Raw genomic sequence first — 57,671 nt, forward strand, 5'->3', positions numbered from 1 at the left:
CAATCTCCCTGCTTGTGATGGGGCTATCTATGTAACTGGAGATTCAATGTATCCATTACTTAAATCCGGAGATATCGTCATGTACAAACAGGTTCTTGATGTTTTCAACAGCTTGTTTTGGGGAGAAATGTATATTGTGCATATCGATATTGACGGAGATGCATTCACCACAGTAAAATATGTTCACAGATCCGACCAGGGCACCGATTATATTAAGCTCGTGAGCCAAAACCAGCATCATTCCCCTAAGGAAGTTCATCTTAAACATGTGAAAGCAGCAGCTTTGGTGAAAGCTTCAATACGTATCAATAGTATGATTTAAATAGCTTGATATGCAGCGAATTGCACAAGACTTCCTGTAAATATGAGAGGAGAGGTAAAAAAAAACGCCATAACAAGGAGATATAAAACATCATAATCACTGATAAACAGTGTGTTACACTTGGTTTAGCGATTCAAAAACGATGCACTAAGGGGTGTCGTAACTTGCATTTTTATGCAAATACACTGTTTTTCGTGCATTTATACCCATTGGGGGCACCTCTAAAAAAACAAGGTAGTGCACAACCAACTGCACAACCAACTGCACAACCAACTGCATAACCAAATAGATTTTAGCATAAAAAGACATCAAAATTATATCTCTTAAAAAGCCGTTTAAAATAGCATTGAAACAAACTAATAGCAGGATCGATATTTGATGTAAAAAGCAATATAAAAAGCCTAAAAACAACGTTTTATAGGCTTTGTCTAGGTCGTAATGGTACTATAGGCAACCAATACAATTTATTATATTAATGTAATGGAACTAAAATGGTCGCAAATGGTATATTGTAACGAATCGTTTAAAACCACTAAATAAGAAAAACCATGCAAAAACAGCCATCACAACCGTTTAAACATGGTTTTTCCAATATTCGCGAAATCGCCGCCTATAAACGTTTCGTTTTACCCCCTATACTTGTGCTACAGTGAGCACAGGAAATAGCATAACAGTTAGTAAGAATAAAACCCAATTTCTACACATAACAACCTATTTATCGGCCAGAACCTTTTCGAGCAATTTTTTAAGCTCCGGATTTGACGGCCGCGGGGAGTCAATCGTCACAACTCGACCTTCCCGATCAAAGACCATAAAACGTGGAATTCCTTTAATTTTATAGTAGTTGGCAAAATCACCCCATCCGGAAGCAAAAAGCTGTAATCCACCCAGATTTTCATCTTTAATCATCTTCAACCATTTTTCTTTATCCTTCGCCTCATCGACCGATATACTCACCACCTCAACGTCCGTGCCGTGCATTTCTTCCTCTAGTTTCTTCAAATGTGGAATTTCAGCTTTGCAGGGACCACACCATGTCGCCCAAACATCGATAAGGACTACTTTCCCTTTTAGATCACTAAACTGAACGGTCTTACCGTTTTTATCTGGAAATGCAAAGTTTAATCCTTGATCACCCGTCTTCAACTGCGCCATTTCATTCATAATAGACATCGCCTTTGCTTTTTGTGCTGGCGTTAAGATATAGCCATTGTAAAGATCTGCAGCTTCTTTATAGGCCTTGTAATCCTTCTGTCTTGCCAAATAAGTCAGAACAAGATCTCCTTTCAAGGTATCATTTTGTAAAAAATTGAGATCATTCTTTAATCCAGCAACTCCCGGTACATACGCTAATTTCTCCAGACGTCGTGTAACAGATGATACGCCTCCTAAAGTGCGATTTCCCCAAGGCAACTGATAAACCAGAGACGCATTGCTAGAAAAATCTACTATGGAGAGGCTGTTATAATAATCAGAATACTCCTCAATTGACGGGTGAGCCGATCGTGGTGTATTCAAAAAATTAGTAGCATTAGCCGCTAAATCCCACTTAACATACGTTCCAAAGATATTATCAAACTTTTTGTTACCTGTTTTATTGCTATTGATAAAAGCTCCAGTTTGCTTACTCACTGTTTCTAGCACAGGAAAGAAATCTACAAAGGTACTTTGAACGCGTTGCCAGTTAAAAGCTTTTTGGTAAACGTCGTTGACCGTACTACTCCATTTTGACAACGTTACATTTTCCTTACTGTTATTCTTTCCAACCAATTCATATCCTGCGGCTGTTAAATTGACCTCCAATTGGTCGCCAGGTTTAAAATAAAACGTCGCATTGTCTGTTTGGCTACCTGGCGCACCCGTACCAATGGCATAGAATCCTTCATAGGGTGCATAAAAGTTAAATCCAAATTTTTTACCTTCCTGCGGAACAGAACTGGCAATTTCAACCATATCTCCCTCGACAACTTTATAAAGCTTTACGGTTCTGGAAAACTCTTGGTCCAGCGTTCCTTTAATGGTCACAGGATTTTGGGCGTAGAGCCCAAATCCTGTCAATGCTGTTAATGCTAATGTTAAAAATGATTTCATATAAATTAGTTATAGCTTTCGTTAGTAAGAACTTGGATAGGTATACTCGCTCACAGACGGTGCGATATAAATTATGCTATTTGCATTTCCCTTACCAGTTATGGTCTGTACGGGTGTTGCTTCCAGATTGCCGGACACTTTATTAAACATCCGAATTTTGTATTCACTACCGGATTTTGTACCCACAATGATATAATTAAAACTGTATCCCGGACTTGCACTCTCCGTATATTTCAGGTGTTTGATAAATGTAACCACTTCTGAACCTGGAATTGCATACTGCAATTGCTCAAAGCCATTACTCAAGTTGCGACTATACACCTCATTGTTATTCACAAAGTAGAGGAGATTTTCATCTTCAACCAACAACGTATAGTGACTTGCATCATACAATTTAGAAGACGGGTTAATCACCTCCGGTGTAACGGTCAGCACAAATTTATCCTTCACTAAGTAACACAATCTCTTCACGGCAGGATCCGTCTTATCTTGCAAGATAGCGTATCCGATATAGCGGGAGTAGTAATCAGGGGCAGGTAAATAAACGCTACTTTTATACCCTAGAAACAAGGCAGTATGGTTATTATTTTTAGTTTTCAATGTATTGGTTGCTGCATCCGTATAAACCGTGAAAACTGAACCACTACCATTGCCAAGTGTTACAAAAGATCCACTTGTATTATCAAATAAAATAGGATCGGTTCCAGCGCTGGAGAACATATATTTCGACAATGCGTATGGACTGTTTGTGCCATCCATCATAATTCTATTTCCAAATAATCCAGAGTTTGCACTCATCGCGTAAATATTAAACAATTGATTATCATTTAAAATATAGGTAGCGGCAGAGCCATTAAAAACAGCAGCTGCACCGTTCACAGGACGCGCTCCACCTAGAAAAATATCTTCCCTATTCCGGATATACTTCATCGTATTGATACCAATGGCTTGAATATCTTTACTGGTAGAAGCAAAGAGTGTTCGGGTATTCGCAAAAACATTTGGATTTAGGATATTCGTTTTGTAGTTCGTAGCAAAGCTTAAGAAAACACCAGTACCCTGAATTTTCTGTCCATTAACTTGGCTATACACATCCTCCATTTTTCCACTCACTGTATTGTTCTGTGGCGTTAAGTAAAGGTCCAGATCAGAATTTGTTCCATCATCCTTTAAGACATACCACCCACGGGTAAACAATGTGCTCACAGTCAATGAAGTCGTTTTATATTGTGTATATCCGGTCTTTTTGTTTCGTGCCATAAAAACCAAAACCCAGCCTTTGGCTTCCTCTTTTACGAAATAGCTTAAATTTTGTGTTCGGGCGATCGTATCAAGAGGTTCAACTCTACCTTGCACATTGGTTTCATAAATACCCCAACGGTACTCCAGCTCACCCTCCTTGTTAGATTTTGCCACCGGCGCTATCTTCACTGTATCTTTTTGCGATATGGCATTGTAGCTTGTTTCAATACCAGAAATCTCAATAAACTCGCCGTCACCGTAATCATAATTTCCCTTATCTTTTGCGCAAGAAAAGGCCATCAATAGAAGCAGGACAGCTGCGTAGTAATATAATTTTCTCATGTTGATCATTAATTAGGGAATGAAACTAACTCATTGTTTTCATCACGCATTGGTGCATCTGGATGCTTTTTGTTGTAGTCAATCAACGCCTCCCCCATTACAGACTTATAGTAAGTAATTTGGTCAGATGGGATAGTCGCTATAAAATTTTGATCCCATTTTTCGCCGGTTGTCTCAATCATAAAAGCATGTTTGCGAACACTATAGTTTCCAAAATAATACTGAGAAAAAGAAGCCGTCCATGCATTGGGCTTACTCAAGCGGTCCGTAAACTGAAGTTTACGCCACACCTTTGTTGGCTCACCTTTATCAAAATTTTCATTGGCGACAATCTCGAAACCAAGATTGACAGTTTTACTCTTGAGTTCACTGTCACGCAGTACAACAATGGGCACACGAGCATGTACGGAATCACTCTTAATTACATACAATGGAACAACAGCTGCATCGTCAAAAGCCACATAATGCTTGCCTGGAATGGCGTTTTCTACGCCCGGTAACTGTATTTGTTTCAACTTATAAGCGCGATCATTCTTTCTCACTTCGCCCAAAGTAAAAATGTCGAAATAAATGGTATCCCGCACAACATCAGCCGCTTCATAATAAAAGGTCTCTGCCTTCAAAGAATCGGTGTATGGATTGACGTTCACCAACGACGTTATTGGCGGACCAAATTGAATACGTGGAATATCATCGAAAATATAATACTGATCCTTTTTACAGCTGTATGATACCAACAATACCAACGCTGTAATTATATATAAATAGGTATACTTTTTCATGATTCATTAATTAATGGTCTCAACAGTCGGCATCGGTAATAGATAGTTAACAACAGCCGCAGCAGGCACAAATAACACTTGTGCTTTCGGTGCGTTCAGTCGTTTATACGCATAGAAGGCTTGTCCTTCTGCGTAGAACTCTTTGCGATACTCCTTAATAACCTCCAAAACCAAAGAAGGGTAATCTTGCGGATTTGCTATATTGGATATATTGCGTGCTGTGCGAAAAGTTTTCAAATAGTTCACACCTTCAGCAAAAGGCGCTGTCTCAGCAAGGATAAGATACATCTCACTCGTGCGCAATAAGGGCATCTGCTTATAATCGGTCGCATTGGTCACATTATCCGCCGTTACCCAATACTTTCTAATCACATTATTTGTGGATCCATTCGCTAACGTAATAATATTCCACAGGGATGATTCACGAAAATCTGTTCCCGTATTGCCGTACAGTTGATTGCGGATCGTTGTTGCTGAGGTTCCCTTCTTATAGGTAGCATTACCAAAGTTACCTGTATACGATTTCGCCATATCAAAAGCATAGAGACCCAGCAGGTGTTCCGTGGTTAAGATATAATTAGTAGCTGAATACTCCGTTCCTGTGGCCAGTTTAAACTTTTGCGAACCGTCCGCATTCTTCGCTTCCACCACCTCTTTCGCCGCAACATAAGCTGCTTCTTTGTTTCCATACCATAAGTTCGCCCGGGCTTCAAGCGCTCTTATTGCATAATAGTTCATCCGCATATTGCGGTATGCAAAAAATGTATCTGTTGGCCTAAAACCACTACCTGTACCACTGGTAATCGGACTCCGTACCTCGGCCATCGAGTAGGTGAGCAGCGGATCCACCGCTTTAATAAGCTCAGCGGCTTCTTTAATATCCGCCAACACTTTCATTTTAAAGGCATCGTAAGAAATATGCGCATTAATCTCCCGGTCAAAGTTTGTGACATAAGCCAGCTTATTTCCTTTGGTTGGATCCTCAGGAACCGGACCATAGAGACGCATAAGATCGAAATGGATATAGGCTCGCATAGCCAAACACTCTGCTTTAATGAGCTCATATAGGCCTGAAGTAATGAGTACCGACTTATTAGTTTCCAGGTTCTGAAGAATTGCATTTGCATGTGCAATAGTTGAGTACTGTCGCTCAAAAATGCGATTGAATCTATTAATGACGCGATCATCTCCGTAGTTAAACAATCCTAACTGCTGGTCTGCTGTATTTGTGGTGACATCCCAGCTGGAAATTAGCGACTCGATGGTACCATAAGCAAGCTCCTTTCCATAAGTATCTAAGGTTTTTGCTGAAATATAAACACCGGTAAGGGCGTCTTTAAATCCCTGTTCAGTACTAAATTGTTCCTTTTCCGGAATTTGCGTTTTTGGCATTACATCGAGGTATTTTTCACAAGAGGTAAAAAATAAAGCGCCAACCAAAAATGATATTACTAGATAATTTTTCATGTTTCTTGCTTAAAAAGTTGCATTAATACTGAAGGTAAACTGTCTGGAGAAGGGGTAACTTGTACCACGTTCCTGACGAATGCTGGACAACACAAAAGGGTCTGTCATATCGAAACCTACGTTTACGTTTTCAAAGCCAATCTGCTTCACCCATTTCGAATAACGGAAGTCATACTGGAAGTTAAAACTGCGCGCATAAATGGTCTTTTCATCCTGTACAAAACGTGAGGTCTTATACGTTGGTGTTGTGTTTAATAATCCCTTGAATGGTGCGTAATCTCCTGGCACTTGCCATCTGCCTGTAAATACGCGTTCATCCACGTTATATTGGAAGGAACTCATCTCAACACGGTCTACCAGTGTTCTGTTATAAGCCTGTCCGCCGAACTTGTATCCCATTGCCGCGTTAAAGGTGAATCCTTTATAGCGTACCATCGTATTGAAACTACCCCACAATTTCGGGTCCGTATTCCCTACAGCAGCGACATCTGCGGCGCGCCACGTATAGGTCGGCGTTCCGTCTGCCGACAGGTAAAGCTCTTTCCCGGTACTTGGATCAATTCCAAGAGAGGGTACTACCCATATTTCATTGCTGGAATAACCTTCGAGATACATTTTACCCGGTGTATTTGGATCATCGCGAAGCACTTTTTGCGCATCCTTTAACGCCTGTGAAGTTTCCAGTACTCTGTTTTTATTATGGAAGACTGTTCCCGAAATTGCCCAAGTAACATTCTGGGGATCTTTCATTAAATAAACCGTTGCATACAACTCAAATCCTTTGTTTCGCAACTTTCCGATATTCGCTGTATAGAAAGAGAATCCGTTTGACGCTGGCGTGGTTATGGATGACACTAAATCCTTAGTATCCTCCATATAATAGTTTGCTTGTAGGAGAACATACTTATTAAACAAGTCTATATCAGCTCCCACATTATACTTCAAAACCTGTTGCCACTTTAGATCCGGATTTCCAATTCCCATCAAATACGAACCATTCCAGTTGTAGTACCGATCGGACGTATAGTATGCATAGGTCGTCATCGCCTGATAGGTATTAAATTTCGTAGAGCCGGATGTTCCCAACGATCCCCGTAATTTGAATCGATCCACAACACCTCCTTTTTGGAAAAAGGACTCTTCATGTAGATTCCACCCTAAACCCAGTGACCAGAATGGTGCAAAGCGTTTTTCCGAACCAAATTGTGAGGAACCATCCATACGAAAAGTACCATCCACAAAGTAGCGATTATCGTAGTTATAATTGGCATTCCCGACAAAGCCGACAGTGCGATAGAAATACTCTCCACCGTTCGGTTTGCCGTCCTTCTCATACTGCAACGCCATAGATGGAAAATCGAGGTTCGCATTAGGAAAACCCTCTGCCAAGATGGAGATATTAGACGTTTTCTCCTGATAGGTATTTGCCTCAGCACCCACAAAAATCTGATGCTTTTCCTTAATCCGTTTGTTATAGGACATATTGATTGCCCCTTCGTAGCGCATACCATTATTTATGCCGAGTTCATAATCTCCTTTACGGAATACATCATCGCCAGTATAATTAGCGAAGGCGGTGTGTTCGGCTGGTCGGAAGGCGTCATTCTGTCTGTCGGATTTGGTGAAGCTGAACTTACCCATCAACCGCAATCCTTGAGTAAGATTCCACTCAACTGCTGTTTGATTTGTGATATCGGTTTGGTTAGCCTTATTAAAAGTCCGCAGTGTAGCATTATACAACGGGTTGGTTGGCAACGTTTGCCAAGCACCGGAATAATCTGTCGTCCCGGGATCTCCCAAAAAACGATTTACATTCCCATCCGCATCGTAAGGGCTCCAATAGGGATTCAGCTTGACGTAATCCGAAAAGGTGCCATACGGTGAAATCGCGCTTTTAATATTGTTAATATTGAGATAATTCCGAAAGATCAAATCCTTGTAGGCATAGGATAAGGTGATCGACCCATTTATTGTATTTCTGGACGACCCTTTCATGACTCCTGCTGTATTGTTGTTCTGAATAGCTGCCGCATAGCGAAACTGTCCATCGCCACCTTCCAAGCGGAGATTGCTACGTAAAGCATAGGATGTACGAACTGGAATAGCCAACCAATCCGTCTCCACGCCTCTATTTACTTCATCCAACAAGAAATTGTAATAACGCTTCAGCGGAATATCTGTACTCGCATTGGGAGAATTATACCGACCGGCCAATCGCTCCAGCTCCAATTTATCTTTTGCCTTTAGCAAATTATACCCATTCAAATCTGGCGCTTCTACCTTGAGCTCAGAACCGAAACTGATACGGAGCTTACCTGGCTGCGGCAATTTAGTCGTTATTACAATCACCCCATTTGCCCCACGGGAACCATATAATGCCGTAGCAGCAGCATCTTTTAAAATGGTGATTGAAGCTACATCATTTTCATTAATATCGATTAATGCTTGGAGACTAGACTGAAAACCATCCAATACGATCAATGGTGTATTAAGCTGGCTATTGGTTTCACTCTGTATTTCATTCACATTAGGAATACTGGAATTTCCGCGCAGCTGAACTTCGGGCAATCGGTTTGGATCACTACCAAAAAGGTTGTTATCAATAATATTGAACGAAGGATCAATATTTCTTAATGAAGTTACCAAGTTTCGTGAACCGTATTGACGCAGCTCCTTGGTGGTTACAGTACGAGAAGCACCTGTAAAGCTCTTATCTTCTTTCTTGAAAATACCGGTGGAAACCACAACTTCTTCTAGTTCTCCTTGTGCAACAGATAAAGTAACCACCTGAATATCACTAGTACCACGCATCCGTTGCGTAACCGTTTTGTAACCAATCAACTGAAAAACAAACTCTTGGTTACTGGCACTTATTGGTAACGTAAACTCTCCACGTTCGTTGGACGCTACACCTTTCTTCGGTTGTCCTCTCAAAGAAACCGTTACCCCTGCTAGCGGTTTTCCTTGTTCGTCAACAACCTTACCACGAACATAAGTTTGTTGTAATTCCACGACCTTCTCAAGCCCTCTCATCGGCAATTCCTTCGATTGTTCTTGTCGAACAAGAGCCTGGCTTTTCTTAATAACGATCGCCTTTCCGAAGTAATCAAATGTAAAATTATTAGTACGTAGCACCTTATTTAGTGCCTGTTCTAGTGGCATATTCTTTACGTCCACAGTCACACCTTGAATACCGGCGAGATCCGTCTTTTTGTAAAAAAAGGTATAGCCACTCTGTTTCTCAAAGTCCTTCAGAACAGCTTCCAAACTGGCCTTTTGACGTTTTAATGTCACTTGTTGCGCATAGGTATTCGCATTAACAGACGAAAGCCCTAAGCCCATTAAGAGAGCTACAAGGTTGATTTTCATCAAAGTTTTAGGTAGATATCGAGCAAAAAGGAAGCTCTTCTCGAGACTAATAATGTCTGCTTTCCAAGCAGCATGACGGAGATTTTTATGAGACAGGCTCCCCCGCCCCTTCTGCAAGAACGGATTTAAAAAAAAATTCATTAAATTCGATGTTTGGTTGTAATGATAAAATTATGATACGTTTGTTGACTTACAGCCTTAACTACTCGTCGGGTCCTGCGTCAACAGGATCCGATTTTTGTTTCTATAAACATCGATTTAGGTAGAGTTGTATCTGTGTTCCATATGATTCATTGTTAGGTTAATATTAATTAATAAGTAAGTTTATACGTTTATTTGATCCAACTAAAGCCTTTGTTTTCAACTCTGCATAGTTTAACAACTCTACAAATTGATTCAGAGGTAAGTCCCGTGGAATCTTTCCTTTATATTGCGCTGCTGTACCTTTTCGTTCATACTGCACATCGACATCATACCATCGAGCGATTTCCTGTAATACTGCTTCTGTATTTGTTCCGTCAAAACAAAACTGCCCATCGACCCAACTAAGTACATCCGCTACATTCACCACATGCACATCGATTCCAGAAGCAGTAAACACGGCTTGTTCGCTTGGTTTTAACCGCCTATTTTTAACCGCAAGTTCATTGTGACCACCAACATTGACTGTTCCTTCTACCAGTGTTGTCTCCGTCTGTTTATCTTCTGTATAACTCTTCACATTAAACGTCGTTCCAAGAACTTGTACTTTCTGTTGTTTCGATTCTACAATAAATCGACTCTTAGTCGTCGTTTTAGTTACTTGAAAATATGCTTCACCCTCTAATTTCACAATACGATCTCCATCTCCAAATGAAGATGGATAAGTTAATTTCGAATCCGAGTTCAGCATTACTTTTGTACCATCTGTCAATGTCAATCGATAAGTTGCTCCTTTTGGAACACGTAGGCTATTAATTTGAACTTTTTCCTTTCCACTTTTTGCATCCAGATAACGAATCTGTCCTTGTGCATCCTTCGTAATAATTGACTCCCCGATCTGTACCTGTTGATTTGTACGCAATTGATCTAAATCAATCTCTTTGCCATTGTCTAACAAAATCACAGCACGTTCTTGGGCTGGACCAATTTCTGCCAGCAGGGTATTACTCGCCAACTCCTCCGCACCAAAGTAACGTAGACCGAAAAAACCAAGTGCAAATACTAGAGTGGCAGCAACAGACCACTGTAAAACATAGCGTTTAATTTTTAATGTACGGTCTCTACGTATCGAACTGAGCAAACGAATCTTCGCCTTTTTTTCGGTTATAGATAATTGCTCTTCATCCACAATCCCACCCTCCGAAATCAGATCATACCAATTTACAAGGTCACGCTTGTCCGTTTGTTTAAGATTCAAAAAGTTAGTTAGCTGCTTAAAAAAAAGCTTCGCGTCCTTCATAAAATGGTGTAAATATTAGTATAGTCTCTTACTAAGTAAGTGTAGAAAAAGTAGAGGAACTTCTACTTGGAAAATGATTTTTTTATTAAAAAAGTAAAAAAAGACCCGTTACATCACGTAAACGTTTGATAGCCTTATTGATATGCTTCTCCACAGTAGACTCTGAAATTTGCATTTTCTCTGCAATCTCTTTATTAGAAAGGTATTCTGAACGGCTGAGTTTAAAAACTTCTCGACACTTTTCAGGTAAATTTTCAATCTCATTGGTTACGATATCAATAAGATACCGATAATGTAACCGATCTTCTATGGCTATAGTTTCGTCTAAAATATCAAGTTCTTGAAAATCTATGCTATCCGTCTTAGCTAGTTGCTTGCGAAAATGTGCCATAATAAGATATCGACATGACGAATATAAGTAGGCTGGCAAAGAAGTAATCGACGCTAGATTATTACGGTTGCGCCATAGGGATAGAAACAAGTCATGGAGGATATCTTCAGCGACCGTGAAGTCAGCAACCTTAGCATAAATATGCTTACTTAAATCTCGAGCGAAAAGGTCATAAAGCTCCGAAAAGGCACGTTCATCGTTCTTTACAACTCGATCTAAAAGATTTCGATAATTAGGTAATCCGCTCTCCTCCATTACTAATACGCCGCTAAACTTAATAATTATTTAATTCACTACATTTAATTTTTTTTATTAAACCGATTGCTAAGGTAAATAGCAGGCTTCGGCGGTATCCTATGTAACGGAAACAAACGATATTTCGAGTCAAATATAAAATAAAATGAATAATCTACCAAAACAGTAGACTATTCATTTTGCAAATAAAGTGCCCGAGAGCAACTCACATGAACAAAAAACCGTACACCAATCGTATCTTTACACGCACAACTTAAAAACACAATTGTCCATTATGGATTTACAAACAAGCTACCTGGTAAAAAATTTTGAGGCACTTTCCGTCAAAGAGTTATACGCATGCCTACAGCTACGCAGTGAGGTTTTCGTTGTAGAACAAAACTGCCCTTACTTAGATATCGATGGTAAAGACCAAGAAAGTTATCATCTATTTTTGTATGCGAATGGAGATCTAGCGGGGTATACTCGTATTTTACCAGCCGGTTTGTCCTTTTCAGAAGTTGCCATTGGTCGAGTGGTTACAAGTCCTAAGTTTAGAGGTAAAGGATTAGGCTCTATTTTGATGCAAGCATCAATTAATGCATGTTTTGATCTTTTTGGGGCATGTGATATTCGGATTGGCGCACAATACCATTTATCAAAATTCTACCAGTCACTAGGCTTTGAAGAAGATGGATCTCCGTATGATGAAGACGGGATTCCTCATATCGAGATGATGCGCAAATCGTAAACAAAAAAATTAGCTTAATAGGTAGAAGCATACTTAATGTCGCCCAATACCATGGTCATGCCGATATTAATATCGGCATCAAAGACAACAATATCGGCATCTTTACCTTTTTCCAATACCCCTTTTTTATGATCGATTCCCATAATACGTGCAGGTGTTTTGGTCATCATCGTAATCACCTCGTGGAGAGGAATATCCCCGGTTTTCAACATGGTTCGCACCAACCTGTCAGCCGTTGCTACACTACCGGCGAAAGCACTTCTATCCAGAAGTTTTGCGACTCCATCTTCAATCACTACCCGCAAGCCTGTATTGATATTTCCTAAAACACTTTCACCTTCCGTCATACCTGCCCCACGCATTGCATCTGTTATCAAGGCAATTCGATCGGCCCCTTTTATTTTATAAATGAGCCGCAATAAAGGCATCGGTAAATGGATACCGTCTGCTATTATTTCAACATCCATCTCGTCAATTAAATAGCCGGCTTCGACAGCGCCTGCGTAGCGGTAGGCATTCCGCCGAGTTACCCCAGACATAGCAGAATAAAAATGAGTTGCAAGATTGTAACCGACTTTAAAACCCTCCCAAACCTCCTCATAAATTGCATCAGTATGCGCCAGTGCAAGTACTTTACCCTTAGACCTTACATAACGACCAAAATCGAGGGCTCCCGGCAATTCGGGCGCCGCACTCCATCTCGCGATAACAGGAGAATAATCAAGGACTCGAACATACTCATCTGGATCTGGATTACGTATATATTTCGGATCTTGCGCCCCCCGCTGGCTCATAGCAAAATATGGACCTTCCAAATGCATCCCCATCAACTGCGCTCCTTTATTATTGCGCTTATCAGCCTCAGCATATGCGTCTAATGTTTCGAACAACAGAGAAACCTCACTCGTTAATGTTGTAGGATACAAAGCCGTTGTACCATATTTCACATGCGTTTCGGCCACCGTCAGGAAAGCATCCACCGTTCCATCCATAAAATCTGCACCTCCACCTCCATGAACATGGATATCGATAAAGCCTGGGGAAACGTATTTCCCGTCAACATCGATACGTTCTGTATCCGTACCGATACTTGGCACACCTTCACCTACCTCAAGGATGATATTCCCTTCAATATAAACATAGCCTGGATCTAAAATACGTTCAGGTAAAATTATTTTTCCATTAACGAGGATCTTCTTCATAACGTTATGCATCAAGCTTATTCATTTTTAAACTATCTAGCTATTTTACACACTCTCATTTTGTCGCCTTTTCTAAAGCCATTGTCGTAATGTAGTACTTAGTCAACATATACGACTTCTCCCATGCAGGTAATTTACCACGCTTCACGTAGTCAAAAAACTTATTGGCAACATGCGCAAAATGCTCCTCATGTCCTTCTCTTAAACGATCAGGAATCGCTACCCGAAAGCCATCGCCAAAGTCATGCAAGGCAATCCCGGGGTATAATTTCTCTATCGCCGCAAAACCGCGATGAATCCGTTCTTTTTCTTCCGCACTGAAGTGCTTTCCAGCATTTGGTTCTATATATAATGTTGGGGCAAAATCTTCCGCTTTTCCTTGTTTAATAGCAACGACACATTGTGTTCCCCTAATTTGTGAGAGGTGGGTGTCACCATTTCCCGGGTCCGCTTGAAAATTCCATTCCACAGCAACTTTTACATGCGTTCCCTTGAGTGTGTAATCAATTTCCCCATTAGCATACACAGTCAACTGTCCTTGTTTTATATCTTTTTCTAAAAAATCAGCAAATTCGCTATCACCGGTAGACATTTGATACTGCGCCTTGGATATCAAAGTGGGATACCGTGTTGCCTTCCATATTTCTACATCTCGCTTGTAATCAAAAACAACCTCAGGAAAACATTGCCATTGTACCAAATCGATACCATGGGTCGTTACATCTACAATTCCGTCTCCCTCCTGCTCTACATCATAATACCAATTCGGACGGATCAATGGTTTTCCCGACACATTTTTATAGAAATGATGTACTGATTTTTTCAAAATTGCAGGCTCTTCCAAGCTTCCCTTTTGCAATGCCCCAAATACCATTGGGCTCTGAACCAGCTCCTTTTGGAGAATCGAAAAAATATTATACCGCTCCGTCATGATATCATAGAGAAGCACCCCTTTATCCTCAGCAAGCTCAAAAGCACGATGAAGCTCTTCAAACCCCTCTTTATTTATAGCCATGGGCTTATCTGAAAGCACATGTAAGGAAGCGTCAATAGATTGATAAATATAATCGGTCTTCTTTTTATTGTTTCCGGCCAATACCACCACATCGCCCATCTTGTCCCGCTTCATTTGTTCCAAAAAATCCGCGTTGGTATACACCTTCATCTTCCACGCCGTTGGATCCGCTGTCCGTTCATTATATCCTCGCACTAAATTTAGATATGCCTGAACTTCAGGGCCGACAGGTGCATAGACGTAAATCTGAGTGTCAACTTCATGAAGTTTATTCTTTTGGATTAATGATGCGTGGAAGTGGCCAGGATCCAACACGACCAAACGTAGGCGATCACCAGATTTATTTTCTTCCATTTTACATCCATTTATCGTTATCAGAAATATAAAAAAAATAAAAAAAATCTTCATGCTATTCCTACGTTAATTTTTCACCACTTTGCTGATCGATAAACATTTTAGCATCATTATGTGTCCGTAAAATACTCGACGGCACATCAGTTTCTATCGCTGAATGAACCGTCGCATAAACAGCTTCCGCCTTTGTTGCTCCAGGAACCATGCAAAATAAACTGCCGCCTTCCATGAGGGCTGGAACAGTAAGTGTAATAGCATGAGTCGGGACAACTTCCAGAGCTGGGAAACAGCCATCGTTCACTTGTTGTTGTCTGCTCTTCAAATCCAGATCCACAATCTTCACCAAATAAGGATCGTCAAAATCTGCGACATGCGGATCATTAAATGCGATATGTGCATTTTCTCCAATGCCCATACACACCAGGTCTATTTTGTTTGCTCGCAGTAAATCTGCGTATCGCCGACACTCCTCTTTCGGATTATCCGCGAGCCCGTTAATAAAATGAACATGACCGATTGACACCTTTTCAAAAATGCTTTTCTTTAGAAAATGACCAAAACTTTGAATGTGATCCGTTGCTAGTCCTATATACTCGTCCATGTGAAAAGCTTCAATGCGCTGCCAATCAATTTCTATATCATTGGAAAGACCAATTAGAAATTCCGTTTGGGAGGGCGCAGATGCAAAAATTATTCGAACAATTCGCGTCGGGTCCTGTTGCAAACTTATAATCTTAGCTGCAGCTAAAGCAGCAGCTTGTTTTCCCAATTCTTCTCTGCTTTGAAAGGTGTAGACATGTAGTTTTCCAACAACCTGCTTTTTTGCTTCCATATAATAACTTCAATAGGTTTAAATAAGGTAAAAATTAAAACGTGTAGGTACCCGTAAATTAAACGAACAATGACAGCACTGTTCATTCCTTTTCTAAGGAACCTTAATTTTTGTAAAATTGTTGGTTTTCGCGATGAATAATATCGATAGGCATAAAGTACTCTTTCTCCTGCTCCTCTTCAAACATCAAATAACGATACAGAGCCTTAATACCTCGATAGGCTTGTTCTTGTGGTTTTTCACAAATTAAGAAATCAATTACGCCCTGATTTAGATACGCTATATTACTTTTCAAAAAGTCATAGCCAATTAATAAAATATCAGATCGTTTTATCTCTTCTAAGAACTGTGCAACCAAAGACACCCGGGAGTTCGTAACAAATATTAAGCGTAAATCAGGCGTCTTGTCCAGCAAAGCGCGAAGGGCTTTTTTGACCGCAGGATAGGACGTATTATACAGATTCTCTTTTAAAATTTTCCGTTTTCCATTGGATGCAAAATATGCAGTAAACCCTTCCTCCTTACGCAAAATATGGTGATCCGAATCAATATCTTTTGCAATATTCAGCAGTAAAATTTGCTTATCTTCTTCCACAAGATAATTTACCAAATGCGCTGCCGTTTGACCACTATGAAGTAAGTTTGGTCCAAAATAACTCAGACTATTTTGCGTAGGTATATCAGAGTTGATAAACACAAAAGGAATATTCTTTTTTTTGCATGCTTGCGTAAAAGCAATAGTTTCCTCGACAAAAGCAGGTGCCAATAAAAGTCCGTCCACATCTTCTTGTTTTAAGATCTTTTTAGTCTGCGCTATAAAAGAGTCCCTATCATTCATATCATAAAAGAATTTAGACACCTTTACGTTATACAGTTTTATTTCTTTCTCGGCCTGATAAATCCCTTGCAATGGAACGTCCCAATAATCAGTCTCTTTGGATACTGCAGGTATTAAGGAATAAAGGTGCATGGTCTTCGAGGAAGCCAATCGGCGCGCCAGGATATTCGGTTGATAATCCAACTCCTCAATAATCTCCATTATACGCTTTTTTGTCTTTTCGGAGACGCCTGTTCTGTTGTGTAAAACACGATCTACTGTAGCAATGGACACATTTGCCCTTCTAGCAATCTCTTTTACTCCCCCAGATTCTTTTTCCTTTTTTTTCATATTCCTTTAGTATAACCAGTCTTATCTTCTCCCAAATGCTCCTGCACGTGGAGCACCGTATATATCATCCCTCTTGATGAAGAGCCTACCTAATTTACAATAATTTTTCAGCTTTATGGTGAATGTATCATGTAAAATTACTGTAAACCTCTTATCCATCATTTACAATCGCGGCTCCCAGCCTTTTTGGTACTCACGGGACCAATACTTTTGCATCGCTTCTTTATTGTTACGAATGCGTCCTGTTTTCGGATCAATATCAAGACTTTGACCTGTCCGCTGTGCGATATTACCCAACTGCACAAGGAGTGTGCTCTTATGTCCGCCTGTAATATCCGAGTTTAGCGATTTCCCATCTTTTATTGCCGCAAAGAAATTTTGTATATGGATCGCATCTAATTGTTGTGAGGGATTCGTTAGGCTAGCTGCTTCCACCTTCGTATCGTCCTTAATTTCCTTGACAAGATTGCTATTTAAGTCATAGATTCTATAACCATTATCACCTGATATTTGTAAAGAACCTTTGTCTCCATAAAAAATCACTCCCACAGTAGCTCCATCCGTCTTAAGACCATTGCAGCTTCGCCCCTCCCATGTGATCATCGCATTATTTTCAAATTCCATACCGATCACCTGTGTATCTGGCGTTTCCCAGTCATCACGATAAGCAAAACGTCCTCCAGAAGATGTTACACGTGTTGGGTATTCTTGTTGCAAGCCCCATCGTGCTAAATCGACAAAATGTGTTCCATTATTCAATGCTTCTCCTGTGCCCCATTTCCAAAACCAATGCCAGTTATAGTGTAAAATATTATCCTTAAAAGCTTGTCTTGGAGCAGGCCCCTGCCACAGGTCAAAATCTAACCACTCGGGAACAGGTGTCGTTTTCCCAACACCAATCGAAGCTCTATTGTTCGTGTACCATGTGCGTGCAAAATAAGCTTTCCCGATTGTTCCTGCGTGAACCTCCTGAATTCCAGCGACCACATTTGGCCAAGAACGCCTCTGATTGCCCATCTGGATTACATTTTTATACGTATTGACTGCTTCAACCAATAACTCTCCTTCGTGCGGATTATGGCTACATGGTTTTTCCAGATAGACGTGTTTCCCCGCTTGCGATGCTAAAATCGCAGCCGGAGCGTGCCAATGATCTGGCGCAGCAACCACTAAAGCGTCAACATTCTTGTCTTCCAGAGCACGACGAAAATCACCCGTTGTTTTAGGTTCATGGCGTTGCCGTTTCATTACCTCTGGCATACAATTATTTAGAGCGCGTTTATCAACATCGCATAGGTAGACTACTTGCGCGTTGGGTTGCATCGCAAAATTACTGGCTAGGGCTTTTCCCCGCGCATTGACCCCCATCATTGCAATGTTTAACCGCTCGTTAGCACCGATTATATTGGCATAGCTTTTTGCCGTAAAAGAAGGTAGTATGCCCCCAAATGTCAATGCCGATGTACCAATGACGGCCTTCTTAATAAAATTTCGACGTGATTCTTCCATACTATATCAAGTTTAAGCGTTTATTAATGTTATCGTTTTTCCTTGTTGACGTTTGCTTTCGTCTGCAGCCTCAATAAAAGCACAAATCTCGAGCGTTTCGGCGGCTGAAACAGGCGAAATTCCGGTATCAAAAAAAGCCACAATTTCCTCCAACAAAGCATCATACCCCTTGAACTGTCCTAAGGTTATATTTCCTTTCTCTCCAAATACCATTCCCCCAAAATCATGCTTCCCTTTTCTGATCCCCCTAAACGTTCCAACACGACCGTCCTTCCACTTCCCTACCACCAAATCTACGTCAGGCGTGTGGAAACGCGTCACATTTTCACACCCTGTCCCCATAAGTGCAAACAATGTCTCAATGCCGTGGATACCATACCAATAAAAATCTGGATGGGTAGGCTCTAAAGTAGCAGGACTGAAGGTTTCTGCCCCGTACACCGCTCCTATACTTCCAGCCTTCACCTCCTTTACTTTCTCCATGAACCGCAAAGAGGAAGAAGAGAATACAGGAACTTTATATTGCCGCGCAAGTTGAAATATCTGTTGGGCATCCTGATACGATGCCGCAATGGGTTTGTCAATGAAAAGTGTTTTTCCGGCTTTGATGACAGGTGTGGCTTGCTCTAAATGCACACGTCCATCATTACTTTCCAACAACACGACATCCACTTTTTTTAATAATTCCGCAATAGTTCCGACAATTTCTACGCCCGCAGCACTAATCTCTTCCACGTATTTTGGCACACGACTGATGGCAGAAGGTATATCTTTACTTCCTTGTGCAACAGCGGCTACTACTTTATAATTTCGAAAACGGGGGTCAGCATCGACCGCATTAAGCGCCTTAGTAAAGGCAACACTATGCGAAGTATCCAAGCCAATAATTCCAACACGCTTGCGCTGTTGTGTCGAAACTAGAGATTCAGAAAATTTGCCCTGTGGGCCTAACAACCCGATTCCTAACGAAGCCATAGCTGTCGTCTTAATAAAGCCTCTTCGGCTAAGATCGTTTTTCATCGTAATTTGGTTTATATAGTATTCTTTAATATCCTATCAAGAGACAACAAACTAAACATTAAATGCCGTGGATGATGATAGTTTTCAATCCTATATCCGACATCCAGTTTATCCATTTTTCGTCCGCCTCCCAATTTCCAAGGTTTGTAGGGCAAATCGTGACGGACAAAGTATTTCTCCATGTAATTATAGGTCTTCCAGAACCACGTTTTAGCCCAACTATCATCTTGTTCTTCCCACAATATCAAACACCCAATCAACACTTCCTCCTGAGCCCACAAAACCTTATCCGTTAAAAAGTGATAATCGTCCACATGATTCAAACAGTGAAAAAAACCGCCGTGTAAATCGTCCCACGCAACCTCTACATGTTGCTTAAATCGTTGGGCCGCCAACTGGAATAAATCAAAATCGTGACGTCGCATAGCCTCATCCATAACCATCCATAAAGCTTCTATTGCATGCCCTAAGTACACAAACTGTTCGTATGATACGGGCAAATCATTCCCAGGCTTGGCTTGTAACTCCACCATCAACCCATGGACAGGATGCACATGTTTCGTTAGTAAAGCGTCTATACATTCCGACACAATATTATTCAGTTCCAAATCAGCTTTATACCGCAGCATTCCGGTACAGACATGTAGAATAATCATATAGTGCCCTAAAACCTCGGATGCCTCCCCATACAGGGGATCCGGACGATATTCCAGCGCATAACGATATGCAGAATCTTGATACCACTCAAATGCTTCCAAGACCCGTTGTTTAGCAAATATCCAATAAGACACATCATCTGCAGCCTCTGCATAAGCCGCAAATGCCTCTGCAACAAAAAGATTGCCGTAGATATCTCCTGGTCTTTCTTTTAAATCGACTCCCTCATGATCGTATGACCACGGCCAAAACTGCTGTGCATGAGATTTCACACGAAGTAATAAATCCAATGTTTGCTTCGCTTTCCTTAAGTACAGGGGATTACGGTCGAAATTTTGATATAAAAAACTATAAACCCAGGCTCCTCGGGCGTCATACCATGTTCTTTTATTCGTACCCAATATTTCACCGCTGTACGTGGTGTTCCAAAAGAAACCACCATGCTGCTCATCAAAAATAAATCGATCTAAAAAAGGTAAATAATCTTCGAAAAGATACGACCTATACGCCTTAATGAGCTCCCCTAATCGGGACTTCTTCTGGCTAGATCTGCCTATTACTTCCTTCATTTTTATGATATAGCTCATACAACAAAACACCTAATCGACATCGATATCTTGGAGCAATTGCTCTACCTTTTCAGGCACCTTTTTTCTGACAATACATGCATATCCTATATACAATGCCAATGACATCATCAAAGGCCCCGCCAATTCAAGAGCGACTCCCATACCTCCGACTATTTTAATGACGACAAATGTGAACAACCCACCCACAATTGATAGAATAGCAGCGATACTTCCACTATGTTTAAAAGCTGGTAATAAACCTAAAATCATAGGGATAGATATCGGGCCCAGTAGAGCCGCAAACCAAGATATAATAAGCCCAATAACTCCGCCGAAAGACTTGGCGTTAAAAGCAATAATAATGGTGAGTAGGATAAAGCTAAAAGTCGTTACCCGTGCCAATAATAACATTTGCTTCTTATCATAGAATTTTACTTTTTTCATGATTACCGGGAGAATATCTCTGGTTATAACGGATGAAATTGTATTGGCATCAGACGAAGTCATGGATAGAGTTGTCGAGAATAATGATGCGACAAGCAATCCCAAAAGTCCAGATGGCAGAAACTCCATAGCCATGAGCGAATATGAGGTTTCGGGATTTTCTAAGTTTGGAAAAAATATTGGCGCAGCAAACATAGGGTAAAACAGGATTAAGGGCCAAATGAGATAAAGAACAGCCGACAAGATAGCCGCCTTCTTGGCATCTTTGCCCGATGGAGAGGAGATAAAACGAGTTGCAAGATTCCAGGTACCTCCACTGTAACTAAAAAAGTTAATGACCAGAAAAGCAATAGCAAACGATACCGTATAGGGCGAGTTGAACCAATTGCTGTGTTCAGCAGGCAAGCGATCCCACATCGTGAGCACACCCACAGGGCCATCTCCCAAACGCACCAAGACAATAATAAACATGACTAATCCCGACGCAACTTGGATAATAAAAGACACAAAATCGTTCAGGACATCAGCCCAAAGACCACCCAAAGTGACATAAAATAGTGTAACAACTCCGGAAAGGATAATTCCAGTAACAATAGGGACGCCCATAAAAGCATTCAGTAGAATACCTACAGCGGCCCATTTCGCACCAACATCAAACAACTTGACAATTACACCGCTCCAGGCCATGAGTTGTTGAGTCGGTAGGTTATAGCGTGTACCCAAATATTCTGTAGGGGATTGAATTCCGGTTTTACTACGGAGCCTCGCCCACCGAGGAGCAATAAAAAAAATAGTCCCAATCATCGCAATCGCAATGGTCAACGCCCACCAAACATACATCACAAACCCATGTGTGTATGCGATAGAAGCGTATGCTACGAATACGGCACCACTATAACCCGAAACATGATGTGATATTCCGGATAGCCACCAAGGCAATTTTCCGCCTGCAGTAAAAAAGTCGGCAGAAGAGGATACTTTAAAATAACTGTAGATGCCAATACCGATCAAGAGCAAGAAAAAAACTACAATAATAATGTAATCTAAAGGCTGCATATCTATCTATGAATTTAATTTATAATTTATTGGTTAGCACGCAAATACTATATTGTGTACGTACCCGAAGATAGGGTTTATAAATAAAACGTCCAACACATTTCTAATTTTTTTTCCTCAGGTTCTTTAATTCTTCAACAGTCGTCACCTTTTTATTTCCAAACTGCTTACTGACATAATTAAGTATAGAAACTAACTCTTCATCTTTCAAAAAGGAGAAACTAGCCATATCTTGTTCATAACGCACCCCATTAATTTCTTTTTTCAACGTTGTGCCCCGCAAGAGCAGCATACTGAACTGTTTCATATTTTTGACCGTCGAAGAATTTACCAAAGATGGAAAAGTTCTATCCACGCCCTTTCCATCAGGCTTGTGACATGATGCACAATAATTCTGATACAACAAAACCCCATTATTCCTCATCATGTGGTTAGCTCCAACCGTATCCTCTTGCAAGTAAGTACCTACTTTTTTCTTATGGATACGGAGTCTAATTATCCTGTCATCATATTCCTTCGGAAAGCCAGGTTGCGGGTTCCAATCTCTATTACTTGTCGATAAAAAAACATCACCATTTGGCAGGGCCAAAACAGCTCGAAGGCGACCATATCTCCCTGTAAAAAAAACATGTTCCTGTTTCACATCGTGCTGATCCGAATTCAACGTTAAAACTCGTAAAGACTGACTCTTAAGCGTAACCAGAAGTAGCGCGTTTTGCCATTCCGGAATAGCTGAATGGTTATAATATGCTAATCCTGCAGGTGCTATAACAGGAGTCCACGCACGCATAGGTTCAGTCATGATCGTCTTCCTGGCCACGGCAAATTCCTGTTCCGTATCATGCACCCCTTCTATCAATGGCCAACCATAATTATGTAAAGGCCGCACCCAGTTTATCTCATCTTCAATCGCATCTCCATGTTCCGCTGTAAAAAGGTTTCCCAGCCGGTCCATTGCCATCCCCTGAATATTTCGAAATCCCCATGCATACACCAAGCTATTAGGTATTGGATTATCTTTGGGTATTGACCCGTCCAAAGTCATACGCAGCACCTTGCCGTTCAATGTTGTAGAGTCTTGCGCCATTTTGTTATTCGCGACGTCCCCAGTAGCCCAATACAAAATGTTATTTTTATCGATCAAAAGTCTGGAACCATTATGCCCATTAGCACCCCGTACTGTCAGTAGTTCTTTTGGGTTTATAAGTGTATCCCCCGTATATTGATAGCGAACCAAAGACGAGACAATCGCGGAATCAACTTTTTTCGTGTAATTAATAAATACAAAAGGATTTTTCTTTTCGGTTTTCTCGATAGCAATATCTAATAGACCCGGCGTGGTCCGTGTAAAAACATCATGAAGTTGCAATAAGGTTTTAACTTTACCCGTCTCTAAATCTAGTTCTTTTACATTTCCTTCAATTTCTGTAAACAAAACTCTATTGTTAACATAGTCCATTCCCCAAGGAACCTTCAGCCCATGCGCCATCGTTCGCACCTCTATATAGCTATGCTCTAGTTTAAGGTAGTCTACCGAATCTTGAATCGACTGCTGTTTATCAGTTAGAGACTGACAACTAAACAAAACAGTACAGGAGACGAGTAAAGAAAAAACAAGAATTAAGTACGTTCTCATGAGATACTTCCATTTTTTAATTGGTCCGCAGCATAATCAACCGCTCTGGCTGTCAGCGCCATAAAAGTTAAAGACGGGTTTTGATTGCCAATACTGGTCATGCATGCGCCGTCTGTCACGAAAACATTTTTACAATGGTGCATCTGATTATGTGCATTGAGCAATGAATTATTCGGGTCATGTCCCATGCGTACGCCGCCCACGTCATGAACTTCTAATCCTGGTTGCCTTCCAAAAGCGATATGTTGGTCAAGTTTTTCAATATTAATACAGCCTGCCTTCTCCAACATCTGTCCTCCCTCTGAGAAGAAATCCTCCATCATAGCGACATCATTATCTGTATATCCTATTGAAGTTATTAATTGAGGCATTCCATATTTGTCTACTTGATCTGAACTTAACCGCACATGGTTTTCATATATGGGTAGGACTTCTCCCTGCATCATCATCGAAACTTTCCAAGGCCCGGGCTCTAGCAAAGCATCTTTAAAGGCATGACCTAAGCCTTCTTCGGGCAAAGCCCGTCCCCATCCGTCACGAACGGCGGAATATGCAATCAAGTAAGACCCCTTAAAGCTGTCTGCTTTAGCATGAATATTTCGAAATGCAGGAATAAACACTTGGGTTGGGCGGCGTCCATAATAATAAGAATCTTCAAATCCTTTTATCTCTGCCGTAATCCGGCCACGATAATTATGAAACGTAATAAAACGACCCAAAAGACCACTATCATTACCCAAACCATTTGGAAATCGGTTCGATCTCGAATTTAACAAGATCAAGTTGGAGTTAAGGGTCGCTGCATTTAGAAATATGACCTTAGCACGATATTGACTTCGTTTCATCGTATGTGCATCCACCACCTGCACCCCAACAGCTCTTCCTAATTGCTCGTCATAAATTACAGACTCTACAATACTATCCGTACAGATTGTTAAGTTACCTGTTTTTTCCGCATACGGTATTGTGGAAGCATTAGAACTAAAGTATGCGCCAAAAGGACAACCTCTTTCACACAGCGATCGCGCCATACATTGTGTCCTTCCTTGTTGACGCTGTGTTTCCTTTAATGCAACGAGGTTAGCACAACGACCAATAATAGCTTTACGATCCAAATAATGGGAATCAATTGCATCTGCTATGTATCGCTCGACTCGGTTCATTTCAAATGCCCCGACCACCTCACTATCGGGCATATTAACAATTCCATCTCGATTGCCCGCAATCCCTACAAAACGTTCTACATGGCTATACCATGGTGCCAAATCTTTATACCGAATAGGCCAATCTATGCTGTAGTTAAAACGACTTGGTGCTTCAAATTCAAAATCACTCCACCGCTGTGTCTGTCGTGCCCATAGCAACGATTTCCCGCCCAATTGATACCCTCGAATCCAATCAAAAGGTTTCTCTTGGATATAAGCTTGTTCCGCATCATTAACGTAAAAATGCCGTGTCGCCTCCCCATAAGCATAATGCTTGCTGATCAATTTATTTTCCTGATAATCCCGTTGCGTCTTTTGTCCGCGATGTTCAAACGCCCAAGGATCCATCATCGCTGTAGGATAATCTTTCACATGTTTCACCATCCGGCCTCGTTCAATGAGCAACGTTTTAAATCCTTTCTCCGTAAACTCTTTCACGGCCCATCCACCACTGATACCAGATCCTACTACAATAACATCAAACTCACTACTTATGTTAGCTTCCATTTCTTCACGTTACTAAAAACTATTATTACTCCTGTGTAAACTTCCAACCATACTGCGATAGCCAATCTATTTCAAGAAATACTCAAAAAAGAGAAAAGCAGCCCTATTTGATTGCTGATTTGGCGCATGTTCCTTTCTATTCGTCATCGCGACCCGGTTTTTATATCCCAGCACCTTGTTCAGATGAATACTGTGATTTAAAGGAATCCACCTTTCTACGGGATCGGAAGAGCCTCCTGACACTAAAAAAGGACGTGGCGCCATTAGCGCATGTAACTCATGTAAATCTTCTTTTTCTCTCACTAAGTGCGGATACAAACCTCGTGCCTCGGGCACCATACCCTGCTGACGCCAAGCATTAGTCCAAGGAGGAGGGTAGTACCCCAAGTACCACGGCTCCCAATAATTTACACCAGAACCCTTCGTTTCATCGAAAACAATTCCTGGATCAGACCACACCGCACATGCAAACCGATCAAATAAACACGAGGCGAACATCGCCCACTTACCGCCATAGGAGTGCCCCATAATACCTATCCGCGCACTATCGACAGCAGGAAACTTTGCCAATGCATGCCATGCATTCGCTGCTGCATAAGCTAACACCGATAAGGGCTGAGTCGTTGCATTATCAATTGATGGGTAATACAAAGAGTAGGTTTTATTGGCCGTTGTTTCGGTGGTTCCCAACGATAAACATACGAATCCCCGGCGACATAATTGCAAAGCGAAATCACGTCCTTCCTTTCCTTCTCCTATCGCGGTCTCTGGCTCGTAAAACACCGTGATTACAGCCGCTTTGGGACCTTCCTGGTGTGGAACTAAAAGATACCCCTCCGTATATTCTTCTGGCAGCCAACGAAACCGAACCTTATATTGGGTATAATCCGTATGCACAATAGAATCAAGGAGCTCCAAAGTTTGATCCGTAATAAAAGACGGCCAATTTCCCATAAGCTTCATCCATTTATCTTTAATCACTTTACGCTGCAATGTCCAGCCTTCAGCTGTTTCCAATACTCTCACATCCTTATTTTTCCATATAGATCGGTAATCACCATATTGATCGGCATATACTTCTGGTGGATTAAAATACGGAGCAATTTCTTTCCAAATTTCCTTTTTATGGGGTCCTTTTTGTCCATAGAGTGTTTTTAGTCCTCCAAAGAGCACAATCAAACACATCAATCGTAGCAAGTAATTTTTCATTCCTTTATTGATTTTTTGGAGGTAAAGAGTGGTGCATAACGGGGAGTCAGCACCACTCAAGGTCTATTACTAACCTTTCACATGAAACATCTCTTTTACCAACCTGGATTTTGCTTTAATTTATTATTCAATACAATTTCACTTTCTGGAATAGAATTCAAGTAATCTCGATCCAATTTAAAGCCATATCCTATCGGAACAGCCTTTTGAAAAGGATCTAAAAACCCATCCTGATCAACGGGAAAAGGATTTTTAACAATCTGACTGGCTAAAAAACCCTTCGGGCGCTTACCTACAATCAACTCATCAGCCGCAGCCCAACGTGCAATATCATCCCACCGAAACCCTTCTCCCACCAACTCTACGCGCCTTTCTCTACGAATTTCGTTAAGCAAAGGAGACAAAGATGGAAAATCCCATTTAGGATCATTCGCAATACTCCCCATCAGAAGGTTCGGCATGCCAGCACGTGCACGCAATAGTTTTATTGTTTTATCAACGTCAGTTTGTGTAATTGATCCAAGCTCAGCTTTCGCTTCTACATAATTTAACAAGACCTCAGCATAGCGAAACAAAATCGAAGGAGTTTCCTCATACTGCTGCACATGATAGATCACATGTGGATCATATCCCTTTTGAATAATATATCCTGAAGGTGCATTTAGATCCGCATTTCCATTCAATGTATTATAAATTACGGACCAATTTTGACTCGTCCCGTTAGCCGCAATTTTCCACACCTGATCTGGTGTTGCTACCGTTTGTCGTAATCGGGGATCGCGGTTTTCAAATTCTTTATTAATTGTTGCATAGCCTTGAAACAGACTATTTCCTGTTATCGCTTTTCCATCTGTGCATAAATATTGGTCCGTCATTTCCTTGGTTATTGATTTACCAGAGGGTTGCGACATCCGAAAATTCCGATCATTTGTAAAATCACCATCTCCGCGGGATAACTGATTATCATAGCGACGCCAGAACAAAACCTCAGGATTATTGGTATAATCACGACGTGTAAAAAGATCAAAATAATCCATCGTCGGCTTACCTGTATTATATATAGTATAAAGTCCGGATGCCATGACGGCCTCACTGGCTTTAACCGCGATCTCGAAGTACTTTTCCGGATTGGCATTAGTCACCCCGAATACGGTTCCATTGTGATATTTCTGCCAGCTACCTTCATACAATGCAACACGACTTTGCATTAACAGAGCCATCCATTTATTTATCCGACTATAACCATTGGTGCGGTCAGCGCTTAAATACATGGCTGCGGTATCAAGACAACCAATAATTCGATCAGCTACAATATTACGAGGAGTTCGCGGACTAAATAACTCTGGAGAAGTAGTTCCTAGATCTTTATCCAACCACGGGATATCACCGTAAACCTTCAAAAGATTAAAATAAGTTACCGCTTTAAAGTAATAGGCTTCGCCTACATACTGCTTATACGTATTGAAATCATGTTTGCCCTCTACTTTCTTATAATTATTCAGAAAATAATTAAGGCTCCTTACATTGCCAAATCCAATGGTGCCCGTTGTAACAACGGTACGTGTGCCCTGCAAGCGTGTATCCACTGTGGCCCCGACTTCATTATCGCTATCAAAATCGTTTCCGTGATTTTGGTACTTTGGAAACAAAGCATTGCTATAGAACTGGTTCATGTAAATCTCTAAATCCAATGGTTTTTCGAAATACATATTTGCTTGAACCTTATCCAGTAGCTTTCGCTCTAGAAAATCATCATTACAGGAGATGAGCGCTAAACAGCCTCCTACTAATATGCTGGATATATAAAGAAAATTTTTCATAAGCTTTACTTACTTTAAGGTTAGATTTACACCAAAAGATAAAATTCTATTCATCGGATAGATAACACCACTTGTCAAATATCCGCCTTCACGACTATCCGAAGCTATAGAAGTTTCCGGGTCAAAAACTTTAGGCAAACTTGAAAAAGTCAATAAGTTTTCACCGGAAAAATATACCCGGGCTTTGCTCAGGAACTTCCCTGTTATACTGGCGGGAAAGGTATAACCAACTTGTACGTTCTTCAATCGGATATATGAAGCATTTAACACATAACGAGTTTGTGGCTGTCTATTTTTATCCGTTTCCGATGTGAAGTAAGGTTTCGGAAGATAAGAATCTGTATTGGGTCCCAATATATTGGTTTCATTCTCAGGCCGCCAATAATCTAAAGCTGGGGAGTGCTTGTAAAGCCCGGAGTTCGCCCAGCTATTAGTCAACCCCCAAAATAATGGCGTCGTAGACTCTGGGCTATAATCCCGTTTTCCAACACCTTGCCAAAACATATTAAAGTCGACACCTTTCCAGCTCATTCCAGCATTTATACCGAAATTATAACGAGGCATATTATTACCGATAACAATTAAATCACCATGATCATCCAACGTTCGTCTCCCATCATTGACTTTTTTGTCTCCATTCTGGTCCACATATTTTATATCACCAGGCCCCCACTTAGCATGATATTTTGACTGATCTGGCATAGCTTCACCTTGAGTTTGGATAATACCATCAGTCTCGAAGCCCCAAATCTCACCATAGTTCTTTCCTTTATACCATGTATCTATTCGACCAGTTTCATTGAAATATTCCAGGATCTTCGTTTTGCTATCACCTAAACTCACCTTCACATGATAAGCAATACCATTATCTAGATGATCATTCCAGGTGGCAATAAACTCAAACCCCTTTGTTGCGAGTTTTGCATTATTAGTCTGTGGTGTCGAAGCACCAAGCAAGAAAGGCAATTCAGTAGCCCTACCTAACATTTTGTCTGTCGTACGATTGTACCAATCGAAGGTAATTCCCAAGCGGGACTGCATCATGGAGATATCTACACCTAGATTCAAAGTCGTTACGGTCTCCCACGTGATCTCATCACTAATTAAACCTGGTGCCTGTGCATATTGTGGTCTCGATTCATTAATAATCCATTTTAGTTCGGGATAAATTGGAATTTTTGAATAATACAACTCATTAGCCACATTCTGATTCCCCAATGAACCATAAGAAGCACGAACCTTGAAATTATTGATCGTTGCCCGAATAGGATCCCAAAAGCCTTCTTTCGACAAGACATAGCCCATAGAACCTGAAGGAAAAAATCCAAATCGATTCTCTTTTGGGAAACGCGATGAACCATTATATCGTGCCGCAAATTCAACAAGATATTTTTCCTGAAAATTATAATTCAAACGTCCAAAACCTCCCCTAGTTGCCCAATGGCTCATATTATCTGCGGCCGTGACACCTCCTAATGAGGTTATAATAGAAGGGTTATCATCCACCACAGGGGATGTTCCTGTTGCATTTAATCCGGTATACAAGTTTTCCTCCTGCTCAAAACCCAGCATCGCCATAAAATAATGATCCTCAAGTTGCTTTTCGTAAGAGGTGACAGCATTGAACAACTTATACACGTACTCATAATATCCCGATGTATAAGAAGAATTCGGTTTCCCAATGTTACCAAAAGCACCCGTTCCTAATTCGACCATCACAGGCTTTGGATTACTGCTCAACTTCGTATTCTTGATATTATAATTGTAAGTCACATTAGTCTTCCAACCTTTCACAGGTTCGAATTCAGCACCAATGTTTGCGAGGAAGTCAGCATTTTTCTTTTTATCACGCCCCGAGTCTTGTAGGAGGCGGACCAGCGGACTTTGAATGGTACCATTGATATTATGGAAAGGCATCATGGGTGCAAACATGAGCATTTCCCGGAAAGTGTGTTCTCGTCCAACCGTTGTTTCTCCCATAGGAAAATCAGTTGCAGTAGTAGACCATTTCAAACTAGAATTTATCTTGAACCAATCGGTCACTCGCGTTGAAACATTCGACATCAGGTTATATCTTTTGAAATAATCATAGCCAAAGGCGTAAGTTCCATTTTGCTTGGTATAGCCAGAAGATAAAAAATATTGCGTTCGGGCACTACCTCCAGATACATTCACATTATGTTTTTGGCTAAAAGCATTCGTTCCCATTAATATATGAGGCCAATCATTATTAGCATTTCCATTTCGACGACCCGCCCAAATATTATCAATTGGTTTATCTGGATCATACTCGTACGGGAAAGTTCCATCCAGATATCCCTTGATACGATTCATTTGCTCATCGCTATATACAGGTGTCAAGCCCGCATTCGCATTCGCCTGGTTGTAAGCGGTCGCCCAGGTGTAGGAATCAATAAAACTTGGTAAATGAATAGGGGATGATAAAGAAAGATTATTGCTGTAATCAAATTTAGTTCCATCTTGTTGACGTCCTTTCTTGGTCGTAACAAGAATAACTCCAAAAGGAGCGCGTGCCCCATACACCGCCGATGCCGAAGCATCTTTTAAAATGGAAATACTCTCCACTGTCTCCGGATCTACCCCCGCAAGATCCATCTCTACTCCATCCACTAAAACCAACGGACTACTACCAGCTAAAGAGCCTACTCCCCGAATATTCCAAGTACTTGTCGCCCCTGGTTCACCACCCCGCATCCCCATATTGATATTCATATTAGGAGAAGCGCCCTTGAGCAAATCTCCAATATTATTTGCGGGGCGATCTTTTAATCGATCTCCAGAAATAACATCCACCGACGCCGTAAGTTGTCCTTTCTTTTGTGTACCATACCCCACGACGACCACCTCGTCTAAATCTGTAGAGGCATCGGCCAATGATACCGGCACAACTGAACGTCCCCCAATCCCCACTCGCTTCGGTACATAACCGACAAACGAAAACCGCAACGAATCATGCAAAGATGACACCTCTAAACGAAACGATCCTTTGGCATCCGTCTGCGTTTCTTCTCCGCCACCGATTAAAGAAACACTCACACCAACTAATGGAACTCCTTGAGAGTTCTGAACAGTTCCCGTTACCGGGTGCCGTCCTTGAGCAAAGGCCGTTATCTCCAATAAAACGAAGAAAGCAATTGCCATAAAAGGTCTAATTGATATCATAAAATGTATTTAATTTGGTTATTGATCATATATTTTTTTACTCGCAAGCATTCCTTCTCCGCTATAAAACACCTTAACTGGCGAGTATTTTTTCTATCGTTCCAAACACGCCCTCGCATTCTCCGAAGCGAAGACATAAATGACATTCCAACTATATTAGTTATTTTACGGTAACGTTACCGTAAAATAAGCAAGCTCTATTTTTTGACCACCTCTCTACAAATAGCTTGGCCTTGCGCCTCTTTCGAAAAATCTTGGTTTTAGGATTATACTTTTACCAAAGTAAGAGAATTGATTTAGTCTTCCAACATTTTTGAATAAAAAAAAATCACAAAGTAGCAAAAATTCCTTTTAGCAAAATAACAGGCTCAATTTACAAAGTGTACGTTAACGTTAATTGTAACATTTTATACAAGCTGTACTCTTGTCTTGTAAAAAAGGTTATATTAGTCGCGTATTCAATTGAAATACTAACCAAAAAAACATCATACGTAAACCTGATAAAAGGATTTCATGAGGGAGAAAAATTTCAGATTTGGAATCGTCGGAACGGGTGCTATTGCTTCGATCCATGCGGTGTCAATCCAGCACACTACACAAGCTCAACTTGTTGGTGTCTACAATCGTACATATGAAAAAGCGAAAGCGTTCGGTGAAATTCACGGCTGTAAAGTTTATGATGACCTAACGGCAATGCTCGCGGACGAAAACATTGATATCATTACAATCTGTACGCCTTCAGGTGCACACTTGGAAATTGCCGAGATGGTTATTCGTTCCGGGAAACATTGCCTCATTGAAAAACCACTCGAAATCACGTTGGAGCGATGTAACCGTATTATACAATTAGCGGAAGAATATAACGTACAGGTCGGCACAATATTTCCTACCCGTTTTTACCCCAATAGCCAAAAGATAAAAGAACAACTTCGGCAAGGGTATTTTGGAGACCTTGTCATGGGTAGCGCGAGTATCAAATGGCATCGTAGTCCGGCATACTACCAATCTGCCGCATGGCGTGGCACTTGGCAGTTGGATGGTGGAGGCGCATTGATGAACCAGGGTATTCATGCAGTAGACATGCTGCTCTGGTATATGGGTGAAGCGGTATTTGTGCAGGCGATTAGCAGCAACCGCTTACATCACCAAATAGAGGTCGAAGATAGTATTGTTGCAAATATCAAATTTAAAAATGGCGCCCTAGGTGTTATTGAGTGTACAACAGCAGCATTTCCGGGCACACCAAAGAGGCTTGAAATCGTTGGCACTAAAGGCACCGTTGTCTTAGAAGAAGATAAAATTTCGTTTTGGGAGTTTCATGCGCAACCCCAAACCAGTTCTATTAAGCCAATGACCGAAGGTCCTTTAGCACAAGGAGGTGTTAATGATCCCATGGCGATCACACATTATGGTCACCAACTACAAATTCAAAATTTCATTGAAGCACTAGTGTCCAACAATATTCCTTTAATTGATGCCGTAGAAGGAAAAAAATCTGTAGCACTTATTTGTGCTATTTATGAAAGCGCCAAAACGGGACAACGTGTTTATCTCTAACTGAAAATAGGACACCCATGGCAAATACAGAAGGCTGTGTTGCATGCATGCAACAAATGTAGAGAGTTTATACGCCTAAAAAGCCGTGAATAAGAACATCAAAAAACGCCTCCATATGGAGGCGTTTTTTAGTAACTATAATGTTCATTCTGATCCAGGGCTTTATTCCTATCCCAAGCATCCCTTGGAATTGGAAACACGATAGGTTTCGTCATGAGCCAGGGCTTCTGTCCAATATTTAATTCTGCAAAATTAGGACGTTCGGCTTCAATAAACTTAAGAAAACGTCCACTCCTGTTCAAATCCGAGAATCCACCTGTCGGTTCCCATATAAACTCCATACGTCTTTCTTTAAAAACCGCATCCAACACCTGTTCCTTTGAGAGTCCTTGTCCGAGGTCTGTCAAACCAGCACGCTTACGTATTTTATTAACCTGATCAATAGCCTTTCCTCGCTGGTCAAGTTCATTGAGTGCTTCTGCGTAATTCAACAATACCTCTGCAAATCGGATTACAGGTGCATTAACACCCGAATTATTCAACGTTGGTTTTTGCCAATACTTCGTCATAATATAACCAGATTTGGACCATCCTGCTGGCACATTTGTCGGCATGATAAAGGCCGGCATATCCTGATGTGCTTCCCCAGGCCCAATAATAGAGGTCCAATACCTTTTGTCCTTGATTTTCCCTGCACCATCCTTCTCATGCGCATTAACCCAATGTTGTTGAGGCACAAAGTTACTCCAGGCAGCTCCACCTGTAAATTCTGCCGGCGCACCTCTCGGAGCAGTACGCTTCACTAAATTATTACCCTCCGCATCAACCCCCTCCTTAAACTGTGTAGAGAATAAAATCTCATCATTATTCTCATTACTTTCCATGAAGATGGACCGATAGTCTGGCAATAAAACATACCGCTGTTCCAAGAATAACTCCTCTGTTACGGTAACGACTTTATCATATTTTTTTTGCCACAAAAAGGATTTTCCTAGAAGTGCCTTGCATGCCCCCGAAGTAATTTTACCGACTTGATTTCCCGTCCAACGCACCGGAAGATCCACCTTTGCTTCCTCCAGATCCCGATCTATCTGCGTCCACACCTCTGCCGCTGAGGCTCGTGGTATCTGCAACTCAGAACTAGCATCTAGCGGCGTTATTATTAAAGGTACACCGCCAAAATAGGTAACCAATCGGTAATAAAAGAGAGCACGAAGAAACTTGGCTTGCCCTATAATTTGCTTTTTCGCTAAAGCATCTCCATCTGCCATAGCAGAAACTTTAGCGATGACCACATTTGCGCGACTAATACCCAAGTAAGCTGCCGTATACATATCCCGCAAAATCGTGTTGGTCGACGGAAAGGCCAAGGAATGCAGTTCTATTCGATTCGCACTCCCATCCATCTCATACATATCGCCTGAAATCGCCCACTCTATATCCGCTGCATCGCGCACATTAGTAAATGCCTCTTCCTTCTGCAATGCACCATAAGCCCCTATCAACGCCGCTTCAGCATCAGAAATACTCGTAAAAAACTTGTCTTCGACAAGAACATCAGTAGGTGAAAGGGTAAGAAAATCACTGCTACAAGCAGTCGCTGAACTCAGCAAAGCAACGCATACAATATTTTTTAATATTTTCATCTTATCTGTATTTAATAGATTAGAAACTAGCTTTCAAACCAAACATAAACGTTCGTGGCATCGGATAAACCCCATCATCTACCCCACTTGCCAAAGGATTTGTTGAACCAACCTCTGGATCAAATCCCGAATATTTAGTGAATGTCAACGCATTTTGAACCGAACCGTAAACTCTGACGCGCTTGATGAATGTCGTCTTCGCAAACACGGGATCAGGAAGCGTATAGCCTAAGGTCACATTTCGTAGTCTTAAGTAGGATCCATCTTCCACATAAAAAGAAGATAGATTAGCATAGTTTCCATTGAGGTCGGTATATTTCAAAATAGGCACGGTGTTTCCTCCATTCTCGGGAGTCCAACGATTCAAAACATCCGCAGAAGCATTAATCACACCACTACCACCAAAGTACTTCACAGGATAGGTCGTAAATTTGTTAACATGGAATATTTCATTACCAGATACACCTTGAAACAGTACGTTCAGATCGAATCCTTTGTATGAAAAATCCATATTCATTCCATAAGTTAGCGTTGGCCAAGGCGTTCCCAACATTACACGATCAGCATCTGTAAGAGCATTATCACCATTTATATCGCGGAACCGAAAGTCACCAGCACTCGCATTCGGCTGAAAAGCCTTATCTACCTCACCATTAGATTGATAAATACCGTCAACCATATATCCTCTAAAGTAACCGATAGGCTTGCCCACCTCCGTATAGGAAGTATTCATACTTGTAAAGCCCACAATAGGCCCTGATATCGGATTACCTGCCCCCATGGATATAACGTTATTTTTTAATGTTGATAGATTCACACTGACATCATACTTGAATGAACTACCGCCACCATAGCCCAACAAGAGTTCAAAGCCTTGGTTACGAATTTTACCCCCATTTACCGACGGAGCGGACTCAAAGCCAGCTTCTAAGGATACTGGTAAACTGACCAGCATATCACGGGTATCTTTGATATAATATTCAGCAGTCATATAACCCCGATTATTAAGGAAGCTTACATCGAGTCCAAAATTCAGTTGCTCACTTGTCTCCCATTTTAAATCGCTATTCCCAGGACGAATCATACTCGCTCCTGTTACCAACCCTTGACCCGTCCCCAAGATGTAATTATCAACCACACGACCTAACCCAAACGTGCTCGAATAGCCAAAGGCTCCAATAGCATCATTTCCTAATTGTCCCCAACTTGCACGGAGCTTCAAGTTATTGATGGGTCCTGACTGATTGAAAAAATCTTCTTCTGAGATATTCCAACCCGCAGAAACCGAAGGGAAATTTCCCCATTTATAAGACGGTCCAAAATTAGATGAACCATCCCGACGAATACTCGCAGAAAAGAGGTACTTATTATCATAGGCATAATTGACTCGTCCAAGGTAAGAGGCTAATGTATAGACAGACCCTGTCCCAGAACCTCTCCTGTTGGCATCAGAACTCGTGTTTACCACACGGATAGTTTCATTCTGAAACTCTCGTGCCGTGATCGAAATCCAATCGCTCGCATTACGTTGAGCGGTCTGACCGATAATAGCGGACACGCTATGTTTGTCTATCACTTTATTGTAATTCAAAGTGTTCTCCAATAACCAATTCAATCCCTGTGTTTGTGTTTCTCCTAAGATTGCTTGTGGATTACTGTAAAATCCACGCTGTACCTTGGGTTCCCAGGTACTTGAACGATTGGAGTTAAAGTCTAAACCTACACTCGAACGGAAAGTCAATCCATCTACAATAGTAACCTCGCCAAAGGCATTCCCATACATACGCATATTACGCAGGAAGTTTTCTCTACTCTTCGCACGGAGATAGGGATTATCACCTTGTGTCGAATAATACGCAGACGAACCACTCACCACATCCTCTAAGCCTAGAGTTGGATAAAATTGTTGTGCAAGATTGAAAATACCTAATCGAAAATCCTCATTTTGTTGCCCTTTTGCTTGCGTGTATGCGAATGCCAGACTTCCCCCAAATTTCAACCGTTCGCCAACTTGTATATCCATGTTAGCGCGTCCAGTGTATCTTTTATTCCACGTCTCGATCAATGTACCTTGTTGATCACGATACCCAAGTGACAAGGCATTTTTCACTTTCTGATTCCCTCCGGTCATGGACACATCAACATTATACATAGGAGCTGTACGAAAAACTTCATTAATCCAATTTGTTCCTTCTCCAAGATCCTTCGGGTTGGCCCATTCGGGGTTTGGTGTCATATTCGAATTACGATACAACTCATTCGCTAAAGTCGCAAACTGCTCCGCATTTAGGAACTTTGGTCGCTTCCATAAATTCTGAAAACCAGTATATGCACTAAGATCCAGTGATGTCCGTCCCTCTTTTCCGCGTTTTGTAGTAATTAAGATAACACCATTTGCAGCCCGTGCACCATAAATGGAAGCCGCCGCCGCATCTTTTAGTACCTCAATAGATTCAATATCACTTGGGTTAACAATAGACATGCCGTCTACCTGGTCTGAACTACCACTGATGCCCATGTTGCTCCCCCCAACTGGAAAACCATCTATAACGTATAACGGTTGATTTCCGCCTGTCGTTCCTACTCCTCGAATTCTTACCGAGCTCGACCCACCTGGTGCACCACTAGTTTGCGTAATCGTAACGCCAGGAACTTTTCCTTGGATTGCACCTGTAAACGAATTACTAGATACCTTCTCAATATCAGCGGCTTTGACGGAAGATATCGACCCTGTTAGCTCCTTTCTTTTCTGCGTTCCATAACCCACTACAACAACCTCTTCCAAATCATTTTTGTCAGCTTCCAAAATAATCTGCAAAGCTACATTATTTTGCACCAGAACCTCTTTGGGTACGTACCCGACATAAGTCAAAAGTAAAGTTTTACCCTGAAGTTGCCCTAACAACTCAAAGTTTCCTTCTGCATCTGTTGAAACAGTCATTGGGCTGTTTTTAACTTTAATCGTAACACCAGACAAAGGTTGATTGTTCGCGTCTGTAACCTTTCCATAAACCTTCTCCTGATCATGGCCTATAACCGCCATCCGTCCAATAGCATGCGCGTACAGGTGATTTACAGGAAGAAAAGGAGAACTCAAAAAGAAACAAAGCATGTAGATTTTTGATCTCATAATGTTAAATTTATTTTATTGATTTATCGATTAATAATAATCTATCATGAAACACTTCCAGGTTCACAGCAGATACATTGCCATAATATAGACAGGATGCCTCTTATTGGCTATGAATCCACAGGGGACACATTAGTACAATTACAATAGATCTTAAGTTTATAATAGCACATCAATTCTATGTAAGGAAAGAGCCTTAAATACTATTGTGTACGTAAACGAATATACAAGTAATTTTTATTATGCAATAAAAATTTCACTTTTTTTTTATTGAATCGCTTGTAAAACAGCTGATTTGTCCGACCCGGTATTCGTTATAACTGAAAATAAAGGTAAAATAAGGGCAGTTGGAACTACTCCCCCAGCCAACGCTGAAAGTCATTCGACTTATCTTCGCTCACAATCACTTCCGCTCCAGATACAACAGGCGGATGCAACGATAAACGAATACGGCTACGACTCAATTTAACCATATCAATAATCGCCGCAATAGAAACAATAAATTTACGATTTACCTGAAAGAAACGTTTCGGATCCAATCGGTCCGAGAGACTGGTAATCGTATCCTCCACAATATATTCATCTCCGCTATGTAAAGTGGCATAAAGCAACTTATCCTCTGCCATAAAATAAGCGATTTCATCCGCTGCAATAGACTTTAGATGAATACCATACTTCACGAGGAAACGATTTTTAAAAGCCTGAACAGTGGGTGTTTTTTGTGGTAACAGCGGTTTCACCCGCAGCAAAGCTTCCTCCAATTCAGCCTCATCATATGGCTTTAGCAAATATGCATATCCCTGATTACGAAAAGCTTCTAAGGCATACGAATCAAAGGCCGTCGTAAAAATCACAGGAGACTTTACAGCTACCTGATCGAATATGTGAAAACTCAGTCCATCCCCCAGATGAATATCCATAAAGATAAGATCCACTTTATTGGTCGATAACCAAGCCACCGCATCGCGAATCGTCTTATGGTGTGTAAGCTCAAAATCCAACCACGACACATCCATCAGCATCTCCACCAGGCTATCTTTAGCCCAATCTTCATCCTCCACAATTAGAATATGCACTGCCATGAGGTGAAATTAAAAAAAATCCCCGCTTCAACAAAGAAGCGGGGAAAACTAACCAATATATAAACAAATGAAATGCTAAAAACCGAGCTCCGGGTTATTGTCAATCGCCACTTGCGGATAACGAATAACATAACGGGGGTCGTTTGCACGCAGGACATAATCAGTGCCGACAAAAGAGTGTGTAATTTCTGGTCGCGTACTACGTTTCAAGTCATACCAACGCTGGCCTTCGAGCGCCAATTCACGATTCCGTTCGGCCGCTATAGAAACCAACAGTTGCGTAGCACCCTCCTTCGACAAGGCCGACATTTGCTGTGTATAGTATGTAGGCTTCAATCGTTTTTGTAGTAAAACACCAAGCTTTTCGACCGCTTTATCCGTATTCCCTAACTGTGCATACGCTTCAGCAACGATAAGGTATAAATCCGCATTTCTAAAACTTACGTTATACTTATTATCACCACCCTTTAACGATATATAATCGCCGCCACGTTTCTGGAAGTAACGCACAAAACGCATATCGTTATCCTTGTTATAGCTATTTAAAAGACTGGTCGAGATATAGGTTGAATTTTTTACGGAAGGGATAGCCACCTTTTCCAAAGAAAGGATCATCTCTTTGGACTGAAAATCACTTGGTAACAACGCGCTGGTCACATTCAAATCTTCCAAATCCCCATTGATTGCCAACGCTGCTTCTGCTGCCGCTAACGCTTCCTGCCATTCACTACGATACAAGTGAACACGCGCTTCAAATGCATGCAACACTCGTTTACTAAATCTATATTTCACTTTGGCATCTTGATCTACCACCTGCATCAACGATGCTGCTTCTTTCATATCAGCCATCACCTGCGCGTACGACTGTTCGATCGTAGCCGGAACAAATACTTGCTCAAGATCTACCTTCAACGATAATGGCACACCACGCTTACCTGCATTTGCAGTGGAATAGTTATCCGCATAAAGATTTAACAGTTCAAAATGTGCATAGGCACGCATCAAATAAGCTTCTGCCTTTACCTGCTTCGCCTCCGTAGTACTACCCACCTCCGTATCAATATTGGCGATAATGTGGTTAGCATAGAAAATACTCTTATAGAAACCTACATAAGGCATCGAAATCGTGTTAGGATCCGGATTAGCATCTTTCCACAAGTAGATATCTTTAACCGAAGCCACATCTGTAGAATATTCGTCTAGCAGTACCTCATCCGTACGTAACGTCAAATACGACTTATGCGAAGGGAATCCTTGATAACCACTGGTCATCAAACCTCTAAAATCTTCGATAGTTTTCGGGACTACCGTACCCACCGGTTGAATATCCAGGTACTTATCGCAGGACTGTAAAGACAACGTCCCCACAGATAGTAAGCAGATATAAAAAACTATTTTTTTCATATTAAATATCATTATCAAGACTAAAAACGAGCAGACAAACCAACAGCAAATGATTTAGTAATTGGCTGCGCATATATGTTACCATATGATTCAGGATCGAAGTAGCCTTTATAGCTAGATCCGAACACAAATGGATTACGTGCTTCAACACTTACGCGTAAATTAGAAGCGCCTATCTTCGCACTTGCCACTTTAGGTAAGGTGTAGCCTAATCGAATACTCGTGATCCGTACATAGCTCATCTTCTTCGCCCAAATATCCAGCATCTCATAGCTCTTTACCGGATCTTTATCCAACATCCAGCTGTAGGCCATCCAGCGGTCGTTCAACTCGCTATTGGTACTACCGATGGCTTGGTATACATTTGAAGAACCGGAGGCAATATCTTGTAAAGACTGTACTTGATTAGCCCCGCGATCCACGGTAGCCGGGTTATAGAAAGGCCTAGCCTTCATCCACCGGTCAATATTGAATGCAGCCGTAACCGCAAAATCAAAATTAGACACCGTAAAACGGTTCGTCATACCACCTACAAATTTTGGATCTAGACTCCCTTTATACGAGAATTTATTACGATACTCTTCACGCGTTAAGTTACTTCCTGTCATCACGCCAGGGAAGAAATCTGCCCATTGGTCATAAAGTCCATAAAAATCCTCAAAGCTCACAGCCTGACCATCAACGCCCTTGAACTGCATAAGTCCATCAGCATCCAGTCCAGCGGTCTCCAATACAAACAATGAATTAATCGGCGAACCTTCACGCACCGTCATATTATATGCTTGCGGATTGTTCAATACGCGTAACATCCGATTGTTGTTGTGCGCAATATTAAAATCTGTAGACCAAGTAAATCCTTTACGCTGAATATTGCGACTAGAAATAGTTAATTCCACTCCCTCATTACGCACGGAACCCCAGTTACGCTGTACTTGTTCAAAACCATTCTCCAACGGCAACATGCTGTACCCAATTAAGTCGGTACTTGTTCTGTTGTAGCAATCGGCCGTAATATTCAATCTATTTTCCCACAAGCCGATATCTAGCCCTAGGTTCCAAGATTTAGTCTTCTCCCAACGTAGTTTATCATTTGCAGGCGCAGTAACCACGATCGTTTCCTCATTGTTTCCCGGCGTAATAATCGCATTGCCATAATTACCGATAATAAATGGATACGTATTACGGTCTATATTTCCTTGGATACCATAAGAAGCGCGAACACGCAAATTAGAAATTACATCGATCGATTTAATAAACTCTTCTTGCGATGCATTCCAAGAACCTGATAAGGACCAAATCGGTAGGAAACGGTATTTAGGATCTACCCCAAACATATTCGACCCGTCGTACCGAATACTTCCATATACATTATACTTACCATCCAACGTATAACCTGCGTTTGCATAGAAAGATGCATAAGCCGTCTCACCGATACCTTTTGCATATTGTCTAAATCGGGCATCCGTTGCGAAGTTGCTATTCGGAAATACAATAGATTGTGTTGTTAAGGTGCGTGGGTCATACCCAAAGCCTTTTGTCGACACGACATTACTGTTGGTCCGACGTAACTCCGTACCTGCCATCACTTCTACTTCATGGCGACCACCAAACTCTTTGCGGTATTGCGCAAAACTCTTCCAGTTGTATTGGAACGTACGGTTATGACTGTTGTCAATCATGCCTCCATCAGGTAAGAAATACTTATATTCTTTACTTGCACTATCATAGTATCGTGTGGCAGCGCGTAGCTTCCTGGTATTGTACGATTCTTTATCGGCAAACTTCTCGATACCAATTTCTTCGAACTGCATCCCCAATTCGGAACGAAGGGAAAGGGATGGAATAATTTGATATTCTAAAAATGTAATAGCCTTTAAACTCTTATTATTTAAGTTATAGCGCGTATTTGTCCGCTCCTCCATACTATTAAACGGAATATAGGTATCGTTTGAATATCCTTCGATATCGGGATCATACACATAGTTGCCGTTCGCATCTCTTATCGGTAAATACGGATTTGCCGTCCGCGCATATACGCTCGGGTTTGCAAATGCATCGACATCTTGTAACGGGTTGTTCCGTTCTGTCGATCCACCCATTAAGCTTAGCCCACCTTTAAGTGTGTTGCTTATACGGAAGTCGTTATTAAAAGATAAAGTATAGCGGCGCATATCCACACTTTGGGTTGCCCCTTGTTCATCATAGAAACCAGCAGAAATATAGTAACGATGTGCATCATTACCACCTGAAACCGAAGCTGTGTATTGTTGGTTCAACGAATTACGATACAGTGTATTTCCCCAATCGGTGCCCTGCGTACGTAAACTATTAATCGCTTGCTGTGTTGTCGTGCTTAGCCCAGAGAAACCGTTCTTGCGGTAAGCGTCCCACTCCGAAGCTCCTGATAAAATCCGTGCTATAGCCCCTTTATCTGTTCGGTAATCCAAATCTGTGCGCCCAGCCATGGCCAATTCAAAATCTACCTTTTCACTTGCATTCATCAAATTCAAACGATCGAAATCAGGCTTCTGATTAATGAAGGTATTCGCCGATACAGAAACCTGCGATGGACCGCTCTTACCGCGTTTAGTGGTGATAACAATAACACCATTTGCCGCACGCGCACCGTAAATCGAGGTTGCAGCCGCATCTTTCAACACCGTAATATCCTGGATATCGTCAGGGTTGATTCCTGCGATAGGTAGATTCGTTAGGTTATTCAAGTTATCCTTATCAAAGCTATTCGGCAATGCCGTACCTTCAATCGGTAAACCATCAATTACCCATAAAGGGTCTTGCGTACCATTCGTTGAAACCGTACCACGAATACGAATCTGTGGCGCACTATTGGGCCCTCCGTTCAGGTTCATCAACTGTAATCCGGCTACTTGTCCTTCTAACATCTGATCAATCCCAGAAACCCCGATTTGCTGAATTTCATCAGCTTTAATTTTGGTATACGAAGTCGTATTTTTACGCTTTTTAATATCGGTATACCCGGTAACAATCACTTCTTCTAAGGTCGCATCATTCGGCTGCATCAGAATCGTTTTCGGCAGCTTATTAACCGCTACTTTTTGTGTATCGTAGCCAACGAAAGAGATCGTCACACTAGCAACTCCCTTCGGCAAGGACAAGGTAAACATACCGTTCTCGTCCGTTACTGTTCCTAAGGCAGATTGTTGAATCTGTCCTTGAATCGCTGTATTCTCGGCAACTGCCGAAGATTCTACCATAATGGTCGCCCCAACCACGGGTTTTTGGGTTTTCGCATCCAGCACCTGCCCATTCCATTTTCCCCATTCCTGTCCCTGCGCAAATTGCAGCCAGGAGAATAAAAACAGGAGTAAAAATTTGTTCATTTTTTTTGTATTAGGTTAAGATTTACTTTTTCAATTCTAAGGTATTTCCAATACGTAAGCGTAGATCCTGATAATGCGCCTTAGTCGCCAAATCGCCGTTTCCAGCCGATTGCCCCAAAAGTTCATAAATTGCCATCAGCTCCATACGCTTTTGCATCAACATATCTGATGTTCTGCTCATCCCAGTAACATGCACATTGCGAAGCCCCGCTTTATGTGAACCATGGTTGTGGTTTGCACAAAAATCAGGCTGTGCAACATGTAAAAAGGCATCCACCATATCCAGCTTCTTCGTCGTTAATTTTTCCATTGTCTTATTGGTGGAAACAAGCAATACATCCACATAGTTTTGTTGAAGCATCCGTGTTTCTAAATCCAACGATTCTTTACGCATTGTTTTTGCAAATATATCTTTGCGGACCGCGACCAGAAAGTCTTCAGCGCTCCATGCCTTATCCTTACCAAAAAGCTGCTCCATTTCGGTCATGCGCAACAAACGTTCATCTTTTACTAAGCTATAAAGCAAACTATATTGAAACTCTCTTTTCAAGTTGTATGGTGCGTATTCAAACAAGCCAACCGGACTTTCTTTCATCGGGAAAGATTTCGTCATCATCTGCTTATCAAACAACCAATCAGGAAAAGCGAACACCTGTTCTTTCACATAGTCCAGCGCCTCTTGCTGCTTCGCTTTTGGTACGGGTGCATAGGCATCTTTATGATCCCCTAGAACCGGATTTTCTAAATATATACCACCAATATTATTGATCACATGATCCGCATACGTGTACCATTGTCCGATAACACCCATGTACAACCGTCCGGCGCGCTCATAGTCATCACCAGGTTGCGTTGTCCATTTGATGATATTCGGCATAATGCGTTTTAGGTTTTTAATACCATATCGTCCTGCTTTCATCGCATTATCGCCCAAATCTTCGGATTGCGAACGTGGGTCTACCACATTTTTGCCATCCTGTTGCTCACCATACCAGTAGTGTGGATCATGCTGATGTTTTTCTATTTCCTGACGCAAAGCAGGAAGTTCTTCCCAAGGCGTAGCTTTATCATTCCAACGGTAAGCCCAAGCAATTGCATATTTATCATATAAACCAATCACAGGAGTAATAGCTTTTACGCCATCTTCGGGTTGCGCGACGTAGTTAAAACGGGCGTAATCCATAATAGAGGTTGCCGTCCCGCCCATCTTGGACGTAAACGATGGGGAACGCAATGAATCCACCGGAAAACTAGATGAACTGCCCATATTGTGCATCAAACCCAAGGTATGTCCAATCTCGTGCGACGATACAAAACGGATGGCATGCGCCATCTTTTCCTCCGAAAATGTATTTCCTTGTACTGTTGTATCAACAATCCCTGTCTGGATACGCATCCAGCTGTTGAGAATCGTCATTACATTATGCCACCAAATTACATCAGCTTCCAAAATCTCACCCGAACGAGGGTCGACGACTGATGGTCCCATCGCATTTGCCTGCGATGAAGCAGCATATACAATGGAAGAAACATTCGCATTATCTACATCGAGGAGGCTGTCCTGCATCATTTCTTTTGCAAAAATGGCGTTTTTGAAACCAGCGGCCTCAAACGCAACCTGCCAGTCGTGGACGCCAGCAATAATCTCTTTGCGCCACTGTAATGGTGTTGCCGGATCGATATAAAAAACAATAGGTTTCTTCGGCTCTACTAATTCGCCCGCTAAGTAGCGTTGCTTATCTTCCTCTTTAGGTTCCAAGCGCCAACGCGTAACAAGGTTTCGCTTGTCTACCTCTTGTTGCTTATCCGAAAAGTACCACATCGGTGTAGTAAAGTAACCGATTCGAGGATCTGCAAAACGAGCCTTCATCGGTTCTTCCGGTAATGCATAAATGTTGTTTGTTACTTTCAATGTAATAGGAATCGAAGCATTGCCTTCTGTCACCTTGGTGCTTAATACCGAACGCACCATGATATTGTTTTCGAAAGATTTGATAGCCTCTATGCTCGATAAGGCCGTCTTAGGAGATGTCCCTAAGCCAAGACTACTGAATACATCCATAAAACTCTTTTCCGTGCCATCAAATACTTTATTGATTTTTATGATAACAGAAGAAGAGTCTTTCCCAAAACCTTCGACTTTAAATGATTCAATAAAAGAAGGCGTATAATTGTCAAGTACAGACTGTTTAATCGCCGCATCTTTGTTTACCTGAACTTGTGGATTGATTTCGCTGACCCAAACTTCTTTTTTGTTCTTATAGAGGCCAAAGCGAATAACTTTATTTTCAAAGTTCATCCCTTTGTTTACGCCTGCTTCGTTTATTGCCAATGGTACTGAAGATACTTTCTGTATTAACAGGAAGTCCTTATCCATCAAACGAAATGGGATATCGAAATAATAATTGCCCTCTTTTTCTATCACCTGAAATACACCGCTATCAATACGTGCATCTTTCACTAATTTTTCATAGGAAATAAGTTTTGAACTGTCTTTCTTGGTGGTATCTGTATCTGCTTTGATCGCTGTTGATTGTTCTTTTTTCTGATACGGTTCAAGCAGCTGACAGGAAGAGAATACGGTGATAGAGACGCAAGTAAAAGTAAACATGGCTAACCCATGTAGATGACGTTTTTTCATGTAGATAAAATGAGGTCAAAAATTTGAACACGCTAAAATGCTAAGAAATCAAGGGCATACAAACCTTTACTCCGTGAAGGCGCAGATTAAGGGAGTGAATCTGCATATTCGAACGAAGAAAAAACTAAATTAACGGGAGTCTGACCTTAAAAACTCCCTCTTCTTCCTGCGCGTAAAAACCTGTCACACTGTAGTATTGATAAACGGAAGCTAAAAAAGCAATGCCATAACCACCCTTTGGCGCATCAGCAGCTTGGGTTTTTGGTCGCACAACATTGGAGACCAGCAAGGCATCACCGTCATACTCTATCGTTATAAGTAAGGGATGCTCGCTTGAAAGTTCGTTGTGCTTAATCGCATTTTCCACCAACACCTGTAGACTTAGATGTGGAATCTTACGCAGTTCCACTACTTTTAGATTATCCACCACAACGGAAAATGAAGCTTTGCCAAACCGTATTTCTTGTAAGAAACTATAGGACTGCGCCAGCTCGATCTCGCTGCCTACTGTGGATAGTCCGGAACGATCGGATTGAAGGACTTTCCGATACACCCGTGCTAACTTACTAACGAAACTTCGGGCAACGGTATTGTCTTTATCGATGAGCTGCTGTAAAGAACCTAACGAATTGAAAAGAAAATGTGGATTCATCTGCTCGCGTAGATTCTCGAAACGCATCACGGCTTTTTCTTTTTCATATTGCAGATTATCAAGCTCGACTCGTTGCAACTTTTTACGGTCGCTATACAGCAATTGCAACATAAGAATCGCAATGCAGATTAAGCCGAAACCAAAACCTAGTGTGAGTTGGGATATCTCCTGTACATCCTCCGCCGTCATCATCAGCAAAACTGAAACGATCATTTTCCCTTGTCCAAGCAGGCCTTCCAGCGGATACACGCGAGCCAGCACATCCATGCGGATAAAAGACGACTCTATCACACTATCTTTAACTGCAGATAGCTTTTGTAACTTCTCCCGATTAGGTTTCCCTACCTTCGCCATATCAGGATGTATGACACAAATCCCCTCGTCATTATATACTTCAAAATAGGATCGCGCACTTAGTTTGGACCCCCAAAAGTAGGCGTTGACTTTCAAGATATCGATAAACCAGTACACCGATTTATCCGGACTTAATTGGATGTGCCGGATAATATACATTGACTGTCCAACCTGCAGAAAACGGGACGCACTATCGGTAGGCAGGTTATTCGTAAAGGTTCTGATGTCCAACGAAAAGGGCAAAGAAAAGTTTTTATAAAGCGTGCCTTCCTTCTCGTTCGTAATCAGGTAGGCGGCCACGACCTTACTTGCTATACTATCCTTCGGAATCAAAGAGTCGACAAGGGTGTAATCGTTTCGTAATAGCAGCTTGTTCAGCATGTCTACATGCTGATAGAGGATATCAAACTCTTTCTGGATCACTAAGGAACTCTCGACGCTGACATCACGCAAAATGCGATAATTTAAGTCGCGCTGCTTCTTATCAATAAGTTTCAGTCCAATAACTCCGATTCCGATCAATAAAATAGCACCAATAGCATAGATATATATCCGTCTCAGCTTGAACCCCTTATACCATTTACTCATTTCGCCGCAAAATTAGCGAACATCTACCGGAGAAACAAATAGGATGGCGATCTAAGCGTCTGGCGTATCTTCCTCGCTGCTATAAATCTCGTCTAGGAGGGCATACAGCTGCGGATGATCCTCTTTGAGGAGTTTGGGCTTTTCAAAAAAATATTCGGATGTAACAGCGAGAAACTCTGCTGGGTTGGTTCCTGCATAATCACGGATATCAGAACGGTCTTGATGGATCAGCCGTATTGTCTTGTGCATTTCATGAAGCCAAGGTTCGATCAGACTCTTGGGAATGAGGTACTCCGGTATACCATCGACTTCTCCATCGGCCTTATCAATTAAATGTACAAACTCATGAATGGCGGTGTTCGATGGTGCCGAATTTGCAAAACCAGCACGTAAAGCAGCAAGAGAGAGGATCATCTTACGGTGCATAACACCATCGCCAACCATACCTAAAATATTTTTATCAGAGGCTTCTGTGTCATACCTTTCATCGAAAGTACCAGGATAGATAATAACTTCATCCAAATTTTCATAAGACCACTTATCAAAGTGAAATAATGGAATAGTAGCACTCGCCGCCACCAATACTTTATCTTCCTCGGTAATCTCCGCTCCTTTCTCCGCTGATATTTTTGTCGTTGCAAGAAAGTAGTTCACTCTCTTTACAAATCGCTGTTGTGCCTCAGGATCGAGGCGTTGAAAAAAGGAGACGTGAGCGGTGAGGATATCAACAAGATGTGTCGCATCGACCATCTTTTCCTTCACAATCTTTTTGTTGCCTACAAACCGGAAGACATACCAAATGAGTAATACTCCAATCAGTAGAACCAAGATCGTTACGCAAACAGGGTTATATTCCATAATACTAAAATAGGAATTAGTTGGTAGATTGTAGCCGGTAGATTGTAGTTCGTAGTTGGTATTGTAGTTGCTTAGGTAATAGTTGCTGATCTTCGCCGGGGTATCTTTATTACATGGTCATGTTGATCCGACCTTACTTGCTGGCGCGAGCCTTTGGTTCATGTCCCTATGATATCGTAAGTCCGAACTAAAAACTTCCAGCATTAACCATTGCCCATAAAAAATTCTTAGATTTATATAACTAATATTCAACCCCATGCGAAAGTACTATTATACCGACGGGCAGAACAGCCTAGGACCATTCACACTTGATGAGCTCAAATTTAAAGGTATAACCGGCGAAACCTACATTTGGACAGAAGGCTTAACAAACTGGATACAAGCTAAAAATATTGAAGAACTAATTCCGCTGTTTACAGGAGAAAATCAGCCTTACTACGGTAGTCCGTATCAAGCGCCGACGACGTTTCCGCAGGTACCACAAGGCTATTATGGTACGCCCACACCAACAGGATACCCACCAAAAACGTACCTCGTAGAGAGCATACTTACAACCATTTTCTGTTGTTGGCCCTTAGGTATCCCTTCCATTGTATATGCTACCCGCGTGGAGAAGAAGTTTTATGCAGGGGATATCATCGGTGCACAGCAGGATTCCGATAATGCAAAAAAGTGGCTATGGATAAATGTAGGAGCTTGTATCGCTTTATGGATCCTGTATTTTCTTATTTTTGGTTTCGCCTTTTTTGGTGCGATCATCAATTCGGCCCAACATAGTTCGCTATAGTTTCTATCGGAAAAGTGATTCAAAAACAAAAATATCAACTCCTCTTGGTTGGCGGATTAACGATGCTGTTCCTCGGGTTTGCTTATATCTACAAGCAGTATGATCCAGAGACAAGTGCGTGGTTCCCAAAATGTCCGATGAAAAGTCTGACAGGGCTAGACTGCCCTGGTTGTGGCTCTCAGCGGGCGTTGCACCAGCTGTTAAACGGTCACCTGAAAGAAGCCTTTCAGCAAAATGCATTGCTCATTCCTTTCATACCGTACCTTACGCTAGGTTACGGGTATCGTTTTATTAAAAACCCCAATGCAAGGATACTGAAATGGCGGAAGATTCTGTTTGGAGAAAGTGCGATCAAGGTACTGATCGTGGTTATTTTACTGTACAGTATATATAGAAATGTGGGGTAGAAGCTTATACAGTAAGAAAATAGTATTTCTTACTAAAAAATAAAGGCTGCCTGTATACACAAGCAGCCTTTATTTTTTAGTAAGGAAATGATATTACATCATTCCACCCATACCGCCACCCATTGGAGGAGCACCGGCACCTACTGGATTTTCTTCTGGTTCATCAGCCAATACACATTCTGTTGTCAATAACATTGATGCGATAGAAGCTGCATTTTCTAATGCGACACGTGAAACCTTAGTTGGGTCGATAACACCAGCACCAATTAAGTTCTCGTAACGATCTGTACGCGCATTGTAACCGAAATCTGCTGTACCTTCTTTTACTTTCTGAACAACTACCGCACCTTCGATACCGGCATTGTTACAGATTTGACGTAAAGGCTCTTCGATTGCACGTTTGATGATTTCGATACCGATTGTCTCATCTTCGTTCTCTCCTTTAAGGCCAGCTAAAGATTCAGTAGCGCGGATGAAAGCAACACCACCACCAGCAACGATACCTTCTTCAACTGCAGCACGTGTAGCGTGTAAAGCATCATCAACACGGTCTTTTTTCTCTTTCATCTCTACCTCAGTAGTTGCACCTACATAAAGAACCGCAACACCACCTGACAATTTAGCCAAACGCTCTTGTAATTTCTCACGGTCATAATCTGAAGTCGTTGTCTCAATCTGAGAACGAATCTGTGCAACGCGAGCTTTGATATCATCTGCATTACCAGAACCGTTGATAATTGTTGTATTATCTTTGTCAACAACTACTTTTTCAGCTTGACCTAAGTAAGAAAGTTCTGCATTTTCTAATTTGTAACCTCTTTCTTCAGAAATTACAGTACCGCCAGTTAGGATAGCAATATCTTCCAACATAGCTTTACGACGATCACCGAACCCTGGCGCTTTAACAGCAGCTACTTTCAGTGAACCACGGATTTTATTTACAACCAAAGTAGCTAATGCTTCGCCATCTAAGTCTTCCGCAATAATCACCAATGGTTTACCTGTTTGTACTTGTTTTTCCAAGATCGGCAACAATTCTTTCATGTTGCTGATTTTCTTGTCGTAGATCAAAATGTATGGGTTCTCTAACTCCGCTTCCATTTTGTCAGAGTTTGTCACGAAGTAAGGAGACAAGTAACCACGGTCAAACTGCATACCTTCTACAGTTTTTACTTCAGTTTCTGTACCTTTCGCTTCTTCAACAGTGATAACACCATCGTTACCTACTTTTTCCATCGCTTCAGCAATCAAAGAACCAATAACATCGTCATTGTTCGCAGAGATTGTTGCTACTTGTTTGATTTTGTTATTGTCAGCACCTACAACTTGAGATTGATCTTTCAAGTTCGCTACAACAACAGAAACCGCTTTATCGATACCGCGTTTCAAATCCATTGGATTTGCACCAGCAGCAACAGATTTCAATCCTGGAGCGATGATAGCTTGCGCCAATACAGTAGCTGTCGTAGTTCCATCACCCGCCTGATCAGCTGTTTTAGAAGCTACTTCTTTCACCATCTGTGCACCCATGTTTTCTAAAGCATCTTTCAATTCGATTTCTTTAGCTACGGAAACACCATCTTTAGTAATCATTGGAGAACCGAATTTTTTCTCGATGATTACGTTACGACCTTTAGGGCCTAAAGTTACTTTTACTGCATTTGCTAATGTGTCTACACCTTTTTTCAGTGCATCACGTGCTTCAACGTTATATCTTACTTGCTTTGCCATTATATTCAATTGTTAAGAAGTACCTTACAGTGCGACATCGCATCCTGGGGATACTGTACAATGTTTTTACTTTTTTAATTTATACCTATTTTAATTTGCTTACAGTACTGCGTAGATATCAGACTCACGCATAATTAAGTACTCTTTTCCTTCGTAAGTGATTTCTGTACCGGCATATTTACCATACAATACATTGTCACCAACTTTAACTGTAAGTGGTTCTTCAGGTTTCCCTGTGCCCACGGCTACAACTGTTCCTTGAGAAGGTTTCTCTTTTGCTGTATCAGGGATATAGATACCTGATGCCGTTTTTTCCTCTGCTGGAGCTGCTTCAACAACAACTCTGTCACCAATAGGTTTAATACTTAAAGCCATAATTATTTTAGTTTTATTTTTTCAATTTATATTAACTCCGAAAGTGCACTCGTATAAAATTGTGAGTCGGCAATTAACCATTCAGCAAACCAAATAGCCCACACCGCTTCTTGACGAATCACTTCCGTATACTGTTACATCACCAATTATGCCAAAGCACGAAAGGCCGTTTTTCTTGCCATTTTTGCACTGCTTGACAAAAAACTACGGTCATCGGCAGCACCGAGATGTCAGACTGTCACTTTCTGGTCACGACAAAAGATCATCGCGTCGTTAAAGCTCCTCGTAATGACAGCCCAGTATCCATTCTCTTCCTGATGACGACCTCCGGATATGCAGTGATCGCATGGTGACAAACTGCACACTCACCACTATTCGTCATCGCGAACCCGAGGCACAAGGGTGTGGCGATCTTTACAAAAAAAGCCCCACATAAAAATGCAGGGCTTTTAGCACCATCAATACGATGGAAAATTATTTTGTTGAATCTGCTGGTGCAGCTGCCGGTGCTTTCACTGGAGCTTGTTGTTGTGCAGGATTATTTAAATTTAATGGCGCTTGTTGCACTGGCGCTTCAATTTGATCACCAAGACCACCTGATCTACCTGAACCTGCTGAAGGGCCTAAAATATTGAAAGCAATACATAAAACCATCAATGTAATAACCAATCCCCATGTTCCTTTTTCTAAGAAATCACCTGTACGTTGCACGCCCATAAGATTGGAACTTCCAGCAAATCCTGATGACAGACCTCCTCCTTTTGGGTTCTGAATCAACACGATAAATGCTAATAACACACTTACTAAGACAATCAGGATAATCAAAAATGTTTGCATTTTTTTATTCAGTTAATATAGTTTTTCTTCTAATTCCTTTATACGGGTCGCAAAGTACGATTTTTTTTCGGGATATTTCAAAATTAATTTTTTGTACACCTCAATCGCTTTCACATACATCGCCTGGTTTGCATAAATCGTCGCTAAGGTTTCTGTTACAAAATTAAACTGCTCCTCAGAGCTCTTTCGCGCCTTATTCTCTGTATTAAGGTGATCCACCGATGGCGGTTGTATCTGCGGCTCTTCTCGAATGAAACGCTCAATCACTTCACTCGATTTCTTCTTCTCCACAACTTGTACAACACGTTGCTTGATTTCCTCACTTAATTTATCTTCTGGATCTTGGAAATGGATAATATTTTGACGGATCTGTTGATCTAAAACAAGCTTATCTAGCTTTGCCGGATCAAATGGCATCTTTTCTGTTTTCTCACTATTAGAAAACACAAAAGGCTGATAGGTATCGGCATACTCCAAACGCGTCTTATGCAACCACCAACGAAAACTATACGGCATCAGATCGTCATTGTACAGACTTACATCTTCCGGCTCTTCATCTATTTCAGGTTGTTTTGTCTCCACGACTTCTGCAGCTTCCGCTTTTTGCTTTTCCTCCCGTGCATGCAAGGCAAAGTAATCACCACCGCCGATGCCCTCAATCACTAAGTTCTTCAATTCGGCTTCATCTTCACGCTCCTCGATGGCTGCCTGACTCTCTTCCACAACAACAGCCTCCTCCGGAATTATCTCCTCTTCAACAACCGTTGTTTCATCAGCCCCGACTTCAACAACCTCTTCTTCAACGATCTCCTTAGTTACCGCAGACGAATCCACAATCTCTTCCTCTAAAGTCTGCAACGAAAGGTCTTCAAATGGAACATAATCATCATCAACCACCTCTATCGAAGGCACATCCTGCACGGGAAGTTGCACGTAATCATAGAGCCAGCTCGGATTATTAGCCATCAAAATAGCTTTTCCATCTAAACTATCGAGCTCGCCCAATAAAAAACGACGACGCTCATACGCAAAATGCAAAGGCTGTGAATACGGAAATTTAGATAACAAGCGATTAAAATCGGCCGTCGTAAGTCCTTTCGGATCTACCAATGCCTGATGGTACGCTTGCGCTAATGATAAACTGCTACTCTCCATATAATCTCCTACCAATTTGCAAAGGCTTTATTATAAATATCCTCCGTCAACAACTTTATAATTTCCGGGATAGTCCCCTCTTCTTTTCCCTGAATAGGAGGCATAAACTCCCTAAACTGCGAGAAAGATTGTTCAAAATTGCTTTCTCCCGTCTCATCCAGACGGTTTGTATATTTTACTTTTACCGTGATGGTAAGTCGGTTCATCCCTGCTCTATCATTCGCGCCTACCGCTACCGGCGCAATATCATAACCTGTAATCACACCCTCAAACATCGCGTCTGCATCACCATTTACCTGGCTTAAGCGCGATTGATTACGGATACGTTCTTTTAACCCTTCCGTAAAATTCTGACTTAATGTCGGATATACCATCGGTGCGATATTTTCAAAATACTGTACGTTCACGGTTTTCATATTTGCCGGAATAGATCCTCCCGAAAAACCGTACTTCACGCCACAGCCGTTAAAAGTTAACGTCACGACAACCATAAAAGACAACAGCAGCAGAAACCGTCTCATAGTATTAATCTAAATTTAAGTCTTTAATTTTACGATATAAGGTTCTTTCCGAAATACCGAGCTCTTTTGCGGCGGCTTTACGTTTACCTTTATGCTTTTTAAGCGCTTTTTTTATCAAATCTGATTCTTTCTCCACCAATGAAAGCGACTCTTCCACCTCTTCGGCATCCTGCGTTTCGTAAGGCATGTAATCACCATTCCCAATCGTAGGCTGACTTGGATTATGAATAGTTAATGTCGGTTGTTGTGCAGACATCTCCTCCCGCAAATAAGCAGCTGGTGCAGGACTCACTTCATCATAAAGCTGATTGATATAGGATGAATTCTGTTCAAATGTTCCTGAGTTCACTCCTTGCTGGATAAGCTCAACTACCAATTTTTTGAGGTCGACCATATCCTTTTTCATATCAAAAAGGACTTTGTACAAAAGATCCCGTTCGGAAAAATCTTCTTTACCACCATCTTTCACAAAAACTGGAAGTGTTGATTTTTGCTGCTCCATGGGTAAGTACTTCGCCAATATAGATGCATCAACAACACGCTCTTTCTCTAACACAGCTATTTGTTCAGCAATATTCTTCAACTGTCTAACATTCCCGGGCCAGCTGTAGTTCATCAGAAGCTCCTGCGCATCAGGCGTCAATTGCACGCCTGGGCTACGATATTTGTCTGAAAAATCAACAATAAACTTTCGAAATAAGAGATTGATATCCTCCTTTCGTTCTCGCAAGGAAGGTATCCGTAAAGGCACCGTATTTAAACGATAATATAAATCTTCTCTGAACTTACCCTTCTTTACCGCTTCAAATACATCTACATTCGTCGCTGCTACGACACGGACATTGGTTTTCTGCACTTTAGATGAACCAACCCGAATATACTCTCCCGTTTCCAGTACCCGCAACAATCGCGCTTGCGTTCCCAAAGGAAGCTCCCCCACCTCATCCAGAAATATTGTTCCACCATCTTGAACTTCAAAATAACCCTTACGCGCTTCGTGCGCACCTGTAAAGGAGCCTTTTTCATGTCCAAAAAGCTCTGAATCAATCGTCCCTTCAGGGATAGCGCCACAGTTAACAGCGATAAAAGGGCCGTGTTTTCGGGCACTTAACTGATGAATAATATGCGAAAAAACTTCTTTACCAGCACCACTCTCTCCTTGAATCAACACGGAAATATCTGTCGGTGCTACTTGCTTAGCGACATCAATAGCCCGATTCAACAGCGGAGAGTTTCCGATAATGCCGAATCTATTTTTTATATCTTGATTATCCACGCTGATTTCTCATTTTAGAATTTAGTCTACGATTTTTCCCATCAACGTTGCTGATGTACAACGTTCCACCATCACATGAACGTACTGTCCACGTTTGAAACGCTCATCGACCGGAAAAACAACCATCGTGTTTTGATCATTTCGACCACAGAAATCTTGATCCGAACGTTTTGAAAACCCTTCGATCAATACTTTCTGTACTTTACCCACAAAATTCTGTGCCCGGTAAAGGCTATGCTCTTGTTGCTTATTAACCACTTCCGTTAAACGGCGCTTCTTAACATCCTCAGGGATATCATCTTCATAGCGCTTTGCCGCTAAAGTTCCTGGTCTTTCAGAATACGCAAACATATAGGCAAAATCATACTTCACATAGTCCATCATCGAAAGGGTTTCTTGATGCTCCTCCTCGGTCTCTGTACAGAAACCAGTTATAACATCCGTTGAGATGCCACATTCCGGAATAATACGACGAATCGCATCCACCCGCTCCATATACCATTCGCGGTCGTATGTACGATTCATTAACTCCAAAACACGGGAGTTACCCGATTGTACCGGAAGGTGAATGTATTTACAAATATTCTCGTAACGCGCCATTGTATGCAGTACCTCATCCGTAATATCTTTGGGATGTGAAGTGGAAAAGCGTACTCGAAGCTCCGGGCTTACTTCTGCAACCATAGCTAATAATTGTGCAAAGTTTACCGTAGGTTGTGGCGTCTCACCTTCTGCAACAGGTGCAGTATATTTATACGAGTCTACATTTTGTCCCAATAGCGTTACTTCTTTATAACCTGCGTTAAAAAGATCTTGTGCTTCCTTCACAATAGAATGGAAATCTCTGCTTCTTTCACGACCACGCGTAAAAGGAACAACACAGAAAGAACACATATTATCACACCCCCGCATAATCGATATAAATGCCGAAATACCGTTAGAGTTTAACCGTACAGGATTGATATCTGCATAAGTCTCTTCCCGAGACAGTAATACGTTTACCGCCTTAGCTCCATCATCTACTTTGCCGATCAAGTTCGGCAAATCACGGTAAGCATCAGGCCCAACAACAACATCAACCAGCTTTTCCTCTTCCAGGAATTTAGACTTTAAACGCTCCGCCATACAACCCAAGACGCCAACGACCATTCCTGGATTTTTTGCTTTCGCAGACTCGAATTCCTTCAATCGATTTCGAACACGTTGCTCTGCATTCTCCCGAATGGAACAGGTATTGATAAATACAACATCAGCCTCTTTATAGTCTTTAGTTGTCTCAAAACCGTTATCCACCAAAATGGAAGCAACAATCTCACTATCAGAAAAATTCATCTGACAACCATAACTCTCGATATACAATTTCCGACCCGTCGACTTCCCTGTAGGAAGCATATCCAACGCCTCTCCCTGACGGGACTCATCGTGTGTTTTTGTTGTATGTTCTAGTTCTAACATAATGCAATATAAAAGACTACAAAGTTAGGAATAAA

At 41.4% G+C, this 57,671-nt stretch carries 40 protein-coding genes (1 of these 40 running past the window's edge); 5 read left to right on the plus strand and 35 right to left on the minus strand.

Translation table 11 applies throughout. The features are described 5' to 3' along the window. Positions 1 to 322: the 3' end of a S24 family peptidase gene (locus B9Y69_RS12405; RefSeq protein ID WP_085473285.1), read on the plus strand. Its footprint begins 413 nt before the window's first position; 322 of the gene's 735 nt are visible here — the last part of the coding sequence; its start codon lies off the left edge, out of view; its stop codon occupies positions 320 to 322. Positions 323 to 1,033: 711 nt separating this feature from the next. Here B9Y69_RS12405 and B9Y69_RS12410 read toward each other — a convergent pair. From B9Y69_RS12410 to B9Y69_RS12440, 7 genes are all read right to left on the minus strand, one after another. Beyond that, positions 1,034 to 2,413 (minus strand): TlpA family protein disulfide reductase, encoded by a 1,380-nt coding sequence (locus B9Y69_RS12410; RefSeq protein WP_085473286.1) that lies wholly within the window; start codon positions 2,411 to 2,413, stop codon positions 1,034 to 1,036. Positions 2,414 to 2,434: 21 nt separating this feature from the next. Further along, on the minus strand, positions 2,435 to 3,997 hold the full coding sequence (locus tag B9Y69_RS12415) for a PKD-like family lipoprotein (RefSeq protein ID WP_159451844.1): 1,563 nt from the start codon (positions 3,995 to 3,997) through the stop codon (positions 2,435 to 2,437). Between the two features lie 8 nt (positions 3,998 to 4,005). Further along, complete coding sequence (locus B9Y69_RS12420; protein WP_085473288.1) at positions 4,006 to 4,779, minus strand: DUF4843 domain-containing protein; 774 nt, start codon at positions 4,777 to 4,779, stop codon at positions 4,006 to 4,008. Between the two features lie 6 nt (positions 4,780 to 4,785). Beyond that, on the minus strand, positions 4,786 to 6,246 hold the full coding sequence (locus tag B9Y69_RS12425; RefSeq protein WP_085473289.1) for a RagB/SusD family nutrient uptake outer membrane protein: 1,461 nt from the start codon (positions 6,244 to 6,246) through the stop codon (positions 4,786 to 4,788). Between the two features lie 9 nt (positions 6,247 to 6,255). Further along, complete coding sequence (locus B9Y69_RS12430) at positions 6,256 to 9,756, minus strand: SusC/RagA family TonB-linked outer membrane protein (RefSeq protein WP_085473290.1); 3,501 nt, start codon at positions 9,754 to 9,756, stop codon at positions 6,256 to 6,258. 166 nt (positions 9,757 to 9,922) lie between these two features. Further along, positions 9,923 to 11,056, minus strand: coding sequence for a FecR family protein (locus B9Y69_RS12435; protein WP_085473291.1), 1,134 nt, complete (start codon positions 11,054 to 11,056; stop codon positions 9,923 to 9,925). 85 nt (positions 11,057 to 11,141) lie between these two features. Next, complete coding sequence (locus B9Y69_RS12440) at positions 11,142 to 11,702, minus strand: RNA polymerase sigma factor (protein WP_085473292.1); 561 nt, start codon at positions 11,700 to 11,702, stop codon at positions 11,142 to 11,144. Positions 11,703 to 11,976: 274 nt separating this feature from the next. On the opposite strand from B9Y69_RS12440, the gene B9Y69_RS12445 reads away from it, so the two are divergent. After that, on the plus strand, positions 11,977 to 12,432 hold the full coding sequence (locus B9Y69_RS12445) for a GNAT family N-acetyltransferase (RefSeq protein ID WP_085473293.1): 456 nt from the start codon (positions 11,977 to 11,979) through the stop codon (positions 12,430 to 12,432). 14 nt (positions 12,433 to 12,446) lie between these two features. Here the strand turns inward: B9Y69_RS12445 and nagA are convergent, their stop codons facing one another. The 13 genes from nagA to B9Y69_RS12510 all read right to left on the minus strand — a co-directional run bounded on the left by nagA (position 12,447) and on the right by B9Y69_RS12510 (position 31,818). Beyond that, the gene (nagA, locus tag B9Y69_RS12450; protein WP_085473294.1) at positions 12,447 to 13,634 is read right to left on the minus strand and encodes an N-acetylglucosamine-6-phosphate deacetylase; all 1,188 of its coding nucleotides are present in this window, start codon (positions 13,632 to 13,634) and stop codon (positions 12,447 to 12,449) included. 55 nt (positions 13,635 to 13,689) lie between these two features. After that, complete coding sequence (locus B9Y69_RS12455; RefSeq protein WP_234991229.1) at positions 13,690 to 15,003, minus strand: putative oxidoreductase C-terminal domain-containing protein; 1,314 nt, start codon at positions 15,001 to 15,003, stop codon at positions 13,690 to 13,692. A 61-nt stretch (positions 15,004 to 15,064) separates the two neighbouring features. Next, positions 15,065 to 15,835, minus strand: coding sequence for a 6-phosphogluconolactonase (locus tag B9Y69_RS12460; RefSeq protein ID WP_085473296.1), 771 nt, complete (start codon positions 15,833 to 15,835; stop codon positions 15,065 to 15,067). A 103-nt stretch (positions 15,836 to 15,938) separates the two neighbouring features. Then, on the minus strand, positions 15,939 to 17,003 hold the full coding sequence (locus B9Y69_RS12465; protein WP_085473297.1) for a LacI family DNA-binding transcriptional regulator: 1,065 nt from the start codon (positions 17,001 to 17,003) through the stop codon (positions 15,939 to 15,941). Between the two features lie 162 nt (positions 17,004 to 17,165). After that, positions 17,166 to 18,512, minus strand: a complete 1,347-nt coding sequence (locus B9Y69_RS12470; protein WP_085473298.1) for a Gfo/Idh/MocA family protein — start codon at positions 18,510 to 18,512, stop codon at positions 17,166 to 17,168. A gap of 12 nt (positions 18,513 to 18,524) precedes the next feature. Next, positions 18,525 to 19,532, minus strand: coding sequence for a Gfo/Idh/MocA family protein (locus B9Y69_RS12475; protein WP_085473299.1), 1,008 nt, complete (start codon positions 19,530 to 19,532; stop codon positions 18,525 to 18,527). An 11-nt stretch (positions 19,533 to 19,543) separates the two neighbouring features. Further along, the gene (locus tag B9Y69_RS12480; protein ID WP_159451845.1) at positions 19,544 to 20,758 is read right to left on the minus strand and encodes an AGE family epimerase/isomerase; all 1,215 of its coding nucleotides are present in this window, start codon (positions 20,756 to 20,758) and stop codon (positions 19,544 to 19,546) included. A 30-nt stretch (positions 20,759 to 20,788) separates the two neighbouring features. Continuing rightward, on the minus strand, positions 20,789 to 22,258 hold the full coding sequence (locus tag B9Y69_RS12485; RefSeq protein ID WP_085473301.1) for a sodium:solute symporter family protein: 1,470 nt from the start codon (positions 22,256 to 22,258) through the stop codon (positions 20,789 to 20,791). 103 nt (positions 22,259 to 22,361) lie between these two features. Beyond that, positions 22,362 to 23,894 carry a PQQ-dependent sugar dehydrogenase gene (locus B9Y69_RS12490; protein WP_085473302.1) on the minus strand — a complete coding sequence of 511 codons (1,533 nt, stop codon included), beginning with the start codon at positions 23,892 to 23,894 and terminating at the stop codon, positions 22,362 to 22,364. Next, entirely contained in the window at positions 23,891 to 25,606 is a 1,716-nt protein-coding gene (locus B9Y69_RS12495; RefSeq protein ID WP_085473303.1) for a GMC oxidoreductase, read from the minus strand. The genes B9Y69_RS12490 and B9Y69_RS12495 overlap by 4 nt, the downstream gene beginning before the upstream one ends. Before the next feature lie 66 nt (positions 25,607 to 25,672). After that, positions 25,673 to 26,815 (minus strand): prolyl oligopeptidase family serine peptidase, encoded by a 1,143-nt coding sequence (locus B9Y69_RS12500; protein WP_085473304.1) that lies wholly within the window; start codon positions 26,813 to 26,815, stop codon positions 25,673 to 25,675. Positions 26,816 to 26,910: 95 nt separating this feature from the next. Beyond that, positions 26,911 to 28,635, minus strand: coding sequence for a RagB/SusD family nutrient uptake outer membrane protein (locus tag B9Y69_RS12505; protein ID WP_085473305.1), 1,725 nt, complete (start codon positions 28,633 to 28,635; stop codon positions 26,911 to 26,913). A gap of 9 nt (positions 28,636 to 28,644) precedes the next feature. Continuing rightward, complete coding sequence (locus B9Y69_RS12510) at positions 28,645 to 31,818, minus strand: SusC/RagA family TonB-linked outer membrane protein (RefSeq protein WP_144036568.1); 3,174 nt, start codon at positions 31,816 to 31,818, stop codon at positions 28,645 to 28,647. Between the two features lie 513 nt (positions 31,819 to 32,331). Here B9Y69_RS12510 and B9Y69_RS12515 point away from each other — a divergent pair. Further along, entirely contained in the window at positions 32,332 to 33,375 is a 1,044-nt protein-coding gene (locus tag B9Y69_RS12515; protein WP_085473307.1) for a Gfo/Idh/MocA family protein, read from the plus strand. Positions 33,376 to 33,503: 128 nt separating this feature from the next. Here the strand turns inward: B9Y69_RS12515 and B9Y69_RS12520 are convergent, their stop codons facing one another. The 8 genes from B9Y69_RS12520 to B9Y69_RS12555 form a co-directional block, all read right to left on the minus strand. Further along, positions 33,504 to 35,021: a RagB/SusD family nutrient uptake outer membrane protein gene (locus tag B9Y69_RS12520; RefSeq protein ID WP_085473308.1), complete on the minus strand. Its 1,518-nt coding sequence runs from the start codon at positions 35,019 to 35,021 to the stop codon at positions 33,504 to 33,506. A 19-nt stretch (positions 35,022 to 35,040) separates the two neighbouring features. Continuing rightward, positions 35,041 to 38,151 (minus strand): SusC/RagA family TonB-linked outer membrane protein, encoded by a 3,111-nt coding sequence (locus tag B9Y69_RS12525; RefSeq protein ID WP_085473309.1) that lies wholly within the window; start codon positions 38,149 to 38,151, stop codon positions 35,041 to 35,043. A 353-nt stretch (positions 38,152 to 38,504) separates the two neighbouring features. Next, positions 38,505 to 39,233, minus strand: coding sequence for a LytR/AlgR family response regulator transcription factor (locus tag B9Y69_RS12530; RefSeq protein ID WP_085473310.1), 729 nt, complete (start codon positions 39,231 to 39,233; stop codon positions 38,505 to 38,507). Positions 39,234 to 39,308: 75 nt separating this feature from the next. Beyond that, entirely contained in the window at positions 39,309 to 40,637 is a 1,329-nt protein-coding gene (locus tag B9Y69_RS12535; protein ID WP_085473392.1) for a RagB/SusD family nutrient uptake outer membrane protein, read from the minus strand. Between the two features lie 20 nt (positions 40,638 to 40,657). Next, positions 40,658 to 43,999: a SusC/RagA family TonB-linked outer membrane protein gene (locus tag B9Y69_RS12540; protein ID WP_085473311.1), complete on the minus strand. Its 3,342-nt coding sequence runs from the start codon at positions 43,997 to 43,999 to the stop codon at positions 40,658 to 40,660. 22 nt (positions 44,000 to 44,021) lie between these two features. Beyond that, complete coding sequence (locus tag B9Y69_RS12545) at positions 44,022 to 46,640, minus strand: zinc-dependent metalloprotease (protein ID WP_234991231.1); 2,619 nt, start codon at positions 46,638 to 46,640, stop codon at positions 44,022 to 44,024. Positions 46,641 to 46,764: 124 nt separating this feature from the next. Further along, complete coding sequence (locus B9Y69_RS12550; protein WP_085473312.1) at positions 46,765 to 48,234, minus strand: histidine kinase; 1,470 nt, start codon at positions 48,232 to 48,234, stop codon at positions 46,765 to 46,767. 51 nt (positions 48,235 to 48,285) lie between these two features. After that, positions 48,286 to 49,092 (minus strand): M90 family metallopeptidase, encoded by an 807-nt coding sequence (locus B9Y69_RS12555; RefSeq protein WP_085473313.1) that lies wholly within the window; start codon positions 49,090 to 49,092, stop codon positions 48,286 to 48,288. A gap of 256 nt (positions 49,093 to 49,348) precedes the next feature. Between B9Y69_RS12555 and B9Y69_RS12560 the strand changes: the two genes are divergently transcribed. Both B9Y69_RS12560 and B9Y69_RS12565 read left to right on the plus strand, forming a co-directional pair. Beyond that, the gene (locus B9Y69_RS12560; protein ID WP_085473314.1) at positions 49,349 to 49,879 is read left to right on the plus strand and encodes a CD225/dispanin family protein; all 531 of its coding nucleotides are present in this window, start codon (positions 49,349 to 49,351) and stop codon (positions 49,877 to 49,879) included. Between the two features lie 14 nt (positions 49,880 to 49,893). Then, positions 49,894 to 50,286 (plus strand): DUF2752 domain-containing protein, encoded by a 393-nt coding sequence (locus B9Y69_RS12565; RefSeq protein ID WP_144036569.1) that lies wholly within the window; start codon positions 49,894 to 49,896, stop codon positions 50,284 to 50,286. Between the two features lie 93 nt (positions 50,287 to 50,379). On the opposite strand, the gene groL is transcribed toward B9Y69_RS12565, so the two are convergent. From groL to miaB, 7 genes are all read right to left on the minus strand, one after another. Then, the gene (gene groL, locus B9Y69_RS12570; RefSeq protein ID WP_085473315.1) at positions 50,380 to 52,017 is read right to left on the minus strand and encodes a chaperonin GroEL; all 1,638 of its coding nucleotides are present in this window, start codon (positions 52,015 to 52,017) and stop codon (positions 50,380 to 50,382) included. Between the two features lie 99 nt (positions 52,018 to 52,116). Further along, a complete protein-coding gene (locus B9Y69_RS12575; RefSeq protein WP_085473316.1) occupies positions 52,117 to 52,392 on the minus strand; it encodes a co-chaperone GroES in 276 nt (91 codons plus the stop codon). A 474-nt stretch (positions 52,393 to 52,866) separates the two neighbouring features. After that, positions 52,867 to 53,229 (minus strand): preprotein translocase subunit SecG, encoded by a 363-nt coding sequence (gene secG / locus B9Y69_RS12580; protein ID WP_085473317.1) that lies wholly within the window; start codon positions 53,227 to 53,229, stop codon positions 52,867 to 52,869. Positions 53,230 to 53,241: 12 nt separating this feature from the next. Continuing rightward, complete coding sequence (locus B9Y69_RS12585; RefSeq protein WP_085473318.1) at positions 53,242 to 54,384, minus strand: hypothetical protein; 1,143 nt, start codon at positions 54,382 to 54,384, stop codon at positions 53,242 to 53,244. A gap of 8 nt (positions 54,385 to 54,392) precedes the next feature. Continuing rightward, the gene (locus tag B9Y69_RS12590; RefSeq protein ID WP_085473319.1) at positions 54,393 to 54,905 is read right to left on the minus strand and encodes an LptE family protein; all 513 of its coding nucleotides are present in this window, start codon (positions 54,903 to 54,905) and stop codon (positions 54,393 to 54,395) included. Between the two features lie 4 nt (positions 54,906 to 54,909). Beyond that, positions 54,910 to 56,181, minus strand: a complete 1,272-nt coding sequence (locus B9Y69_RS12595) for a sigma 54-interacting transcriptional regulator (protein ID WP_085473320.1) — start codon at positions 56,179 to 56,181, stop codon at positions 54,910 to 54,912. A gap of 21 nt (positions 56,182 to 56,202) precedes the next feature. Next, positions 56,203 to 57,636 (minus strand): tRNA (N6-isopentenyl adenosine(37)-C2)-methylthiotransferase MiaB, encoded by a 1,434-nt coding sequence (miaB, locus tag B9Y69_RS12600; RefSeq protein ID WP_085473321.1) that lies wholly within the window; start codon positions 57,634 to 57,636, stop codon positions 56,203 to 56,205. Between the last annotated feature and the right edge of the window lie 35 nt (positions 57,637 to 57,671).

It is taken from the genome of Sphingobacterium psychroaquaticum (assembly GCF_900177625.1).
Lineage (GTDB): Bacteria > Bacteroidota > Bacteroidia > Sphingobacteriales > Sphingobacteriaceae > Sphingobacterium > Sphingobacterium psychroaquaticum.

What these genes read in the sequence shown, in the direction of transcription:
- B9Y69_RS12545 (WP_234991231.1), bottom strand. Translation starts at nt 46,640, where the DNA reads ATGAAAAAACGTCATCTACATGGGTTAGCCATGTTTACTTTTACTTGC.
- B9Y69_RS12415 (WP_159451844.1), bottom strand. Translation starts at nt 3,997, where the DNA reads ATGAGAAAATTATATTACTACGCAGCTGTCCTGCTTCTATTGATGGCC.
- B9Y69_RS12500 (WP_085473304.1), bottom strand. Translation starts at nt 26,815, where the DNA reads ATGAAAAATTACTTGCTACGATTGATGTGTTTGATTGTGCTCTTTGGA.
- B9Y69_RS12435 (WP_085473291.1), bottom strand. Translation starts at nt 11,056, where the DNA reads ATGAAGGACGCGAAGCTTTTTTTTAAGCAGCTAACTAACTTTTTGAAT.
- secG (WP_085473317.1), bottom strand. Translation starts at nt 53,229, where the DNA reads ATGCAAACATTTTTGATTATCCTGATTGTCTTAGTAAGTGTGTTATTA.
- B9Y69_RS12430 (WP_085473290.1), bottom strand. Translation starts at nt 9,756, where the DNA reads ATGAATTTTTTTTTAAATCCGTTCTTGCAGAAGGGGCGGGGGAGCCTG.
- B9Y69_RS12555 (WP_085473313.1), bottom strand. Translation starts at nt 49,092, where the DNA reads ATGGAATATAACCCTGTTTGCGTAACGATCTTGGTTCTACTGATTGGA.
- B9Y69_RS12410 (WP_085473286.1), bottom strand. Translation starts at nt 2,413, where the DNA reads ATGAAATCATTTTTAACATTAGCATTAACAGCATTGACAGGATTTGGG.
- B9Y69_RS12525 (WP_085473309.1), bottom strand. Translation starts at nt 38,151, where the DNA reads ATGAGATCAAAAATCTACATGCTTTGTTTCTTTTTGAGTTCTCCTTTT.
- B9Y69_RS12485 (WP_085473301.1), bottom strand. Translation starts at nt 22,258, where the DNA reads ATGCAGCCTTTAGATTACATTATTATTGTAGTTTTTTTCTTGCTCTTG.
- B9Y69_RS12475 (WP_085473299.1), bottom strand. Translation starts at nt 19,532, where the DNA reads ATGAAAAACGATCTTAGCCGAAGAGGCTTTATTAAGACGACAGCTATG.
- miaB (WP_085473321.1), bottom strand. Translation starts at nt 57,636, where the DNA reads ATGTTAGAACTAGAACATACAACAAAAACACACGATGAGTCCCGTCAG.
- B9Y69_RS12560 (WP_085473314.1), top strand. Translation starts at nt 49,349, where the DNA reads ATGCGAAAGTACTATTATACCGACGGGCAGAACAGCCTAGGACCATTC.
- B9Y69_RS12455 (WP_234991229.1), bottom strand. Translation starts at nt 15,003, where the DNA reads ATGGAAGAAAATAAATCTGGTGATCGCCTACGTTTGGTCGTGTTGGAT.
- B9Y69_RS12590 (WP_085473319.1), bottom strand. Translation starts at nt 54,905, where the DNA reads ATGAGACGGTTTCTGCTGCTGTTGTCTTTTATGGTTGTCGTGACGTTA.
- B9Y69_RS12575 (WP_085473316.1), bottom strand. Translation starts at nt 52,392, where the DNA reads ATGGCTTTAAGTATTAAACCTATTGGTGACAGAGTTGTTGTTGAAGCA.
- B9Y69_RS12510 (WP_144036568.1), bottom strand. Translation starts at nt 31,818, where the DNA reads ATGATATCAATTAGACCTTTTATGGCAATTGCTTTCTTCGTTTTATTG.
- B9Y69_RS12470 (WP_085473298.1), bottom strand. Translation starts at nt 18,512, where the DNA reads ATGGAAGAATCACGTCGAAATTTTATTAAGAAGGCCGTCATTGGTACA.
- B9Y69_RS12540 (WP_085473311.1), bottom strand. Translation starts at nt 43,999, where the DNA reads ATGAACAAATTTTTACTCCTGTTTTTATTCTCCTGGCTGCAATTTGCG.
- B9Y69_RS12585 (WP_085473318.1), bottom strand. Translation starts at nt 54,384, where the DNA reads ATGGAGAGTAGCAGTTTATCATTAGCGCAAGCGTACCATCAGGCATTG.
- B9Y69_RS12440 (WP_085473292.1), bottom strand. Translation starts at nt 11,702, where the DNA reads ATGGAGGAGAGCGGATTACCTAATTATCGAAATCTTTTAGATCGAGTT.
- B9Y69_RS12550 (WP_085473312.1), bottom strand. Translation starts at nt 48,234, where the DNA reads ATGAGTAAATGGTATAAGGGGTTCAAGCTGAGACGGATATATATCTAT.
- B9Y69_RS12465 (WP_085473297.1), bottom strand. Translation starts at nt 17,003, where the DNA reads ATGAAAAAAAAGGAAAAAGAATCTGGGGGAGTAAAAGAGATTGCTAGA.
- B9Y69_RS12520 (WP_085473308.1), bottom strand. Translation starts at nt 35,021, where the DNA reads ATGAAAATATTAAAAAATATTGTATGCGTTGCTTTGCTGAGTTCAGCG.
- B9Y69_RS12445 (WP_085473293.1), top strand. Translation starts at nt 11,977, where the DNA reads ATGGATTTACAAACAAGCTACCTGGTAAAAAATTTTGAGGCACTTTCC.
- nagA (WP_085473294.1), bottom strand. Translation starts at nt 13,634, where the DNA reads ATGAAGAAGATCCTCGTTAATGGAAAAATAATTTTACCTGAACGTATT.
- B9Y69_RS12530 (WP_085473310.1), bottom strand. Translation starts at nt 39,233, where the DNA reads ATGGCAGTGCATATTCTAATTGTGGAGGATGAAGATTGGGCTAAAGAT.
- B9Y69_RS12460 (WP_085473296.1), bottom strand. Translation starts at nt 15,835, where the DNA reads ATGGAAGCAAAAAAGCAGGTTGTTGGAAAACTACATGTCTACACCTTT.
- groL (WP_085473315.1), bottom strand. Translation starts at nt 52,017, where the DNA reads ATGGCAAAGCAAGTAAGATATAACGTTGAAGCACGTGATGCACTGAAA.
- B9Y69_RS12480 (WP_159451845.1), bottom strand. Translation starts at nt 20,758, where the DNA reads ATGAAGGAAGTAATAGGCAGATCTAGCCAGAAGAAGTCCCGATTAGGG.
- B9Y69_RS12505 (WP_085473305.1), bottom strand. Translation starts at nt 28,635, where the DNA reads ATGAAAAATTTTCTTTATATATCCAGCATATTAGTAGGAGGCTGTTTA.
- B9Y69_RS12420 (WP_085473288.1), bottom strand. Translation starts at nt 4,779, where the DNA reads ATGAAAAAGTATACCTATTTATATATAATTACAGCGTTGGTATTGTTG.
- B9Y69_RS12535 (WP_085473392.1), bottom strand. Translation starts at nt 40,637, where the DNA reads ATGAAAAAAATAGTTTTTTATATCTGCTTACTATCTGTGGGGACGTTG.
- B9Y69_RS12495 (WP_085473303.1), bottom strand. Translation starts at nt 25,606, where the DNA reads ATGGAAGCTAACATAAGTAGTGAGTTTGATGTTATTGTAGTAGGATCT.
- B9Y69_RS12515 (WP_085473307.1), top strand. Translation starts at nt 32,332, where the DNA reads ATGAGGGAGAAAAATTTCAGATTTGGAATCGTCGGAACGGGTGCTATT.
- B9Y69_RS12490 (WP_085473302.1), bottom strand. Translation starts at nt 23,894, where the DNA reads ATGAGAACGTACTTAATTCTTGTTTTTTCTTTACTCGTCTCCTGTACT.
- B9Y69_RS12425 (WP_085473289.1), bottom strand. Translation starts at nt 6,246, where the DNA reads ATGAAAAATTATCTAGTAATATCATTTTTGGTTGGCGCTTTATTTTTT.